The sequence below is a fragment of the Xanthobacter aminoxidans genome, from assembly GCF_023571765.1.
Lineage (GTDB): Bacteria > Pseudomonadota > Alphaproteobacteria > Rhizobiales > Xanthobacteraceae > Xanthobacter > Xanthobacter aminoxidans.
The window spans coordinates 56,878-112,631 of record NZ_JAMJXC010000016.1; the positions used below are offsets into that span (position 1 = coordinate 56,878).

The 55,754-nt window shown below is 68.0% G+C and carries 54 protein-coding genes (2 of these 54 only partly in view); 41 read left to right on the forward strand and 13 right to left on the reverse strand.

Annotated elements, in window-relative coordinates; all coding sequences use genetic code 11:
- Nucleotides 1–255: the beginning of a sigma-54-dependent Fis family transcriptional regulator gene (locus tag EJ105_RS20755; RefSeq protein WP_250167829.1), read on the reverse strand. Its footprint begins 1,707 nt before the window's first position; only the first 255 of its 1,962 coding nucleotides appear in the window; its start codon is at nt 253–255; its stop codon lies beyond the left edge, outside the window.
- A gap of 405 nt (nt 256–660) precedes the next feature.
- Between EJ105_RS20755 and EJ105_RS20760 the strand changes: the two genes are divergently transcribed.
- The 6 genes from EJ105_RS20760 (at nt 661) to EJ105_RS20785 (ending at nt 6,202) form a co-directional block, all read left to right on the forward strand.
- Nucleotides 661–1,683 carry a thiamine pyrophosphate-dependent dehydrogenase E1 component subunit alpha gene (locus tag EJ105_RS20760; protein WP_280938447.1) on the forward strand — a complete coding sequence of 341 codons (1,023 nt, stop codon included), beginning with the start codon at nt 661–663 and terminating at the stop codon, nt 1,681–1,683.
- 47 nt (nt 1,684–1,730) lie between these two features.
- Nucleotides 1,731–2,753, forward strand: a complete 1,023-nt coding sequence (locus tag EJ105_RS20765) for an alpha-ketoacid dehydrogenase subunit beta (RefSeq protein WP_250167830.1) — start codon at nt 1,731–1,733, stop codon at nt 2,751–2,753.
- 19 nt (nt 2,754–2,772) lie between these two features.
- Nucleotides 2,773–3,891, forward strand: a complete 1,119-nt coding sequence (locus EJ105_RS20770) for an acetoin dehydrogenase dihydrolipoyllysine-residue acetyltransferase subunit (RefSeq protein WP_250167831.1) — start codon at nt 2,773–2,775, stop codon at nt 3,889–3,891.
- A gap of 61 nt (nt 3,892–3,952) precedes the next feature.
- Nucleotides 3,953–4,738 (forward strand): glucose 1-dehydrogenase, encoded by a 786-nt coding sequence (locus tag EJ105_RS20775; RefSeq protein ID WP_250167832.1) that lies wholly within the window; start codon nt 3,953–3,955, stop codon nt 4,736–4,738.
- A gap of 9 nt (nt 4,739–4,747) precedes the next feature.
- Complete coding sequence (locus EJ105_RS20780; RefSeq protein ID WP_024279895.1) at nt 4,748–5,098, forward strand: carboxymuconolactone decarboxylase family protein; 351 nt, start codon at nt 4,748–4,750, stop codon at nt 5,096–5,098.
- A gap of 36 nt (nt 5,099–5,134) precedes the next feature.
- Nucleotides 5,135–6,202, forward strand: a complete 1,068-nt coding sequence (locus EJ105_RS20785; protein ID WP_250167833.1) for a 2,3-butanediol dehydrogenase — start codon at nt 5,135–5,137, stop codon at nt 6,200–6,202.
- Nucleotides 6,203–6,265: 63 nt separating this feature from the next.
- Here the strand turns inward: EJ105_RS20785 and EJ105_RS20790 are convergent, their stop codons facing one another.
- Nucleotides 6,266–7,042, reverse strand: a complete 777-nt coding sequence (locus EJ105_RS20790) for an SDR family NAD(P)-dependent oxidoreductase (protein WP_250167834.1) — start codon at nt 7,040–7,042, stop codon at nt 6,266–6,268.
- Between the two features lie 177 nt (nt 7,043–7,219).
- Between EJ105_RS20790 and EJ105_RS20795 the strand changes: the two genes are divergently transcribed.
- On the forward strand, nt 7,220–7,969 hold the full coding sequence (locus tag EJ105_RS20795) for an SDR family NAD(P)-dependent oxidoreductase (protein WP_250167835.1): 750 nt from the start codon (nt 7,220–7,222) through the stop codon (nt 7,967–7,969).
- A 16-nt stretch (nt 7,970–7,985) separates the two neighbouring features.
- Here EJ105_RS20795 and EJ105_RS20800 read toward each other — a convergent pair whose 3' ends face one another.
- The gene (locus EJ105_RS20800) at nt 7,986–8,807 is read right to left on the reverse strand and encodes an IclR family transcriptional regulator (protein ID WP_024279899.1); all 822 of its coding nucleotides are present in this window, start codon (nt 8,805–8,807) and stop codon (nt 7,986–7,988) included.
- A 329-nt stretch (nt 8,808–9,136) separates the two neighbouring features.
- Between EJ105_RS20800 and EJ105_RS20805 the strand changes: the two genes are divergently transcribed.
- From EJ105_RS20805 to EJ105_RS20825, 5 genes are all read left to right on the forward strand, one after another.
- On the forward strand, nt 9,137–9,880 hold the full coding sequence (locus EJ105_RS20805; RefSeq protein ID WP_250167836.1) for an SDR family NAD(P)-dependent oxidoreductase: 744 nt from the start codon (nt 9,137–9,139) through the stop codon (nt 9,878–9,880).
- Between the two features lie 168 nt (nt 9,881–10,048).
- A complete protein-coding gene (locus tag EJ105_RS20810; protein WP_029557699.1) occupies nt 10,049–11,281 on the forward strand; it encodes an ABC transporter substrate-binding protein in 1,233 nt (410 codons plus the stop codon).
- A gap of 100 nt (nt 11,282–11,381) precedes the next feature.
- Nucleotides 11,382–11,783 (forward strand): cupin domain-containing protein, encoded by a 402-nt coding sequence (locus tag EJ105_RS20815; RefSeq protein WP_024279902.1) that lies wholly within the window; start codon nt 11,382–11,384, stop codon nt 11,781–11,783.
- A gap of 61 nt (nt 11,784–11,844) precedes the next feature.
- Complete coding sequence (locus EJ105_RS20820; protein WP_250167837.1) at nt 11,845–12,711, forward strand: fumarylacetoacetate hydrolase family protein; 867 nt, start codon at nt 11,845–11,847, stop codon at nt 12,709–12,711.
- Nucleotides 12,708–13,049 carry an NIPSNAP family protein gene (locus EJ105_RS20825; protein WP_250167838.1) on the forward strand — a complete coding sequence of 114 codons (342 nt, stop codon included), beginning with the start codon at nt 12,708–12,710 and terminating at the stop codon, nt 13,047–13,049. Before EJ105_RS20820 ends, EJ105_RS20825 begins: the two co-directional genes overlap by 4 nt.
- Before the next feature lie 183 nt (nt 13,050–13,232).
- Here the strand turns inward: EJ105_RS20825 and EJ105_RS20830 are convergent, their stop codons facing one another.
- Nucleotides 13,233–13,520, reverse strand: a complete 288-nt coding sequence (locus tag EJ105_RS20830) for a PepSY domain-containing protein (RefSeq protein ID WP_394042605.1) — start codon at nt 13,518–13,520, stop codon at nt 13,233–13,235.
- A gap of 133 nt (nt 13,521–13,653) precedes the next feature.
- Between EJ105_RS20830 and EJ105_RS20835 the strand changes: the two genes are divergently transcribed.
- The 6 genes from EJ105_RS20835 (at nt 13,654) to EJ105_RS20860 (ending at nt 19,799) form a co-directional block, all read left to right on the forward strand.
- Nucleotides 13,654–14,325, forward strand: coding sequence for a response regulator transcription factor (locus EJ105_RS20835; RefSeq protein WP_250167839.1), 672 nt, complete (start codon nt 13,654–13,656; stop codon nt 14,323–14,325).
- The gene (locus EJ105_RS20840; protein WP_250167840.1) at nt 14,322–15,659 is read left to right on the forward strand and encodes an ATP-binding protein; all 1,338 of its coding nucleotides are present in this window, start codon (nt 14,322–14,324) and stop codon (nt 15,657–15,659) included. The genes EJ105_RS20835 and EJ105_RS20840 overlap by 4 nt, the downstream gene beginning before the upstream one ends.
- Nucleotides 15,660–15,749: 90 nt before the next feature.
- The gene (locus EJ105_RS20845) at nt 15,750–16,103 is read left to right on the forward strand and encodes a hypothetical protein (RefSeq protein WP_250167841.1); all 354 of its coding nucleotides are present in this window, start codon (nt 15,750–15,752) and stop codon (nt 16,101–16,103) included.
- Nucleotides 16,104–16,142: 39 nt separating this feature from the next.
- Nucleotides 16,143–16,613, forward strand: a complete 471-nt coding sequence (locus EJ105_RS20850; RefSeq protein WP_250167842.1) for a DUF2271 domain-containing protein — start codon at nt 16,143–16,145, stop codon at nt 16,611–16,613.
- Between the two features lie 23 nt (nt 16,614–16,636).
- A complete protein-coding gene (locus EJ105_RS20855) occupies nt 16,637–18,844 on the forward strand; it encodes a PepSY domain-containing protein (protein WP_250167843.1) in 2,208 nt (735 codons plus the stop codon).
- A complete protein-coding gene (locus EJ105_RS20860) occupies nt 18,825–19,799 on the forward strand; it encodes an FAD:protein FMN transferase (protein ID WP_250167844.1) in 975 nt (324 codons plus the stop codon). The genes EJ105_RS20855 and EJ105_RS20860 overlap by 20 nt, the downstream gene beginning before the upstream one ends.
- A 32-nt stretch (nt 19,800–19,831) precedes the next feature.
- Here EJ105_RS20860 and EJ105_RS20865 read toward each other — a convergent pair whose 3' ends face one another.
- On the reverse strand, nt 19,832–20,587 hold the full coding sequence (locus EJ105_RS20865) for an SDR family NAD(P)-dependent oxidoreductase (protein ID WP_250167845.1): 756 nt from the start codon (nt 20,585–20,587) through the stop codon (nt 19,832–19,834).
- A gap of 200 nt (nt 20,588–20,787) precedes the next feature.
- On the opposite strand from EJ105_RS20865, the gene EJ105_RS20870 reads away from it, so the two are divergent.
- The 3 genes from EJ105_RS20870 to cydB all read left to right on the forward strand — a co-directional run bounded on the left by EJ105_RS20870 (nt 20,788) and on the right by cydB (nt 24,853).
- Entirely contained in the window at nt 20,788–22,254 is a 1,467-nt protein-coding gene (locus tag EJ105_RS20870) for an MFS transporter (protein ID WP_250167846.1), read from the forward strand.
- 172 nt (nt 22,255–22,426) lie between these two features.
- Entirely contained in the window at nt 22,427–23,821 is a 1,395-nt protein-coding gene (locus EJ105_RS20875) for a cytochrome ubiquinol oxidase subunit I (RefSeq protein ID WP_250167847.1), read from the forward strand.
- A 27-nt stretch (nt 23,822–23,848) separates the two neighbouring features.
- Complete coding sequence (gene cydB / locus EJ105_RS20880) at nt 23,849–24,853, forward strand: cytochrome d ubiquinol oxidase subunit II (RefSeq protein WP_029557686.1); 1,005 nt, start codon at nt 23,849–23,851, stop codon at nt 24,851–24,853.
- Between the two features lie 61 nt (nt 24,854–24,914).
- Here cydB and EJ105_RS20885 read toward each other — a convergent pair whose 3' ends face one another.
- Both EJ105_RS20885 and rnhB read right to left on the reverse strand, forming a co-directional pair.
- The gene (locus EJ105_RS20885) at nt 24,915–25,406 is read right to left on the reverse strand and encodes a ferritin (protein WP_029557685.1); all 492 of its coding nucleotides are present in this window, start codon (nt 25,404–25,406) and stop codon (nt 24,915–24,917) included.
- A gap of 252 nt (nt 25,407–25,658) precedes the next feature.
- Nucleotides 25,659–26,414, reverse strand: coding sequence for a ribonuclease HII (rnhB, locus tag EJ105_RS20890; RefSeq protein ID WP_250167848.1), 756 nt, complete (start codon nt 26,412–26,414; stop codon nt 25,659–25,661).
- A 174-nt stretch (nt 26,415–26,588) separates the two neighbouring features.
- Between rnhB and ypfJ the strand changes: the two genes are divergently transcribed.
- The 16 genes from ypfJ to EJ105_RS20970 all read left to right on the forward strand — a co-directional run bounded on the left by ypfJ (nt 26,589) and on the right by EJ105_RS20970 (nt 41,336).
- A complete protein-coding gene (gene ypfJ, locus EJ105_RS20895) occupies nt 26,589–27,488 on the forward strand; it encodes a KPN_02809 family neutral zinc metallopeptidase (protein WP_250167849.1) in 900 nt (299 codons plus the stop codon).
- 424 nt (nt 27,489–27,912) lie between these two features.
- Nucleotides 27,913–28,194, forward strand: a complete 282-nt coding sequence (locus EJ105_RS20900; protein WP_012113283.1) for an acyl carrier protein — start codon at nt 27,913–27,915, stop codon at nt 28,192–28,194.
- A 9-nt stretch (nt 28,195–28,203) separates the two neighbouring features.
- Complete coding sequence (locus EJ105_RS20905; RefSeq protein ID WP_024279919.1) at nt 28,204–28,677, forward strand: 3-hydroxyacyl-ACP dehydratase FabZ family protein; 474 nt, start codon at nt 28,204–28,206, stop codon at nt 28,675–28,677.
- Nucleotides 28,670–29,863, forward strand: a complete 1,194-nt coding sequence (locus EJ105_RS20910) for a beta-ketoacyl-ACP synthase (RefSeq protein ID WP_250167850.1) — start codon at nt 28,670–28,672, stop codon at nt 29,861–29,863. The genes EJ105_RS20905 and EJ105_RS20910 overlap by 8 nt, the downstream gene beginning before the upstream one ends.
- A gap of 163 nt (nt 29,864–30,026) precedes the next feature.
- Entirely contained in the window at nt 30,027–31,310 is a 1,284-nt protein-coding gene (locus EJ105_RS20915) for a beta-ketoacyl-ACP synthase (protein ID WP_250167851.1), read from the forward strand.
- Nucleotides 31,311–31,341: 31 nt separating this feature from the next.
- Nucleotides 31,342–32,094 carry an SDR family NAD(P)-dependent oxidoreductase gene (locus EJ105_RS20920; RefSeq protein WP_024279922.1) on the forward strand — a complete coding sequence of 251 codons (753 nt, stop codon included), beginning with the start codon at nt 31,342–31,344 and terminating at the stop codon, nt 32,092–32,094.
- Between the two features lie 21 nt (nt 32,095–32,115).
- Complete coding sequence (locus EJ105_RS20925; protein ID WP_168458869.1) at nt 32,116–33,138, forward strand: zinc-binding dehydrogenase; 1,023 nt, start codon at nt 32,116–32,118, stop codon at nt 33,136–33,138.
- Between the two features lie 22 nt (nt 33,139–33,160).
- Nucleotides 33,161–34,096: a lipid A biosynthesis lauroyl acyltransferase gene (locus EJ105_RS20930; RefSeq protein WP_250167852.1), complete on the forward strand. Its 936-nt coding sequence runs from the start codon at nt 33,161–33,163 to the stop codon at nt 34,094–34,096.
- A 79-nt stretch (nt 34,097–34,175) separates the two neighbouring features.
- Nucleotides 34,176–34,658 carry a 5-(carboxyamino)imidazole ribonucleotide mutase gene (purE, locus tag EJ105_RS20935; RefSeq protein ID WP_250167853.1) on the forward strand — a complete coding sequence of 161 codons (483 nt, stop codon included), beginning with the start codon at nt 34,176–34,178 and terminating at the stop codon, nt 34,656–34,658.
- 2 nt (nt 34,659–34,660) lie between these two features.
- Entirely contained in the window at nt 34,661–35,773 is a 1,113-nt protein-coding gene (locus EJ105_RS20940; protein ID WP_250167854.1) for a 5-(carboxyamino)imidazole ribonucleotide synthase, read from the forward strand.
- Nucleotides 35,774–35,908: 135 nt separating this feature from the next.
- The gene (locus tag EJ105_RS20945; RefSeq protein ID WP_024279927.1) at nt 35,909–36,181 is read left to right on the forward strand and encodes a hypothetical protein; all 273 of its coding nucleotides are present in this window, start codon (nt 35,909–35,911) and stop codon (nt 36,179–36,181) included.
- A gap of 235 nt (nt 36,182–36,416) precedes the next feature.
- Nucleotides 36,417–36,650 (forward strand): 30S ribosomal protein S21, encoded by a 234-nt coding sequence (gene rpsU, locus EJ105_RS20950; protein WP_029557675.1) that lies wholly within the window; start codon nt 36,417–36,419, stop codon nt 36,648–36,650.
- Nucleotides 36,651–36,997: 347 nt separating this feature from the next.
- Nucleotides 36,998–38,473: a glucose-6-phosphate dehydrogenase gene (gene zwf / locus EJ105_RS20955; protein ID WP_250167855.1), complete on the forward strand. Its 1,476-nt coding sequence runs from the start codon at nt 36,998–37,000 to the stop codon at nt 38,471–38,473.
- Nucleotides 38,474–38,481: 8 nt separating this feature from the next.
- Nucleotides 38,482–39,192, forward strand: coding sequence for a 6-phosphogluconolactonase (pgl, locus tag EJ105_RS20960; protein ID WP_250167856.1), 711 nt, complete (start codon nt 38,482–38,484; stop codon nt 39,190–39,192).
- 16 nt (nt 39,193–39,208) lie between these two features.
- A complete protein-coding gene (gene pgi / locus EJ105_RS20965) occupies nt 39,209–40,855 on the forward strand; it encodes a glucose-6-phosphate isomerase (protein WP_250167857.1) in 1,647 nt (548 codons plus the stop codon).
- A 229-nt stretch (nt 40,856–41,084) separates the two neighbouring features.
- Nucleotides 41,085–41,336, forward strand: a complete 252-nt coding sequence (locus tag EJ105_RS20970) for a hypothetical protein (protein WP_250167858.1) — start codon at nt 41,085–41,087, stop codon at nt 41,334–41,336.
- Between the two features lie 75 nt (nt 41,337–41,411).
- Here EJ105_RS20970 and oxlT (EJ105_RS20975) read toward each other — a convergent pair whose 3' ends face one another.
- From oxlT (EJ105_RS20975) to EJ105_RS20990, 4 genes are all read right to left on the reverse strand, one after another.
- Nucleotides 41,412–42,719, reverse strand: coding sequence for an oxalate/formate MFS antiporter (gene oxlT, locus EJ105_RS20975; RefSeq protein WP_029557670.1), 1,308 nt, complete (start codon nt 42,717–42,719; stop codon nt 41,412–41,414).
- Between the two features lie 655 nt (nt 42,720–43,374).
- Nucleotides 43,375–44,667, reverse strand: coding sequence for an oxalate/formate MFS antiporter (oxlT, locus tag EJ105_RS20980; RefSeq protein ID WP_029557669.1), 1,293 nt, complete (start codon nt 44,665–44,667; stop codon nt 43,375–43,377).
- A gap of 112 nt (nt 44,668–44,779) precedes the next feature.
- Nucleotides 44,780–46,009: a formyl-CoA transferase gene (frc, locus tag EJ105_RS20985; protein ID WP_250167859.1), complete on the reverse strand. Its 1,230-nt coding sequence runs from the start codon at nt 46,007–46,009 to the stop codon at nt 44,780–44,782.
- 252 nt (nt 46,010–46,261) lie between these two features.
- Entirely contained in the window at nt 46,262–46,732 is a 471-nt protein-coding gene (locus EJ105_RS20990) for a CBS domain-containing protein (protein WP_250167860.1), read from the reverse strand.
- Nucleotides 46,733–47,033: 301 nt separating this feature from the next.
- Here EJ105_RS20990 and EJ105_RS20995 point away from each other — a divergent pair, with 301 nt between their 5' ends.
- A complete protein-coding gene (locus EJ105_RS20995) occupies nt 47,034–47,723 on the forward strand; it encodes a GntR family transcriptional regulator (protein ID WP_024279936.1) in 690 nt (229 codons plus the stop codon).
- A gap of 79 nt (nt 47,724–47,802) precedes the next feature.
- Here EJ105_RS20995 and carA read toward each other — a convergent pair whose 3' ends face one another.
- Complete coding sequence (gene carA / locus EJ105_RS21000; RefSeq protein ID WP_024279937.1) at nt 47,803–49,008, reverse strand: glutamine-hydrolyzing carbamoyl-phosphate synthase small subunit; 1,206 nt, start codon at nt 49,006–49,008, stop codon at nt 47,803–47,805.
- A 137-nt stretch (nt 49,009–49,145) separates the two neighbouring features.
- Between carA and EJ105_RS21005 the strand changes: the two genes are divergently transcribed.
- Nucleotides 49,146–49,604: a GatB/YqeY domain-containing protein gene (locus tag EJ105_RS21005; RefSeq protein WP_024279938.1), complete on the forward strand. Its 459-nt coding sequence runs from the start codon at nt 49,146–49,148 to the stop codon at nt 49,602–49,604.
- Between the two features lie 89 nt (nt 49,605–49,693).
- On the opposite strand, the gene EJ105_RS21010 is transcribed toward EJ105_RS21005, so the two are convergent.
- Nucleotides 49,694–51,109, reverse strand: a complete 1,416-nt coding sequence (locus tag EJ105_RS21010) for an alanine/glycine:cation symporter family protein (RefSeq protein ID WP_250167861.1) — start codon at nt 51,107–51,109, stop codon at nt 49,694–49,696.
- 573 nt (nt 51,110–51,682) lie between these two features.
- On the opposite strand from EJ105_RS21010, the gene dnaG reads away from it, so the two are divergent.
- Complete coding sequence (gene dnaG, locus EJ105_RS21015) at nt 51,683–53,626, forward strand: DNA primase (protein ID WP_250167862.1); 1,944 nt, start codon at nt 51,683–51,685, stop codon at nt 53,624–53,626.
- 260 nt (nt 53,627–53,886) lie between these two features.
- Nucleotides 53,887–55,754, forward strand: the 5' portion of a protein-coding gene (gene rpoD, locus EJ105_RS21020; RefSeq protein ID WP_029557662.1) for an RNA polymerase sigma factor RpoD. Its footprint extends 133 nt past the window's final position; 1,868 of the gene's 2,001 nt are visible here — the first part of the coding sequence; it begins with the start codon at nt 53,887–53,889; its stop codon lies off the right edge, out of view.

Consider the following 55,754-nt stretch of genomic DNA (forward strand, 5'->3'; position numbering starts at 1 on the left):
CACGTCCCGATAGAGCGTCTCCACCCCGAAGCGCGCAGTGTGGGTGAATTCGTCCATGGCGTCCTGATGCTCGCGCAGCTGCGTCGAGGGCAGGATCAACGGCTCGCGCAACACCACCGGATCGAGACGGTGCTCGCTGACACAGCGCTGCCAGGACTTCATGATGACGGGATCGCGCGTGCCGCGTGACGGCACGGGCAAGCCGCTCGCCGCGCGCATGAGCTCGTCGATATGCGCGACCTGCTCCTGTCGCATGACGATCCTCCCAGATCGTTTTTTATTGTGCGCGAGTGTTGCCGCGAAATGGAGCGCCCGCAAGCCTTTCCGCGGGTCAGGGGTGTGTCCGCGAAATCCATGGTGAGGGCCAAGCTGCAACACCTGTGGCACGCGCGGCGCCACACCTGTGGCGTCACCGCCTCAGGTGCCCCCGCGCCACGCTGGCGGCACCGCCTTGTCCCGCAACGGTTTGACGCGACGGGCGCGATTGGCCCGCCCCTTGCTCTTGTCCTTTCCATCAAGCCGGCGCGAAGCCGGCACTGAAGAACACGGCAAGGGAAGGAAACGTGGCCCGCTCCGCCAGAAGCGGGCCGTGAACGGGCACGCCTGCGGCTGCCCTTCCTCCCTGCCGGTCCCGTCGATCCGAAGGAGGAGGAAAAGCCCATGTCCATCACGTCGCCCATGCAGACCGCCGACGGCGCGCTGTCCAACAATCCCATTCCGCTGGAGAAGGACGCTCTGCTTGCGGCCTACCGCACCATGCGGACCATCCGCGATTTCGAGGAGCGGCTGCACGTGGAATTCGCCAAGGGCGACATCCCCGGCTTCGTCCACCTCTATGCCGGCGAGGAGGCCTGCGCCACCGGCATCATGATGCACCTCACCGACAGCGACCGCATCGCCTCCACCCATCGCGGCCACGGGCACTGCATCGCCAAGGGCGTGGACGTGGAGGAGATGATGGCCGAGATCTACGGCAAGTCGTCCGGCTCGTGCCGCGGCAAGGGCGGCTCCATGCACATCGCCGATCTCTCCAAGGGGATGATGGGCGCCAACGGCATCCTCGGCGCCGGTGCGCCGCTCATCTGCGGCGCCGCGCTCGCCGCCAAGTGCCGCGGCGACGGCGGGGTCGGCATCACCTTCTTCGGCGACGGCGCGGCCAACCAGGGCACGGTTCTCGAAAGCATGAACCTCGCCGCCGTCTGGAACCTGCCGGTGATCTTCGTGCTGGAGAACAACGGATACGCAGAGGCGACTTCGGTTACTTACGCAACGGGCGTGGACAACTTTCTCGACCGCGCCCACGGCTTCGGCCTGCCGGGCGTCAGCGTGGACGGCACGGACTTCTTTGCCGTCCACAAGGCGGCCGGCGAACTGATCGCCAAGGCGCGCGCGGGCGGCGGGCCGGCGCTGCTCGAATGCAAGATGGTGCGCTTCTACGGCCATTTCGAGGGCGACAGCCAGACCTACAAGGCCAAGGGCGAGAACGACTTCAACCGCCTCAACCGCGACTGCCTGAAGATCTTCGCCGATCGCGTGACGGCGGCGGGCATCGTCTCCGATGCCGAGATCGCGCTCATGGACCGCGAGGTGGCAAACCTCATCGACGACGCCGTGTCCTCGGCCAAGTCGGCCCCGCAGCCGACGCCGCAGGAGCTCACCAGCGACGTCTACGTCTCCTACTGAGCCACGACAGCGAACCCGCACGGCCCAACGATTTCCTGGAGGAAACCATGTCCCGCACCCTCAGCTTCAAGCTGGCGATCAACGAAGCCCTCGACCTTGAAATGCGCCGCGATCCCTCCGTCATCCTGCTCGGCGAGGATATCGTCGGCGGCTCCGGTTCGCCGGGGGAGATGGACGCCTGGGGCGGCGTGCTCGGCGTCACCAAGGGGCTCTACGGCAAGCACGGCAACCGCCTGATGGACACCCCCCTGTCCGAGAGCGCCTACATCGGCGCGGCCATCGGCGCCGCCGCCTGCGGCATGCGCCCGGTGGCGGAGCTGATGTTCCTCGACTTCATGGGCGTGTGCTTCGACCAGATCCTGAACCAGGCGGCCAAGTTCCGCTACATGTTCGGCGGCAAGGCGAAGACGCCCGTGGTCATCCGCGCCATGGTCGGTGCCGGCTTCCGCGCCGCCGCGCAGCACTCGCAGATGCTCACCCCCATGTTCACCCACGTGCCGGGGCTAAAGGTGGTGTGCCCCTCCAACGCCTATGACGCCAAGGGCCTCCTGATCCAGTCCATCCGCGACGACGATCCGGTGATCTTCTGCGAGCACAAGAACCTCTACGCCAGCGAGGCGGACGTGCCAGCCGAGCCCTACGCGATCCCCTTCGGCGAGGCGAACGTGGTGCGGGACGGGCGGGATGTAACCATCGTCAGCTACGGCCTCACCGTCCACCGGGCGCTGGAGGCGGCACAGACCCTCTCGAAGCGCAGCGGCATCGAGGCGGAGGTGATCGACCTGCGCACCCTCTCGCCCATCGACTGGGACACGGTGATCGAGAGCGTGGAAAACACCGGCCGCCTGGTGGTGGTGGACGAGGCCAACCCGCGCTGCTCCATCGCCACGGACGTGGCGGCCTATGTGGCCCAGCAGGCCTTCGGGGCGCTGAAGGCGGCGCCGCAGATGGTGACCGCGCCACACACGCCTGTGCCGTTCTCGCCCGCGCTGGAGGACCTCTACATCCCCTCCGCCGACGCCATCGCCGCCGCCGTGCTGAAGACCCATCCCCAGGCGCTCGCCGCCTGATCGCCGGAGACATCGGACAATGACGGATACGCGCATCAAGCCCATCGTCATGCCCAAGTGGGGGCTCTCCATGGCGGAGGGCAAGGTCACGGGCTGGCTGAAGCCGGAGGGCACGGCCATCGCCATCGGCGACGAGATCGTCGAGGTGGAAACCGACAAGATCGCCGGGGTGGTAGAGGCGGGCGATGCCGGCGTCCTGCGCCGGACCCTCGGCACGCCGGGCACGGTCTATCCGGTCAAGGCGCTCATCGGCGTGCTGGCCGATGCGGACGTTCCGGACGCCGAGATCGACGCCTTCGTCGCCGCCTTCGCGGTGCCGGAGGAGGCGGGCGCGGGGGAGGAAGCCGCCGGCCCACGCTACGAGTTCGTGGACACGCCCGCCGGCCGCCTGCGTTACGCTCGCCGAGGCGAGGGCGAGAAGACCGTGGTTCTGGTCCACGGCTTCGGCGGCGACCTCGACAACTGGCTGTTCAACATCGACGCCCTCGCCGGGGCTGCCACGGTCTATGCCCTCGACCTGCCGGGGCACGGGCAATCGGACAAGGCGGTGGGCGAGGCGAACCTTGCCTTCCTCTCCGGCGCGCTTATCGCCTTCATGGATGCGCTCGCAATTCCGCGCGCGCATCTCGTGGGCCATTCCATGGGCGGGGCGGTGGCGAGCGCCTCCGCGCTGGAGCATCCGGAGCGGGTGGCCTCCCTCGCGCTCATCGGCTCGGCCGGGCTCGGGCCGGAGATCAATTCCGGCTACACCGACGGCTTCGTCGCCGCCGGCTCACGGCGCGACATGAAGCCGGTGCTGGAGCAGTTGTTCCATGATCCCGGAACAGTGACGCGCCAGTTGATCGAGGATATCCTCAAGTACAAGCGCCTCGACGGCGTGGACAGCGCGCTGACCGCCCTCTCCGCCAATCTCTTCCCCGCCGAGCGGCAGACCCATGTGCTGGCCGACAGGCTGAAGCAGACCGACGCGCCCATCCTCGTGGTGTGGGGCGAGACCGACCGCGTCATTCCCGCCGCCCATGCCGGTGCGCTGGAAGGCCGCGCCACCGTGGAGGTGCTGCCCGGCGCTGGCCACATGGTGCAGATGGAAAAATCCGGCCGGGTGAACGAGCTGCTGCTCGACCACCTCAAGCGCTGACCGCCTGAAACCCCGCAACGACAAGCACCGGCGCGCCAGGGCGACCGGCGAAGGAGGACACATGTCCGATCTCAAGGACAAGAGCATCATCATCACCGGCGCGGCCGGCGGCATCGGCGCCGCCATCGCCAGGGCCCTCGCGGAGGACGGCGCCCGCATTGTCGTCGCCGACCTTTCAGAGGCGGCAGCGACGAAGGTGGCGAACGAGATCACGGCCGCGGGCGGCACCGCCATCGCCGTGCCGGTGGACGTGCGCGAGCGGCCGCAGGTGCGCGCGCTCATCGACAAGGCGGTAGAAGCATTCGGCCGCCTCGACGTACTGTTCAACAATGCCGGCGTCGCCCAGACGCGCCCCTTCCTCGACATCACCGAGGAGGACTGGCGCTTCGTCACCGATGTGAATGCGCTCGGCGTGCTCATCGGCATGCAGGAAGCGGTAAAGACGTTCCGCAAGCAGGGCGGCGGCGGCAAGATCATCAACACCGCCTCCATCGCCGCCAAGCAAGGCTACGAGCCCCTCGCCCACTACTGCGCCAGCAAGTTCGCGGTGGTGGCCATGACCCAGGCCGCCGCCCGCGCCTTCGGCAAGGAGGGCATCACCGCCAACGCCTTCTGCCCCGGCGTGGTGGCCACCGACATGTGGAAGGTGATCGACAAGGGCTTCCGCGACAGCGGCCTGACCCACGGCGAGAACGAGGCGTTCGAGACCTTCGCGGCGGGCGCTGTGCTGGGTCGCGCCTCGCGCCCGGACGATCTCGTCGGCGTCGCCCGCTTCCTCGCCTCGTCCCAATCCGACTTCATGACCGGCCAGTCCCTGCTCGTGGACGGCGGCATGGTCTTCACCTGAGGAAACGCCATGACATCTTCCGTGCCCCAGCAATTGAGAGAGATGAACCAGCGTTTCGGCGCCCTTGCCAAGGCGGCGCCGCAGGTGATGACGGCCTTCCGCGGTCTCATGGGCGAGGCGTCGAAGTCCGGCGCCGTGCCAGCCAAGATGAAGGAACTGGTGGCCCTCGCCATCGCCGTCCACCAGGGCTGCGCGGACTGCATCGTGTTCCACGCCGCCAATGCGCGGAGCCACGGCGCCACCCGCGCGGAAGTGGCCGAGATCCTCGGCGTGTGCATCGAGATGGGCGGCGGGCCGTCCGCCGTCTACGCGGGCAAGGCGCTGGAGGCGTTCGACGCCCTCGCCACCGAGCCGGCCTGACCAACCATCAAGAACAGACACAAGGGAGAAACGCCCATGAAGGCCGCCCGCTTCCACGCCAAGCGCGACGTGCGCGTCGAGGACATCAGCGAACCGCCCGCCCCCGGCCCCCGCCAGGTCGTCATCCGCAACAGCTTCTGCGGCATCTGCGGCACCGACCTGCACGAATACGCCGCCGGACCCATCTTCATCCCGACCGACCCGCATCCCTACACCGGCGCGAAGCTGCCGCAGGTGCTGGGCCATGAATTTGGCGGCACCGTCGTCGCCATCGGCAGGGAGGTGACGAACGTGAAGGTGGGCGACCGGGTTTCGGTGCAGCCCATGGTGTCGCCGCGCGACGACTATTTCGGCACGCGCGGCCTCTACCAGCTCTCCGAGAGCCTCGCCATCATCGGCCTCGGCTGGCAATGGGGCGGCATGGCGGAATACGCGTTGGTGAACGACTACAACGTCTTCGCCATGCCGGATTTCGTCAGCGACGAGCAGGCGGCGCTGGTGGAGCCCACGGCGGTCACCGTCTATGCCGCCGAGCGTGGCGGGGTGAAGCCGGGATCGAGCGTGCTGGTCACCGGTGCCGGACCCATCGGGCAGTTGCAGGTGCTGGCGGCGCGGGCGGCGGGGGCGACGCAGATCTTCCTCTCCGACACCAACGACAACCGCCTCGCCATGGCGCGGGCCATCCTGCCTGATGTCATCACCCTCAACCCCAAGCGGGACGCGGTGGCCGATGCCATCCGCGACCAGACCGAGGGCCATGTGGGCGTGGACGTGGCGCTCGAATGCGTGGGCGCCGAGGCGGCGCTCGCCACCTGCATCGACGCGGTGCGCCGGCAGGGCGTGGTGGTGCAGGTGGGGCTGCATGTGGGCAAGCCGGCGGTGGACGGCTTCACCGTCACCTTCAAGGACATCGATGTACGCGGCTCGTGGTGCTACACGACCCTCATGTGGCCGAAGGTGGCGGCGCTGATCGGCAAGGGTCTGCTGCCGGCGGAAAAGGTGGTTACCCGCCGCATCCGCCTCGACGAGGTGGTGGCAAACGGCTTTGAAGCCCTGCTCGACCCCGCCGGGCAGGAGCTGAAGATCCTCATCGACCTGCGCTGAGGACCGGAAGATCCGCTCCGTGACGAGGGCATCGCGCAGCTGCCTGCGCGATGCCCCGGCCGCTCAATAGATGCCGGTTTCCACGGCCACGCGCCGATAGCTCGCGCCAGCCGTGAAGCCGCCGTCGATCACGAAGTCCTCGCCCGTGATGAAAGCGGAGCGATCCGAGGCGAGGAACAGCACCAGCTCGGCGATCTCCTGCGGCGTGCCGCTGCGGCCCATGGGCGTCATGCCGATCATGGGCTGAAGGTGCGGGCTCGCGGCGTTGAGGGCCGTCACCACGAGGCCGGGGCACACCGCATTCACGCGGATGCCGCGCGCGGCATATTCCATGGCGGCGCTGCGGGTAAGACCCCTCAGGCCCCATTTGCTCGCGGTGTAGGCCGGGTCGTAATGCCCGGAAAAGGCGCTGTTCGACGAGATGTTGACGATGGCACCGCCGCCGGTCTCCTCCATCAGCGGCACCGCCGCCCGGATGCCGAGGAAGGCGCCGGTGAGGTTGACCTTGAGCACCCGCTCCCAAGCCTCCGGCTCGGTGGCGGAGACGGTGCTGCGGTTGATGATGCCGGCATTGTTGACGAGGATGTCGAGCCGCCCCTTCCAGCCGCGCACCTCTTCCACCGCCTGATCCCAGGCCTCGGGATCTGTCACGTCGAGAGGGCGGAAGCGGGCGTCGATGCCCTCGGCCGAAAGCTCCGCCACGAACGCCTCACCCTCGGGCACCAGCACGTCGCAGACCAGCACTGCCGCGCCTTCGCGCCCCAGACGCCGGGACTCGGCCGCGCCCTGCCCCCGCGCGCCCCCGGTGACGATGGCGACGCGCCCCTCCAGCTCCGTCATGTTTTTCTCCCGGCTTTATCGTTCGCGGCCGGCTGGCCTCCGGTCGCGCCTCCGCCCCCGAATACCCCTTGCCACGAATTCTAGAATAAACTAAAAATCGCATAATACGAGATTAATAGTCGTTCAAGCGATCATCGGACGCGCGCGGCGCAGAATCCGGGACGGGGGAGGAACGGAATGCTCGACGGGAAGGTCGCCCTCATTACGGGGGCGGGCATCGGAATCGGCCGGTGCGCAGCGGAGCTGTTCGCGCGGAACGGCGCGCGTATCGTCGTCGCCGAGATCAATGCAGAAGCGGGAGAAGAGACTGCGGCGCGCATCCATGCAGCCGGCGGCGACGCCCTGTTCGTGCGCACCGACGTGACCGACGCGGCAAGCGTGGAAGCGGCAGTTGCAACGGCGGTCGCGCACTATGGCCGGCTCGACGTGATCTACAACAATGCCGGCGGCTCCACGACCCGCGACAGCGACCTCACCCGCGCGCCAGACGACGAATTCTGGCGGGCCATGACGCTCGATCTGCACGGCACCTGGCTCGTCAGCCGTTTCGGCATTCCCGAGCTCATCAAGGCCGGCGGCGGCGCCGTGGTCAATGCAGCGTCCGTGGTGGCCCTGATGGGCTGGCCGGGCAAGGATGCCTACACCGCCGCCAAGGGCGCGGTGGCTGCACTCACCCGCTCCATGGCCGTGGAATATGCACCCTACAATATCCGCGTGAATGCGGTGGCGCCTGGCGTCACCCGCACGCCGCGGGTGGTGGCGCAACTGGAGCAGCTGGAGACGACCCAGCGGCTCACCGCCGCCCACCTCTTGGGCATGGTGGAGCCGGAGCATGTGGCGCAGGCGGCGCTGTTCCTCGCGTCCGATGCCTCGGGCCGGACCACCGGGCATGTGCTGCCCGTGGACAGCGGCCTCTCCATCTCCTGACCTCTGGCGTGGCGGCTCACTCCACGGATGAGGCGTCCTCGGGAACGGGGCTGCGGATCTTGCGCGGGCGTGCCGCCCGCTGGGCCGGCCGCACCCCGGCCTCCCCGGCGATGGCGCTGGTGATGCGGGCAGCGAGAGTCTTGATCTCGGCCACCAGTTCTTCCTTGCCCGCGCTCTGGAAGCGCGCCTCCGGCAGCGCGAACACCACGCTGCCGAGGACGCGCCGCTCGGCATCGAACACCGGGGCGCCGATGCCCACGAGATCGGGGATCACCTCGCCGCGCGTTATGCAGTAACCGTCGCGGCGCAGGCGCGACATGTTGGAGCGGAACTGCTCCCAGTTCTCGCCGAGGCCCGCCTCGCGCACCAGTTCCCCGTGCCAGAGCATGATGTTGCGCAGCTGGTAGGGGGTGAGGTGGGCGAGGATGGTCTTGGCCATGGCGCCGCGGAACATGGGCATGGGGCGGCCGCGCTCGTAATATTCCGGCACCGAACGCTCGGGCCACACGATGTCGGCGCACATGACCTTGTCGCCGTAATAGCTGCACAGCATCATATTGATGCCGAGCCGCGCGCTCACGTCCCGCATGGGCCCGCCGGCGCGGGTCAGCAGCGGGTCGGCGCGGCGCACGAGGCGGTCGAGCTCGATGATGCGCGGGCCGAGCACATAGCTGCCGCCCGTGGTGGGGGCGAGCAGGCCCGAATCGCACAGGGACTGGATGTAGCGATAAGCGGTGGCGCGGGAGGCGCCGGCCGCCTGCACGTCATCGAGCTGGATGCTCATGCGGTCCTCACCGAAAAGGTCCAGCACCTTCAGCATCTTGTCGAGACTGCTCATGCAGCGTCCCTTCGGCTCGCGGCGTCATGCGCCCGAGGCGCAGCACCTGTCGCGGCATTATAGGGCCGCACGCTCGCGGATTGAAATTTGCGAGCAGTTTCAAATCCGCGCAGCCCACCGTCGTTTAGGCGCCACCGCGCGGGACTGCCACCCGTCGGAGCCCTCCGGAAACCTGACCGTTGCAGGCCTGGAGCGATTGACAGACATCAAGATACAGAAATAGTCTCATATTACGAGAATAATCTACAACACGGAAACGCCATGCCCCATCCAGAAAAGGCCCCCAGCCGGGCCCGCGTCACGTTTGCATGTCCTCTGGAGGGCGGCCGATGACATCCCGCGCGCCTTACGATCTTTCCGGCATGCGCATCCTGCTCACGGGCGCGGCCGGCGGCATCGGGCGGGCGACGGCGCATCTGTGCGCGCGCCTTGGCGCCGAGATGGTACTGACCGATGCGGGCGATGCGCCCGGCCTTGCGGATGAACTCGTTCGCGATCACGGCCAGACCCACACTTACGCCGCCTGCGATGTGCGCGATCGCGCGGCGGTCGAGGCCCTGTGCCGGGACGCCGGGCCGCTGGACGCCGCAGTGCTGAATGCCGGCATCTTTCCGCAGGAGCAGTGGCTGGCCGACGATTGGGACGACCTTTTCCACGAGGTGATGGCGGTGAACGTGGCGGGGCCTGCGCACTTCGCCCGCGCCCTCGTTCCCGCCATGAAAGCGCGGGGCAACGGCCGCATCGTGCTGCTCGGCTCGGTCGCCGCCCACACCGGCGGCACCTATGCCCATTCGCCAGTGAGCTATGCCGCCTCCAAGGGCGCGATCCACACCTTCGTGCGCTGGCTCGCACGTCGCGCCGCGCCGGAAGTGCTGGTGAATGCGGTGGCGCCCGGCTCCACCCTCACGCGCATGGTGGCGACCGCCGATCCGAAGGCGCTGGAGGCGATGCCGGTCCCGCGCTTCGGCCGACCGGAAGAGATCGCCTGGCCCATCGCCTTCCTCTGCTCCCCCGGCGCCAGCTTCGTCTGCGGTGCCATCCTGGATGTGAACGGCGGCGCCTACATGGGCTGAGGGCGCGGGGCGCAGATCGTCTCGCCCCCGCCAATGCCCGCGCCGCAAACACATTGACACTAGTCTCATAAAATGAGATTTTTAGTTATTCGCTCTTTAAGCAGAAAACGACCTGCAGAGGCAGGCGCATTGGGCGCCCCGGCGCCCGATCATGGGGAGGAAACACAGATGAAGCGCATGCTGACCCGCACCGCCCTTGCCCTGGCGGTGGGCGGCCTTTCCCTCGCGGCGACATCCGCCGCACGGGCCCAGTTCACCGATGGCGTCGTCCGCATCGGCGTGCTCAACGACCAGAACGGCATCTATGCCGACATGGCCGGCCCCGGCTCGGTCGCGGCCGCGAAGATCGCGGTGGAGGAGATCGGCGGCAAGATCGGCAATACGCCCATCGAGATCATCGTCGGAGACCACCAGAACAAGCCGGACATCGGCCTCAACATCGCGCGCAAATGGCTGGACGTGGACGGCGTCGACATGATCGCCGACATTCCCAATTCCTCCATCTCGCTGGCGCTGGTCCAGCTGGTGAAGGAAAAGAACAAGGTGGCCGTCATCGCCACCTCCAACAGCAATCGACTGACCGGCGATTCCTGCACGCCCAACCATGTCCACTGGACGCTCGACAATTACTCCCTCGCCAAGAGCACGGCGACGGAAGTGCTGAAGTCCGGCGGCAACAGCTGGTACTTCGTGACAGTGGACTATGCCTTCGGCCACGACATGGAGCGCGAGGCAGGCCAGATCGTGAAGAATGCCGGCGGCACCGTGGTCGGCTCCGTCCGCCATCCGCTCGGCTCGTCGGACCTCTCCTCCTTCCTGCTGCAGGCCCAGGCCTCCGGCGCCAAGGTCATCGGCTTCGCCAATTCCGGCGCCGACTTCACCAATTCCATGAAGCAGTCGGCCGAATTCGGCATCACCCAGGGCAAGCAGAAGCTGGCGGCGCTCGCCGTGTATCTCACGGACATCAAGTCCCTCGGCCTCACCAGCGGCCAGGGTCTCTATCTCAGCGAGCCGTTCTACTGGGACCTCAATGACCAGACGCGTGCCTTCGCCAAGAAATTCTCGGAGAAGATGAACGGCGCCATGCCCACCTCCTTCCAGGCGGGCGTCTATTCCGGCGTGCTCCACTATCTCAAGGCGGTCCAGGCCCTCAACAGCGATGCGGACGGTCGCGCCATCGTCGCCAAGATGAAGGAATTGCCCACCGATGACCTCGCCTTCGGCAAGGGCTACGTACGGGCCGACGGCCGCAAGATCCATCCCATGTACCTGTTCAAGGTGAAGAGCCCGGCCGAGTCCAAGGGGCCGTGGGATCTCTACACCAAGATCGGCGAGACGCCTGCCGATCAGGCCTTCAAGCCGCTTGAGGCCGGCGGCTGCGCCCTCGTGAAGCAGAACTGAGCTCGCCGGGCTGTTCCCTTCAGCGAAGCCGGGAGGCTGCGGGCTCCCGGCCGAATGCCCCGCTCAACCCGAGTCCCGCATCGATTTTCAGGAGCTGAACATGGTCGCAATCACCCCCGGCCTCGCCGGCGAGGACAGGCTCGGTCCGAAGGAGTCCCGCTACGTGGACGTGGCGAGCCTGCCGTGGAAGCCCACCCCCACCAAGGGCATCGACATGAAGATCCTCCTCCTCGACGAGGAGACCGGGCTCATGACCGCCCTCTTCCGCTGGCAGCCCGGCACCGAGCTGCCCCGCCACGAGCATGTGGAGATCGAGCAGACCTACGTGCTCGAGGGCAGCATCGTGGATGCGGAAGGCGAGGCGCTCTCCGGCAATTACGTCTGGCGCCCGGCGGGCAACCAGCATGTGGCCCGCTCGCCCAATGGCGCACTCGTCATCTCCATGTTCCTGCGCCCCAACAAGTTCCTCGACGGCGATCTCGCCGGCCACGAACTCAAGTAATCCCATCGGCACGCCGGGGCGGCCGGGCTTGTCCGGCCCCGCGGCTGTGCGAAAGGCCATCATGCGCATCGTCCGTTTCGAACATCAGGGCCGCATCCAGTTCGGCACGCGCCGGCAGGACGACGTCGTTCCCTTCGCGGGGCTGGCGGGAGGATCCTTCACCGCCCTTCTCGCCGCCCTGCAGGGCGCAACGCCCCTGCCCGAGGCCAATGCCATTGCGCTGGCGCAGGTGAGCCTGCTGCCGCCGGTGCCGCTCACGGGCAAGATCATCTGCATCGGCCTCAATTATGCGGACCATGCGCGCGAGGGCGGACACCCCATCCCCACCTATCCGGCTGTCTTCCTGCGCACCGCCACCTCGCTGGTCGGGCACGGGCAGCCGCTGGTGCGCCCGGCCCTGTCCGAACGCTTCGACTATGAAGCCGAGCTGGCCGTGGTGATCGGGCGGACCGCGCATCATGTCCGCGCCGCCGATGCCCTTCAGCATGTGGCGGGCTATTCCTGCTTCAACGACGGCTCCATCCGCGATTTCCAGCGCAAGTCCACCCAGTGGACCATGGGCAAGAATTTCGACCGCTCCGGCTCCATCGGCCCAGAGCTGGTGACGCCGCAGGCGCTGCCCTCCGGCGTCGACAACCTGCGCATCGCCGCGCGGCTCAACGGCGAGACGCTGCAGGACGGTTCCACCCGCGAGATGATCTTCCCCGTGGCGAACCTCATCGAGACACTCTCCGCCGTCATGACGCTGGAGCCCGGCGACGTGATCGCCACCGGCACGCCCGCCGGCGTCGGCTTCGCCCGCACGCCGCCGCGCTTCATGCAGGCCGGCGACCTCATCGAGATCGAGATCGAGGGCATCGGCATCCTCGCCAACACAATCGTCGATGAGGCGCCCGACGCCGCAGAGCAGGAAAGCCATCGCCCATGATCGTCGAAGAGCGGATATACGTGCTCCACACCGAGGTGAACATTGCCGACTACATGGCGATCTACACCAGCGAAGGCCTACCACTGCAGCGAGAAATCCTCGGCGGCTTCCTCGGCTATTTCACCACCGAGATCGGCACCCAGAACCAGCTCGTCCACTTCTGGGCCTATGCGGACCTTGAGGAGCGTCGGAAGCGGCGCGAGAAGCTGGCGGCGCAGCCCGGCTGGCAGGCGTGCCTCGTGAAGATACGGCCCATGATCATGACCATGGAGAACCGCATCCTCGTTCCCACCGCCTTCTCCCCCTGGCCCGGCGGCAGCCCCGCCGCTGTGGGTTGAAAACCGCACGGGACGCGGGTGCGCGACGGGATGTCTAGAGGCAAGGGCCCGTCACCGCCTCGCGCGGGAGCGCCTGACGAACCGGGCCGGGGTGCAGAAGTCCCCGCATTCTGCTCTTGAAAGACGTGTCGGCGGCTCGGCCTAAGCGTCCCCTTCATGGCGCCCCGGCCTGGGCGAGGTCGATCAATCGTCGTCCCGGTCGGGGACCCGTTCAAGGCGCGCGGGGTCGAATTTCGCCTTCATCCGCGCCCCTTGCGGGTTGGTGGCGCGCACCTTGTAGCAGCCGTCGTCCGAGCGGATGGAAAGCACCGTCCAGCCTTCGGCCTCCAGCTTCTTCTGCAAAGCCTCACGCGGCTGCCAGTCGGCCAGAGGCACATTGCAATCGTGCTCCGCGGCCGCCGGCGTGGCGGCGAGGCCGGCAACAATCAGGCCCGCCAAGATATTCCGCACTGCCAACCCCGAGCGTTTCACCGCACGAACTCCTTCCGACCAAGCCTGATGAAAAGCACGCCAAGCTGACACTCACCTGAACGCAGGGGCAGATTCTCTCGCCCGTTCCACGTTCGGCCGCGCTAGATTGCCATGCGCCCCGCCGAGGTGACAGATGCGTATCCTGCTGATCGAAGACGATCCCGTCCTGGGCATGGCCGTGCGCGACCAGATCGTCGCGGACGGGCACGGCGCCGACTGGGTGACGCGCCTTGCCGACGCCGAGCACGCCGTCCATGCCGCGGCCTTCGACCTGATCCTTCTCGACCTCATGCTGCCCGACGGGCGCGGCTCCGACTTCCTGAGGAAGCTGCGCAGCACGGGCGACGCGACGCCGGTGATGGTGCTGACCGCCCGCGACCAGATCTCCGACCGCATCGCCGCCCTCGACGCCGGCGCCGACGACTATCTGGTGAAGCCGTTCGACCTGTTCGAGCTGTCGGCGCGCATCCGCGCCGTGGGGCGGCGCTACGCGGGTAATCCCAACCCGCTGGTCACGCTCGGAGACATCGAGGTGGACCTTTCCGCCCGCTCGGTGCGCCGCGCCGGGCAGACCGTGGCCCTGACAGCGCGGGAATGGGCCCTGTTCGAGGCTTTCGTGCAGCGGCCACACCAGCTCATGTCGAAGCCGCAGCTGGAGGAACGGCTCTATTCCTTCGATGCGGAAGTGGAGAGCAACACCATCGAGGTCTATGTGGCCCGTCTGCGCAAGAAGCTGGGTGCCGACGTGATCGAGACCGTGCGCGGCATGGGCTATCGCCTCGGCACGCCGGGAGGCGGCGCATGAGCGGACGCTGGAGCCTGCGCCGGCGCCTCGGCCTGTGGCTCGCGTTGTCGGTCGCCGCGCTGTGGCTCGCCGCGGCGACGGTCGCCGGTCTGGTGCTGCGGCACGAGATCGACGAGGTCTTCGACAGCGCGTTGCAGGAGGTGGCCCAGCGGGTGCTGCCCCTCGCCTATTCCGAGCTGCTCGCGCGCGAGGATGGGGCCGGCACGCACCACATGCCGCCCGTGGGTCCACACCGCGAATTCATCACCTATGTGGTGCGCGACGCCCAAGGCCGTGTGCTGCTCCAGTCCAGCGACGCCGAGCAGATGGCCATTCCCGCCGGGCTCGCCCCCGGTTTTCACACCACGCCCAGGCTGCGCACCTACACGGAAGCGGCGGTGCGGGGCACCGTCATCGTCACCACTGCAGAGGAGCTGGACCATCGCGCCGCCGCGGTCGGGCGCGCGGTCATGGCGCTGATCTGGCCGCTGGTCGCCCTCGTTCCCATCGCGCTTGCCGGCGTCTGGATCACGCTTCGCCTCACCTTGAAGCCTGTGCTCGCCTTCCGCCATGCCATCGCCGCGCGGGGGCGGGGCAACCTGGCGCCGGTGCCGGAGCAGGGTTTGCCCGAGGAGATGGCACCCGTCGCAGGCGCCGTGAATGCACTCATGGAGCGCCTGCGCGGCGCGCTGGAGGCGGAGCGGGGCTTTGCCGCCAACAGCGCCCATGAGTTGCGCACCCCCATCGCCGCCGCCCTGGCGCAGACCCAGCGGCTCGTGGCCGAGCTGCCGGAAGGACCGGCGCAGGAGCGCGCGCGCGCTATCTCAGGCGCGCTGCGCCGCCTCTCGCGCCTGTCGGAGAAGCTGCTCCAGCTCGCCAAGGCGGAAGGCGCCGGCCTGCTCGCGGAGGCACCGGCGCCGCTCGCACCGGTGCTGCGCCATGTGATCGCCGACCTCGACCGCCGGACCGACCGGGCGGGAGACATCGACCTCAGCATCACGGCGGAGGGCAGCCCCGTCAGCGATCTCGACCCCGACGCCTTCGCGGTTCTGGCACGCAATCTCATTGAAAATGCTTTGAAACACGGCGCGCCGGACACGCCGGTCCAGGTCCGCCTCACCGCCGACCGGCTGGAAATCACCAACCATGGCGCCGTCGTTCCGGCGGAACGGATGGCCCAGTTGCTGCGGCCGTTCGAGCGGGGACCGACGGGGGCGGAGGGCTCTGGCCTCGGCCTCGCCATTGCCGCCGCCATCTGCCGCGGGGCGGGGCTGGTGCTGGAAATCGCCTCGCCCATCCCAGGGGCGGCGGAGGGCTTCAGCGCCGTCGTGCGCTTTCCCGAAGCGCGATCCTGACAGCAAGCTGAACGCGATTCAGCAGGGGGTTCAGGCGGCTGTCAGGTTGGTTCGAGAGGGTGTCAGCGTCATCAAACGCCGGAGCCCTCCATGAAGACGCGCACCCTGATCGGGACCGCCCTCCTCCTCTCCACCGCCGGCCTCGGCGTGGCGCTGGCGGCGACCCAGATCGACCATCTCGATCTCCCCTTCCACAGCCGTGACGACGCCCCCCGCGCCGACGTCCGCCCCCTCCGTCTCGCCGACAACGACCACCGGCGCGAGGGCAAGGAGCGCCATCACGGCCGCCATCACGACGATGATGATGACGACGACGACGATGACGGCCGCCCGGGTGCCCGGCCCGGTGCCGTTCCGCAGAACGGCCCGGCCGATCCCGCCGCGCCGGTGCCGGACAACGGCCTGTTCCAGGGCAAGGCCCGGCCCAAGGTCGAGGTGCAGTGACACTCGGCCGACTCCGCACCCCTTCAAAGGACTAATCAGATGAAATTCGTTCTTCCCGCCGTGGCGGCCACCGCCACCCTGCTGTCGCCGGTGCTGGCCGAGGCACGGCAGGTCACCTTCGAGACCACCCTGAAGCCTTACGGCGGCAACGGCGCCTATGTGGTGCTCTATGTCACCGATGCGGCCGGCGCCTACAAGGGCACGCTCTGGATGGCCGGGGGCAAGGCGAAATACTACCGCCACCTCTCCGACTGGCAGCGCGCCTCCGGCGGGCGCCCCGCCGAGATCGACGGTATCACCGGCGCCAGCGTCGGCTCCGGCAAGACGCTGAAGATCACCCTCGATCTCGCCGATGCCATGATCGATGCCGGCTACCAGGTCCATGTGGACACGGCGGTGGAGGACGGGATGGACAATCCCTCCGAGGTGGTCGCCCCCCTCGCCGCAAGCGCGTCCGGCAAGCCCGTCGCCGGCAAGGGCTATGTGAAATCCTTCACCGTCACCTTCTGATCCCCCTTCGGACACCCCCCAAAATGCTTCGCCGCCTCCATGGCCTGCCCGGCATCGCGCTGGCGCTGGCCCTTGCCGTCACCGCCCTCTCCGGCACGGTCCTCTCCGTGCAACCGGCGCTGAACCACGTTGCCGCCCCGGCCATACCGGCATCCGCCAGCGTCGCGGACGTCGCGGGTGCGGTCGCCGCGCGCCATCCCGGCGTCAGCGCCATCCGGCTGCGGGCGGACGGCAGCCTCACGGCGGCCTTCGACGATGATGGCACGCGTGGCGTGGAGCGAATCGATCCCGCCACCGGCGCGGGGCTTGGGCCTTACGCGGTGTCGGACACCACCCGCTTCGTCACCAACCTGCACCGCGCCTTCCTCATGGGCGATGCGGGGCGCGTGGCGGCGGCCATCGGCGCGCTGGCGATGCTGGGGCTCTCCGTCTCCGGCCTCCTGCTGCTGGCCCGCCGGCTCGGCGGCATGGGGGCGCTGCTGCGGCCCATCCGCGGCACCCCGGCGCAGCGCTGGCATGGCGAACTCGGCCGGCTCGCGGCCGTGGGCCTGATCCTGTCGTCGCTGACCGGCCTGTGGATGTCGGCCGGCACTTTCGGGCTTCTGCCCGAAACGGGAGCGACCACCCCCGCCGTCACCGCCAGCGGTGGCGCGCCGGCGCCCATCGGGACGCTCACCGGCCTGAACAGCGTGAAGCTCCGGGATCTGCGCGAACTCACCTTCCCCGACCCCGCCGACCCTACCGACGTCTTCACCCTCGTCACCGCCGATGGCGAGCGGCTGGTGGATGCCGCCACCGGCGCCACCCTCGCCATGACGCCGGCGACGGCGCTGGAGCGGATGAACGACCTCGTGCGCACGCTCCACACCGGGCGTGGCGCCTGGGTGCTCGGCCTTTTGCTGGGTCTCGCCTCGGCCATGGTCCCCGTGCTCGGCGGAACGGGCCTCGTCCTGTGGCTGCGGCGGCGGGCGGCACGGCCGCGCATCGCCGCCAACGTCCCGGCGCGGGCGGCGGATACGGTGATCCTCGTGGGCAGCGAGGGCAATTCCACCTGGGGTTTCGCGGGCACCCTGCACGCGGCCCTCGCCGCCGCCGGCCACAAGGTCCACACCGCCGCCATGAATGATGTAAGCGCGGCGCATATGGCCGCCCCGCGGCTGCTGGTGCTCGCCGCCACTTATGGCGAGGGCGCGGCGCCGCAATCGGCCAGACACTTCCTGTCCCGCCTCGCAAAGCTGCCGGGTCAACCGGCTGTGGCGGTGCTGGGCTTCGGCGATCGCAGCTTCCCCCATTTCTGCCGGTTCGCGCGCGACGTCGCCGATGCGCTGGATGCGCGCGGCTGCCAGCAGCTCCTGCCCATGAAACGGGTGGATCGCCGCTCGCCTCAGGAATTCGCCCAATGGGGTCACGATCTGGGGGATGTGCTGGGGCACGATCTCGTGCTCACCCACGTGGCGGAGCCGCCGAAGACCACCCGGCTGGTGCTCGCGGGGCGCGAGCTTTACGGCGAGGCGGTGGGCGCACCCGTGGCGATCCTGCGCTTCACGGCGCCCGTTGACCCGCGCACCGGCGCGCCACGCCCCCTGCCTGCCTTCGAGGCCGGCGACCTCGTGGGCATCGTGCCGCCTGTGAATGAGAAGCTTGGCGAGGCCATGCCGCGCTTCTATTCGCTGGCCTCCTCCACCCGCGACGGCGTGCTGGAAATCTGCGTGCGGCTGCGCGAGGGCGGCCTGTGCTCCCCCTTCCTGCACGGGCTCCGGCCCGGCAAGGGCATCGATGCCTTCATCCGGGAAAATCCGACCTTCCGTCCGGCCAAGGGACGCGGCCCGCTCATCCTCATCGGCGCGGGGGCCGGCATCGGGCCGCTGGCCGGGTTCGTGCGGGCCAATGCGGCGGGCCGGCCGGTGCATCTCTATTGGGGCGGGCGGAGCGCGGCGTCCGACTTCCTCTATGAGCATGAACTCGCCCAGCACCTCGCCGAGCGGCGGCTGACGACGCTGCGCACCGCCTTCTCGCGGGATGCGGACGAGAACGCCTATGTGCAGGACCGCATTGCCGCCGACGCCCCGCGCCTGCGGGAACTGGTGAAGCAGGGCGCGCAGATCCTCGTCTGCGGCGGCCGGGATATGGCCGAGGCCGTGACCCGCGCGCTGGAGCCGGTGGTGCGCCCGCTGGGCCTCGACCTTCCCACACTCAAATCGAGCGGACGCTATGTCGAAGATGTCTATTGATGCGGGTCGGGATGCGACGGCGCTCCGCCGCCGCGCCCTGAGCGGCCCGGCCATGGGTGCGCGCTGGTCCGCCACCTTCTTCGCCGCCGACGATGTGGACGAAGCGGCGCTCACCCGCCGCCTCCAGGGCGCGGTGGAGCGGGTGGAACAGCAGATGTCCACCTTCCGGCCCGACTCCGATCTGGAACGGCTGAACGCCGCCCCCATCGGGGCGTGGAGGCCCATCCCCCGCGAGCTGATGCACGTCCTCTCCACCGCGCTGGAGATCGGCCGCCTCTCCGGCGGGGCGTTCGACATCGGGGTGGGCGATCTGGTCCGGGCTTGGGGCTTCGGCGGAGCGCCGGGACCTGATGGCGGACGCATCGCGGGGCTTGCCGGCCGCCCCTCCTTCGAGCCGCCCAAGACCTTGCAGCTCGATCCGGCCGGCTTTCGCGCCCGCCGTCTGGCGCCGCTCCGGCTCGATCTGGCCGGCATCGCCAAGGGCTTCGGCGTAGATGAGCTGGCCCGCGAGATGCGCGCGTCCGGCCTCTCCTCCTTTCTGGTGGGCATCGACGGCGAGATGCGCGCCGAAGGCCTGAAGCCGGACGGCCGGCCGTGGACGGTGGCCCATGAGCGGCCCTCCGTGGGGGAGCGGGATATCCTCGGCGTGCTGGAACTCTCCGGCGCCGCCGTCGCCACCTCGGGCACTTATCGCCATCGGGTGGAGGTGGGCGGGCGCGTGCTCTCCCACACCATGGACCCGGCGCGGGGGGCGCCGCTGGAGAACGACCTCTCAGCCGTCACCGTGCTCGGCGCCACATGCATGGCGGCGGACGCCTGGGCGACCGCTTTGCTGGTGCGCGGGGCAAGCGAGGGGCCAGCCCTCGCCCGCCGCCTCGGCCTCGCGGCGCTGTTCGTCCGCGCGGACGGCACAATGGAGGGGACGGGCCCGCTGGCTCAGCCCGCCGGGGCGTAGAGACGGCGCCGGTCCTCATGGCGCCGGGCGTCTCACTGGGCCAGGAAGCCGCCGTCCACCGCCAGCACGTGGCCCGTCACCATGGCCGCCATGGGGCTCGCGAGGAACAGGATGGCGTCCGCCACCTCCTCCGGCTCGGCGATGCGGCCGAGCGGCATCAGCTTCTCAATGGCGGCGAGCTTGTCCGGGTCGCGCATCAGCGGATCGATGAAGGGCGTGCGCACCCAGGTGGGCGCAACCGCATTGACGCGGATCTTCACCGGCGCCAGCTCGATGGCCAGCGCGCGAGTGAAATTCACCACCGCCCCCTTGCTCGCCTGATAGGCGGGGTTGGGATAGGGCCCGCCGCCGCTCAGCCCCATGATGGACGAGACGTTCACGATGGCGCCGCCGCCCCGCGCCGTCATGGACGGCACCGCCGCCCGCGCGCAGAGGAAGCCGCCGGTGACGTTCACCGCGAACACCTTCTCCCAGTCGGCGAGCTGGAGTTCCGTCAGCCCCTTGCGGATGGAAAGGCCGGCATTGTTCACGAGGATGTCGAGGCCGCCATGACCGGCCGCCACCTGCCCGAACGCGGCAGAGACCGCCGCCTCGTCGGTCACATCGAACGCCAGCGCCTCGGCGCCGGGGATGCCGGCGGCGGCGCGCGCGGCGGCCTCCCCGTCCCGGTCGGCGAGGATGACGCGGGCGCCGGCCTCCGCCATGGCGGTTGCGGCGGCAAGGCCGATGCCGCTCGCCCCGCCCGTCACCACCGCCACCCGTCCTGTCAGATCGAGCCTTCGCGCCATATGCCGTCCCCGGTTCCGCCGTGCCGCCGTCGCGGCCGAGAGGAGAGGTGATAGAAGATCGCCCGGCCGATCTCCAGCCTTGCGCCGCAGGCCGGACCCGCATGACAAGACCTGCCGCCTTCGACTAGAACACAGCCTTACACAGCGACGATGGATCGATGGAGCAGGGACTTCCAGACAGCGCCGCACCGGATGGGTCCGTGCGCCGTCCACTGAGGGCGCGCCTCGCCCGCCTCACGCACGAACCGGCGCCCCTCGCAGCGCTTGAAGCATTGCCGTGGCATTCCTGGATCGTCGTCGGCCTCGTCTCCATCGGTGCCTTTGTCGGCCAGCTCGACGCCACCATCGTCCAGCTCGCCCTGCCCACGCTGGCGACCACGTTCGACGCCGGGCTCCATGCGGTGAGCTGGGTGTCACTGGGCTATCTCGTCGCCTTCGCGTCCTTCCTGCCGATCTTCGGGCGCCTGTGCCAGATGTATGGCCGCAAGACGCTGTATCTCCTCGGCTATCTCGTCTTCGTGGCGGCGAGCGCCCTGTGCGCGCTGGCGCCGGACCTGCCGGCGCTGGTGGCGGCGCGGGTGGTTCAGGGGATCGGCGGGGCGCTGCTCGGCGCCAACAGCATCGCCATCCTCGTCGCCGCCGTGCCGGAGGACAAGCGCGGCCGGGCACTGGGCGTGTTCGCCGCGGCGCAAGCCATCGGCATGAGCGCGGGGCCGGCGGTGGGCGGCATCGTGCTCGGTGCGCTGGGCTGGCCGTGGATCTTCTGGCTGACGGTGCCGTTCGGCCTCCTCGCCGCGATGGCCGGCTGGATCGCCCTGCCCCGCACGCGCGGTGCGCGCCCCGAGGCCCGTTTCGACTGGCTGGGCGCCCTGCTGCTCGCGCCGGCCCTGGTCATTCTTGTCCGCGCGCTGAACCACGCCGCCGGCTGGGGGCTGGCCTCCCCCGAGACGATCGGCAGCGTGGTCCTCTCCGCCGGGCTCATCTGGCTGCTGGTGCGGCAGGAGCGGCGCGCGGCGTTTCCACTGGTGGACCTGAAGCTGTTCGCCAATCCCCGATTCGCGCTGGGCGCGGGCGCCGTGGTGCTCGGCTATGCCATGCTCTACGCCATGTTCTTTCTCATGTCGTTCCTGCTGGAGCACGGGTACGGGGAACGCGCCTGGGAGGCCGGCCTGCGCCTTGCCATCATTCCGGTGATTCTCGGGCTGGTCGCGCCGTTCAGCGGCGGCCTCGCCGATCGCCTCGGCATCCGCGTACTCGGCGCCAGCGGCATGGGCGTGTGCCTGCTGGGTCTGCTGGTGCTGGGCCTCGGCGTCGGCGATTCGGCCGCAAGCCCGCTGGTGAGCTTCGGCGCCTTCATGCTGTTCGGCGCCGGCCTCGGCCTGTTCATCGCCCCCAACAACCACGCCACCCTCAAGGCCGCGCCGCCGGAGCTGGCGACGCAGGCCGGCTCCCTGCTGAACCTCATGCGCGTGCTGGGCACCAGCCTCGGCGTCGCGGGGGCGACGTCCACGCTGTCGCTGGGCCTGAAGCAGGCCGGGGGAATGACGGACCGGATGAGGGATGTGTCGGGGCCGGCGCTGGTGAATGCCGTGGAATGGGGCCTCGTCCTCGTCGCCATCATGGCGCTCGCTGCCGCACTCCTCTGCGTCCTGCGGCGCCGTACGTAACGGCATGCGGAAGGTGCGGCATCCGGGCATCGGCCGGAGGAGCGATTCACGCACCGGAGTATCGACGCCGCCGGTTACCCCGTCTATGGTCCGATGGCATCCAGCAGGTTGCATGCACCCATCCGCGGCGGGATGGCGCGCAGCCCTGCCGGGATTGCCAGGAGCGGACGCCATGGATTTCGATCCCGTCACCCTCGCGCGCATGCAGTTTGCCTTCACGGTCTCCTTCCACATCATATTTCCCGCCTTCACCATCGGCCTGTCCGCCTTCATCGCGACGCTGGAGCTGATCTGGCTGTGGACCGGGAAGGACGTGTTCCATCGCCTCGCGCGGTTCTGGACCAAGATCTTCGCCGTCTCCTTCGCCATGGGCGTGGTGTCCGGCATCGTGCTGTCCTATCAGTTCGGCACCAACTGGAGCCGCTATGCCGAATTCGTCGGCTCGGTGGTCGCGCCGCTCATCGGCTTCGAGGTGCTCACCGCCTTCTTCCTGGAGGCGACCTTCCTCGGCATCATGCTGTTCGGCTGGAACCGGGTTCCACCGTGGCTGCACGTTCTGTCCTGCTGCGTGGTGGCGTTCGGCACCTTCATGTCGGCCTTCTGGATCCTCGCCGCCAATAGCTGGATGCAGACGCCGGCCGGCTTCGATATCCGCAGTGGCGCGGCATACCCGCTCGACTGGCTTGAGATCATCTTCAACCCGAGCTTCCATTGGCGCCTGCCGCACATGCTGCTCGCCGCCTACCTCACCACCTCGCTGGTGGTGCTCTCGGTGGGCGCGCGCTACCTGCTCGCCGGCAAGTTCAAGGAAGAATCGAAGATGATGATGGTGATGGGCATCGGCATGCTCGCCATCGTCGGCCCCATCCAGGCCTTCGTCGGCGACAGCCACGGCCTCAATACCGCGCACTACCAGCCGGCCAAGATCGCGGCGGTGGAGGCGCACTGGGACAGCTCCAAGCCCGCGCCCCTGGTGCTGTTCGCCTGGCCGGACGAGAAGGCCGAGAAGAACCTGTTCGAGATCTCGATCCCGCACGGCGCCTCGCTGATGATCACCCACAGCCTCGACGGCCTTTTCCCCGGCCTCAAGGACTTCCCGCCGCAGGATCGGCCGCCGGTGTTCGGACCTTTCTTCGGCTTCCGTGCCATGGTGGGCGTGGGCGTCGTCATGATCCTTCTGGGCTGGATCGGCGCCTGGCTGATCTTCAAGGGCCGTGAGACCACGACCCGCTGGTACCTGATCGTCACCTCCTGGGCATGGCCGCTGGGCTTCATCGCCATCCTCTCCGGCTGGATCGTCACCGAGCAGGGCCGCCAGCCCTGGGTGGTGGAGGGGCTGCTGCGAACCGAGGATGCCATGTCGCCCCTCGCCGGCTGGACCGTGGGGCTGTCGCTGACGCTGTTTGTGGTCGTCTACGCCGTGATCTTCGCCACCGGCATCCACTTCATGAACCGGCTCATCGTCCGCGGTCCCGACCAGACCCTGATCCAGCCGCCGGCTCGCGAACGCCCCACCCGCCCCATCGCCGCCGCCCATGGCGAAGGCCAGATGACCCCCGGAACCTGACCCGCCGACGCGCAGGAGGACATGACCATGGAATGGTATCTCCCCGTCATCTGGGGTCTCATCATCGGCGTCGCGGTCATCATGTATGTGGTGCTCGACGGCTTCGACCTCGGCATCGGCATCCTCTTCCCCTTCGCCAAGGAGGAGAAGGAACGCGATGTGATGATGAACACCGTCGCCCCCTTCTGGGACGGCAACGAGACCTGGCTCATCCTTGGCGGCGGTGGCCTGTGGGTGGCCTTCCCCAAGGCCTATGCCGTGGTGATGCCGGCGCTCTATCTGCCGGTCATCATCATGCTGCTGGCCCTGGTGTTCCGCGGCGTCGCCTTCGAGTTCCGATGGGTCGCGGCCTCCAGCCGGCGGCTGTGGAACTTCGCGTTCGCGGCCGGTTCGCTGGTGGCGGCCTTCTTCCAGGGCATCATCCTCGGCGGGCTGGTGCAGGGCATCACGGTGAAGGACGGCGCCTTCGCCGGCGGCCCGCTCGACTGGGCGACCCCGTTCGCCTTGCTGTGCGGCGTCGGCGTGGTCGTGGGCTATGCCCTGCTCGGCTCGACCTGGCTGCTGGTGAAGACCGAAGGCGCCGTCGCCGACCGGGCGCGGAGCCACGCCATCCCGCTGCTCCTCGCCGTCGTCGTGCTGATGGGGCTGGTGAGCCTGTGGACGCCGCTGGCGTTCGATCGCATCGCCACCCGCTGGTTCTCCCGGCCCAACATCTTCTTCCTGGCGCCGGTGCCCATCATCACCGCCGGGCTCACCTATCTGGTCTGGCACTGGCTGAAGACCGGGCGGGAGATGTTGCCCTTCTTCGGCACCATCGGGCTGTTCGTGCTCGGCTTCCTCGGCCTCGCCATCTCGACTTTCCCCTACCTTGTGCCGCCGAGCCTCACCGTGTGGCAGACGGCGGCCGCCCCGCCCAGCCAGATCCTGATGCTGTTCGGCGTCATCTTCCTGCTGCCGGTGGTGTTGGGCTACATCGTCTTCGTCTACTGGATCTTCCGCGGGAAGGTGCGGGAAGGCGAAGGCTACCACTGAAGCCGGAGCCGCGGCCGGACGACCCCGGCCCCGGCCCCCGTCTCATGCCCTTGGCCTTGGCTCACGCGGCGAGGCTGCCCAGCTCCTTGTCGATGAAATAGGCGGTGTGGGGTCCCTCGCCGATGAGGTCGATCCGGTCGAGGATCTTCCGGCAGAGCTTTTCTTCCTCGTGCTGCTCGCGGGAGAACCACTCGAGGAAGGAATCGGTCTCGAAGCTGTTCTCGGCGCGCGCGAGCGTGATGGCCTCGACGATGTGGGCCGTCACCTTGCGCTCCTCTTCCTGAATGCGCAGGAACAGCTCGCGGACGTTGCCCGCGGAGATCACCGGCCGCTGGTGGCCATGCAGCGCGATTTGCGCGCCGAGGTCATCGAGGAACTCGAAGAACTTCAGCATGTGCCCCATCTCCTCCTTGGCATGGCCGAGAAGGAACTTGGTCACGCCCTCGAACTTGTGGGCGGACGCCCAGGCGGCGGCCTGGGTATAGACGTGATGGGCCTCCATCTCGCCGTTCAACAGCTCGTTCAGCTTCGCTTCCAGCTTTTCACTGACCATCGCCTTCTCCACCAAGAGAGACCGCCGCGCATGACGCCGGCGGAACGGGGAAGGGCGGCACCGGCACTGTCCATGGCCGGCCACGACCGCGCTTCCCGCACGGGTGTGCAGGAGCCGGCGGCGGCGGATCAATCGGCACGCATCAATCTTGCGCCAGATTTGGATTGGGCCAATTCAAGCGCGCCGCTCAAACGCGTGGCGCGGTGCCGGCTTGCGCCAGCTTCTCGACTGCTTCCAATCTCTCGTTGAGAGCTATTCCGCAGCGTCCGGGACCGGCCCGCCGCCGAACAGGCCAAGCTGCTGCTCGCGCACCGGCGCGAAGGAGCGGCGGTGGTGCAGGCAGGGGCTGTGGGTGACGAGCGCGGTGCTGTGTTCCGCCGTCGCGTAGCCCATGTGCCGCTCGAAGCCATAGGCGGGAAAGGCCGCGCCGAGGGAGGCCATCAGCCGGTCGCGCACCACCTTGGCGACGATGGAGGCTGCGGCGATGGAGGCGATCAGCCGGTCGCCGCCGATCACCGCCTCGACCGCGCAGGGCACCTTCGGCGGATCGTTGCCATCCACCAGCAGGAAGGCCGGGCGGCGCGGCAACCCGCGCACCGCCTGCGCCAGCGCCCAAAGGGTCGCCTGCCGGATATTGTCGCGGTCGATGCGCTCGGGCGGCGCCATGGCCACCGCCACCTCGGCCGTCGCGCAGATTTCGAGATACAGCGCCTCGCGCTTCGCCCGCGTCAGACGCTTGGAATCATCAAGGCCCTGCGGCACCCGTTCCGGATCGAGCACGACCGCGGCCGCAACCACCGGCCCGGCCAGCGGCCCGCGCCCCACCTCGTCGGCACCGGCGATGGGCGCATGCCCCTGGGCGTAAAGGCCGCGCTCCCGCGTGAAATCGAGACCGATCCAGGCATCCGCGACAGGCACCTTGACCTTCGGCGGACGGCCGCGCGGGCGCGCAGCGGGCTGCGGCTCGATCGAGGTACGGCTGGGGTTCGGCTCTCGGCGTGGCGGCATGGGTCTCGGCGCGCCCGACGAGGCCCCGGCGACAGGCGGGCCGAGCGATTCGGCCACGCCGTCGTTGATAGCATGGAACCGGGGCGGGGGCCGGGGATTGCTCCTTGTGCCGTGTCAGCCCATGTTCAAGCTCAGGGTTCAAGCTGCCGGCGTTGGCGTCCGCGGGAGAAGAGCATGCGGTGGGAGGATTTCCGCTCCAGCGATAATGTTGAGGACCGGCGCGGCGATGGCGGCGGCGGCGGCGGGTTCCAGATGCCCGGCGGCCGCGGCGGCCTCGGCATCGGTACCATCATCATCGTCGGCCTCATCGGCTGGGCGCTTGGAATCAATCCGGCGCTGCTGATCGGCGGGCTGGAGGCCATCAACGGCGGCGGCTCCACCCAGCAGGCCGCCCCGGCCCCGCAGCGCGGCCGGCCGACTGCCCCGCCCACCGACCAGCTTGGGCGCTTCGCCGCGGCGGTCCTCGCCCAGACCGAGGACGTGTGGACCGAGCTGTTCCGCGCCGACGGCAAGACCTACCAGGATCCGAAGCTGGTGCTGTTCTCCGGCTCCACGCGCTCGGCCTGCGGCGGTGCCCAGTCGGCCATGGGGCCGTTCTATTGCCCGCTGGACCAGAAGGTGTATCTCGACCTCACCTTCTTCCAGGAGATGAAGAACCGCTTCAAGGCGGGGGGCGACTTCGCGCAGGCCTATGTGATCGCCCACGAGGTCGGCCACCATGTGGAAAACCTCATCGGCATTCTGCCCAAGGTGCAGCAGGCCCAGGCCCGCGCCTCGTCCCGCGCCGAGGCCAACAACCTGTCCGTCCGCGTCGAACTGATGGCCGATTGCCTCGCCGGCGTATGGGCCTACCACGCCAACGACCGCTTCCGCATTCTGGAGCCCGGCGACGTGGAGCAGGCGCTCAACGCGGCGAGCGCCATCGGCGACGACACGCTGCAGAAGCGCTCCCAGGGCTTTGCGGTGCCGGACAGCTTCACCCACGGCACGTCGCAGCAACGGGTGAACTGGTTCACGCGCGGCCTGAAGACCGGCTCCATGCAGCAGTGCAATACCTTCTCGGGCGCGATCTGAGGGACGCCCGCGCCGACCCGGCCGAATCGACGCGTCATTCCCTTCCGGAATGACGCGTCTGATGGCCGCTGCTGCCGCCCCCTCGGTCCCGGCGAACGCCAGCCGCCGGCGTGCCAAACGCCTGTCCAGGACCTGCTCTCCCTTGTCTGCTTGAGCGCGGCGGGAGGCATGCCCCCTTGCCTCCGGGCGGCTGGCGTGCGAAGCAGCATCAACGCACGGCGCCGCCGCGGGAGAAGCCTCTCGCGCGGACCGTTCGGCGTCGGCCATTGAAACCTCTTGCAGCCTTCGCTATAGGGGCCGACAACTCATTCCGAAGGGGCCATGCGGCCATCCCTCGGCCCCGGTCGGTGCCTTGCACCAAAGCCTGCGCGCCACGCGGGCGGGCCGCGACCGCAAGGGCCGAGCATACGAGAGGCGTCAGTCCATGTCTTCGACGTTCGACACGGTGGCCAACATCATCGCGGAAACCTGCGACATTCCGCGCGACACCATCACGCCGGACAGCCACGCCATCGACGATCTGGGCATCGACAGCCTCGACTTCCTCGACATCGCGTTCGCCATCGACAAGGCCTTCGGCATCAAGCTGCCGCTGGAGCAGTGGACGCAGGAAGTGAACGACGGCAAGGCCACGACCGAGCAGTATTTCGTGCTCAAGAACCTCTGCGCCCGCATCGACGAGTTGGTCGCTGCGAAGGCCGCCTGAGGCCGATAGATGCGTCCTGAAGTCTTCAAGATGATCGACCGGGTCGTCGCCATCGACCCGTCGCTGGAGAAGATCCACTGCCAGGGCATGGTGCCCGAGGAAAGCTCCATCTTCGAGGGGCACTTCCCCGGCTACCCCATCATGCCCGGCGTGCTGCTCATAGAAGCCATGGCGCAGACCACCGGCTGGCTGGTGCTTGCGCGCAACCGCTTCGAAAAGATGCCCTTCCTCGCCACCGTGAAGGAAGCGAAGCTGCGCACCTTCGTGCTGCCGGGGCAGAACCTCGACCTCTACTCGCAGATCCTGCACGAGGGCTCCGGTTTCGTCGTCGCCAAGACGAACGCCACCCTCGAGGGCAAGCCCATCTGCAGCGCCGAGCTTACCTTCCGCGTGCTGCCCTGGCCCGAGGGCAAGATGAAAGCGGTGGTGATGAAGGTTGCCGAGTACGTCTCCTTCCCCCTTTCGGAATTTGCCGATGCCTGACGTGACTGAAGGCCGGGGCCGGATCCAGCGCGACGTCTGGATCACGGGCATCGGCCTCGTCTCCTCCCTCGGGGAGGGCCTCGATGCCCATTGGCAGGCCTTCGCCGCCGGCTCGGCCCCGGTGACGGACAACACCACCTTCGCGCCCTATGTGGTCCATCCGCTGGTGAAGGTGAGCTTCGACAACCAGATCCCCAAGAAGGGCGACCAGCGGCAGATGGAGCCCTGGCAGCGGATCGGCACCTATGCGGCCGGCCTTGCGCTGGACAGCGCGGGTATCTCCAAGAACGCCGAAATCCTGTCGAACACCGACATGGTGGTCGCGGCCGGCGGCGGCGAACGCGATTTCCAGGTGGATGCGGCGATCCTGAATGATCTTTCCGCCTCCAACGACGCCGGGCGGCTGCTGAACGAGCGCCTGCTGTCGGACCTGCGGCCGACCCTCTCGCTGGCCCAGCTCTCGAATCTGCTGGCCGGCAACATCTCCATCGTCCACGGCGTCACCGGCTCTTCGCGCACCTTCATGGGCGAGGAAAGCTCGGGCGTGGACGCCGCGCGCATCGCCTATGCCCGCATCGCGGCGGGCCAGAGCGAGATCGGCCTCGTGGGCGGCGCCTACAATGCCGAGCGCGAGGACACGCTGCTCCTCAACGATCTCGACGCCTTCTGCATGAAGGGCGAATTCAGCCCGGCCTTCACCGCCCCCGGCATCGCCTCCGGCTCCATGGGCGCCTTCCTGGTGCTGGAATCGCCGGAGCATGCCAAGGCCCGCGGCGCCACGCCCATCGCCAAGCTGTCCGGCGTCTGGTCGGAGCGGGCCAAGCGCGCCGTCGCCGGGGCCGTCACCGCCAAGGTGAAGTCGCTCCTCGACAAGGCCGGCACCGCACCGGGCACCGCCGTCATTTCCGGCGTCACCGGCGCCCGTGAGGCGACCGAGGCCGAGGCCGAGGCGCTGACCGCGAGCGGCCTGCCCGTGCGGGCCGTCGCCAATCGCATCGGGCACGGCTTCGAGGCCCAGTTCATCGCCGCCCTCGCCCTTGCGGCGCTGACGGTGTCCAAGGGCACCCTGTTCCCGCCACTCGCCGGCGACCCGCTTGAAAAGGCGGCGGACGGCGTATCCCGCGTGATCGTGACCCAGGTGGGCCACTGGCGGGGCGAAGGCGCCGGACTGGTGGAGAAGGCCTGAGGGCTTTTCTCCCTCTCCCGCGAGGGGAGGACGGACGATTGTCCTTTGCGCCGGCTTCGGCGTATTTTCCGGCGCGAGTGCCGGGCCCTCCCACAGCGCGGGTCCCGGCGCGCCCTTCGAGCGGCGCCGGGGCGGGCGCGCTTCAACGACAGGAGCCGCGATCATGACGCAGGCGCATCTCGACAAATTCGGCCGCCCCATTGTGGTGGTGACGGGTATCGGCATCGTCACCTCCCTCGGCCAGGGCAAGGAAGACAACTGGCGCCGCCTCACCGCGGGTGAATCCGGCATTCACACCATCACGCGCTTCCCCATCGAGGGCATGCGCACGACCATCGCCGGCACGGTGGACTTCCTGTTCGACGGCCGCGTGGCCGCCCCCAACCTCTCCGAGAAGCTGGCGACCCTCGCCGCCGAGGAAGCCATCGCCGAATCCGGCATCGGCACGTCCGGCGAGTTCCCCGGCCCGCTGTTCGCCGCCGTTCCTCCGGTGGAGCTGGAATGGCCCGAGCGCCAGCAGCTCGCCGATGCGGTGGGCCATTACCCCATCGTCTATCGCGACCTCCTCGGCGCCGCCGCCTCCGGCCAGTTCCGGCCGTGGCATGAGCGCTTCCTGTTCGGCTCGGTGGCGGATCGCCTGGCCGACAAGTTCGGCACGCAGGGCCAGCCCATTTCCCTGTCGACCGCCTGTGCCTCGGGTGGCACGGCCATCCAGCTCGGCGTCGAGGCCATCCGCCGCGGCGAGACCGAAGTGGCGCTGTCCCTCGGCACGGACGGCTCGGTGCATCCCGAGGCGCTGATCCGTTTCTCCCTGCTGTCGGCGCTCACCACCGCCAACGACAAGCCCGAGGAAGCCGCGCGGCCCTTCGCCAAGAATCGGGAGGGCTTCGTGATGGCCGAGGGCGCCGCCGCCTTCGTGCTGGAGAGCTATGCCCATGCGGTGGCGCGCGGCGCGAAGATCCTCGGCGTGCTGGAAGGCTGCGGCGAGATGGCCGACAATTTCCACCGCACCCGGTCGAGCCCGGACGGCCGCCCGATCATCGGCTGCATGAAGAATGCGCTTGCCGACGCCGGCGTGACCCCTGATGACGTGGACTACATCAACGCCCACGGCACCTCCACGCCCGAGAACGACCGCATGGAATATGTGGGCCTCAAGGGCGTGTTCAGCGAGGAGAAGCTGGCGGCAACGCCGATCTCCTCCAACAAGTCCATGATCGGCCACACGCTGACGGCGGCGGGCGCCATCGAGGCGGCGGTGTCGCTGCTGACCATCCAGAACGGCCGTATCCCGCCGACCATCAACTACAACATCCCCGATCCGGCCATCCCGCTGGACGTGGTGCCGAACGTCGCCCGCGACGCTCAGGTGCGGCGGGTGATCTCCAACTCGTTCGGTTTTGGCGGCCAGAACGTCTGCCTCGTGCTCGCGGCGGAACCGGCGTGAGCGGATCGCGCACCGGGACTGGCCTCAACCGATGACCGCTCCCATCCTCGTCACCGGCGGCGGCCGCGGGCTTGGCTCGGCCATCGTGCGGCGGCTCGCCGAGGCCGGCTATCCCGTCGTCTTCACCTACCGCTCGGCGGTCGCCGAGGCGGAGGCGCTGATCGCCTACGTCCGTGCGGCGACGCCCGGAGCCGTCATCTCGGCTCGCCCGCTCGACCTTGCCGACCGCGCGGCGGTGGAGGCCTTCGCCGAGGAACTGGAGGCCGGGGAGACCTATTTCGGCTTCTGCCACAACGCCGGCGCCTCCTACGACACGCTCGCCGCCATGATCGACCAGGACAAGGCCGAGGCGGTGATGCAGGTGAACCACTTCGCCTTCGTGCGCCTCACCCGTGCTCTGGTGCGTCCCATGACCCGCGCCAGGACCGGCCGCATCGTCGCCATCGGCTCGGTGGCGGCGCTTCAGGCGAACCAGGGCAATGCGGCCTACGCCGCCTCCAAGGCCGCCCTGCTCGCCCATGTGCGAGGCCTCGCCATCGAGACCGCGCGGCGCGGCGTGACGGTGAACTACGTCGCCCCCGGCTTCATCGATACCGCCATGCTGGAGAAGTTCGCGGACTATCGGGCGAAGATGGAGGCGCAGATCCCCGCCGGCCGCTTCGCCACGCCCGACGATGTGGCACAGGTGGTGGCCTTTCTCTTCTCCCCCGGCGCGGGCTATATGACCGGCGCCATTCTGCCGGTGGATGGCGGGCTCTCCGCCTCGCTCGCCGCCCACCGCTGACTTCAAATTCAGAGAACAACAATGCGTGGCCTTCAGCTCGTCTCCGACCGCAAGCTCGAACTCGTCGAACTCCCCGAGGCGGAAGCCCCGGGCGCCGGAGAGGTGCAGATCCGGGTGAAGGCGCTGGCGCTCAACCATATCGACGTGTGGGGCTGGCGCGGCATGGCCTTCGCCAAGCGCAAGATGCCCCTCGTGGTGGGCGCCGAGGCCGCCGGCGAGATCGTGGCGCTGGGCGCCGACGTGCGCGGCCTCAAGGTCGGCCAGACGGTCGCGATGTATGGCGCCATGACCTGCGGCCACTGCGCCAACTGCCTGAAGGGCCGCGACAACCTCTGCCAGAACGTGGGCGGGGTGCTCGGCTTCCACATCGACGGCTTCGCCCGCGACGTGCTGAACATGCCCGAGCGGCTGGTGATCCCCGCCCCTGAGGGCGTCTCCTTCGAGGAAGCGGCCTGCGCCGGCATCACCTTCTCCACCGTCGAGCACATGCTGTTCGACAATGCGAAGCTGGAGAAGGGCGAGACCGTGCTCGTCCATGCCGGCGGCTCGGGCATCGGCTCCGCCGCCATCCGGCTCGCCAAGGACGTGGGCGCCACCGTCATCACCACCGTGGGCGATGACGAGAAGATGGAAAAGGCCAAGGCGCTGGGCGCCGACCACGTCATCAACTACCGCAAGGACCGTTTCGAGCACGAGGTCCGCAAGATCACCAAGAAGGTGGGCGTGGACGTGGTGTTCGAGCATGTGGGCGCCGACACCTGGAACGCCTCGCTGCTCTCCATGAAGCCCGGCGCGCGCCTCGTCACCTGCGGCTCCACCTCGGGCGTCTCGGTGCAGATGAACCTGATGCAGCTGTTCCAGCGCCAGTACAAGATCTTCGGTTCGTTCGGCGCCACCATCCGCAACGTGGCCGACGGGCTGGAGAAGATGGGCCGGGGCGTCATGCCCGTCATTGACACCGTGGTGCCCCTCGAGAACTTCAACGAGGGCCTGGAGCGGCTGGAAAGCCGCAAGGTGTTCGGCAAGATCGTGGTGAAGTTCTGAGGCGGGGGCGGCGCACGCAACCGTGGCCCGGCTCCCCCTCCCCGTCCGCAAGGCCATCCATCGGCTGAAGCTGGCGCTCGCGCCCGCCGTCGAGGTGCTGGTCGCGGGCTATGTGCGCTTCTCCGTGTGGTGGCTACGCCTGTGGCCGCTGTGGCTCTCGGCCGGCGGCATGGCCTTCTGGGCCAAGCTGCTCGGCCCGTTCTTCGCGGTCAGCAAGGTGGCGCGGCGCAATCTCGCCGCCGCCTACCCGGATAGGAGCCCGGCGGAAATCAACACCCTCGTCCGCGGCATCTGGGCCAACATGGGCCGCCTCGCCGCCGAGTTCGCCCAGCAGGATCGCCTGTGGGACTATGATCCCGCGCATCCCAACACAGGCCGGATCGAGGTGAAGGGCGCGGAGATCTTCCAGCGCCTGCGTGACGACGGTCGTCCCGCGCTGTTCTTCACCGCCCATACCGGCAATTGGGAATTGTGCGCCATCGCCGGCGCCGCGTTCGGCGTGCCGGGCGGCGTGCTCTATCGCGCACCCAACAACAAGCGCGCCGCCGAGCTGATCGAGGAGATGCGCTCCGGCACCATGCCCGGCCTCGTGCGCGCCGGCCGCGATGCGGGCCGCCAGATGGCGCGCATGCTGGCCGAGGGGCAGCATCTGGGCATGCTGATCGACCAGTATTGGACCGGCGGCCCGCCGGTGATGTTCTTCGGCCGCCCCTGCGCCACCAACCCGACCCTCGCCCGCCTCGCCCGCCAGTTCGATTGCCCGGTGCACGGCATGCGCGTCATCCGCCTGCCCGGCGCCCGCTTCCGGGTGGAAATCACCGAGGAAATCGCCCTCCCCCGCGACGGCGAGGGCAAGATCGAGGTGGTGGGCGCCATGCAGGCCGTCACGTCAGTCATCGAGGGCTGGGTGCGCGAATATCCCGAACAATGGCTCTGGCTCCACCGCCGCTGGCGGTGAGGTTCCCGCCCCTCCCCCTTGCCGCGCCCCGGCCAATCCTATAAAGCCCGCGCTTTCCGTTTTCGCGAAGGTATGAGGGATGAGCACGGCTGACGTTGCCGTCATCATGGGCAGCCAGTCCGACTGGGAGACCATGCGCCATGCGGCCGAGACGCTGGATGCGCTCGGGATCACGCACGACTGCCGCATCGTCTCCGCCCACCGCACGCCGGATCGCATGTATGCCTTCGCCAGAAGCGCGAAGGCAGACGGCTTCAAGGTCATCATCGCCGGTGCCGGCGGCGCGGCGCACCTGCCGGGCATGGTGGCGGCGCTGACGCCCCTTCCTGTGTTCGGCGTACCGGTGCAGTCCAAGGCACTGTCCGGCCTCGACAGCCTCTACTCCATCGTCCAGATGCCGGCCGGCATCCCGGTGGGAACGCTGGCCATCGGCGTCGCGGGCGCAACCAACGCAGGCCTGCTTGCGGCGGCCGTGCTGGCGCTCTCCGACCCCGCCCTCGCCGAACGGCTCGACGCCTGGCGCGCCGCGCGCACGGAAGCGGTGGCGGAACGGCCGGTCTGACCATGCTCAAGCCCGGTAGCGTTATCGGTATCCTCGGCGGCGGGCAGCTCGGCCGCATGATCGCGCTCGCGGCAGCGGAGCTTGGCCTCAAGGCGCACGTGCTGTGCCCGGACAAGGACAGCCCCGCCTTCCACGTCAGCGCCGCCCATATCTGCGCCGCCTATAACGATTTCGACGCGCTGGCGCGCTTCGCCGCAGGCGTCGACGTCGTGACCTACGAGTTCGAGAACGTGCCGCTGGCCACCGCCGAGTTCCTCGCCGCGCGGGTGCCGCTGCGGCCCGGCGCCAAGGCGCTCGCCATCACGCAGGACCGGCTCGCGGAGAAGAGCTTCGTACGCGACCTCGGCATCGAGACCGCGCCCTTCGCCGCCGTGGACAGCCTCGCCGATCTTGAAGCTGCGGTTGCGCAGCTGGGCCTGCCTGCCGTGCTGAAGACGCGCCGCTTCGGCTATGACGGCAAGGGGCAGGTGATGATCCGCCCCGGCGAGGACCTCACGGCCGCGTGGCATGCCCTCGGGCGGCAGAGCGCGATCCTCGAAGGCTTCATCAGCTTCGTCCGCGAGGTGTCCGTGGTCGCGGCCCGTCGCGGCGACGGCGCCTTCTGCGCTTATGACGTGACCGAGAACGTGCACCGCGAGCACATCCTGCACACCTCCACCGTTCCCGCGACGCTCACCGCCGATGCGGCGCGCAAGGCCCGAGCCATCGCGCGGGACATCGGCGACGCGCTCGACTACGAGGGCGTGTTCGCGGTCGAGCTGTTCGTGGTCTGCCAGGGGTCGAGCGAGCGGGTGATCGTCAACGAGATCGCCCCGCGCGTGCACAACAGCGGCCACTGGACCCAGGACGGCGCCGTCACCTCCCAGTTCGAGCAGCATGTGCGGGCCATCGCCGGCTGGCCCCTCGGCGAGGTCTCGCGCCTCGGCCGGGCGCAGATGACCAATCTCATCGGCGCGGACGTGCATGACTGGCACGCTCTCCTCGCAGAGCCGGGCACCCACCTGCACCTCTATGGCAAGGAAGAAGCCCGCGCCGGCCGCAAGATGGGCCATGTGGTGCGGGTCGCGCGCGATCCCGAAGCCTGCGCGAACGTGCCGGATGGCGAAGGCTGCTGAATCGTGAGCCGGCTCTTCCCCTAGGGACTGAGACGAATCGCCATGATGACGCATCGCAGCGTTTGACGCATGAATCGGGCGTCCACGGCGGTTTTTTTGTACCGTCGAAGCCATGATCCGAAACTGTGGTGGCAGATGTCTTTGTCCGACGATCGCATCAAGGACCGCTTCTCCGAATGGCTGCGCGACCTTGCACGGCATATGGCCCGGTCCGGGCGCTATTGCAGCTGGCGGGTCATCCAGATCGAACTGCGCTTCATGCAGGGCATCCGCGAGGCGGCCACCTGCTTCTCCGATGCCGCCATCCGCAGCGAGCTCGACGCCCTCTGCCGCGAGGCGCAGAAGAGCGGCACCCCGATCTTCATGCTGCCCGCCCGGAGCGAATCCGGCCTGACGACGGCCGGCTGAAGCGTTCGGCGAAGTACCCCGCGAGTCGATGCCGGCGCGCGGGAAAGTGAGCCGGCGCAAGGCGCCGCCTCCCGTTTTCGCCGTTGCGAGGCGTGTGGACAAGCTGCACCTCTTCTGGTAAGAGAGCGCTTCCTTCGGACAGGTCGAGGACAGGCGCACGCGCCATCTTCTGCGGTCCGATGTTTCAGATCAGGTAAGGCTCCGGCTCGGCGCAACAGCTCGAAGAGGTAAACACGTGCAAGTTCTCGTCCGCGATAACAACGTCGATCAGGCCCTCAAGGCGCTCAAGAAGAAGATGCAGCGCGAGGGGATCTTCCGCGAGATGAAGCTGCGTGGCCACTACGAGAAGCCGTCCGAGAAGCGCGCCCGCGAGGAGGCTGAGGCCATCCGCCGTGCACGCAAGCTGGCCCGCAAGCGCGCCCAGCGCGAAGGCCTGATTCCGTCCAAGCCGCGCCCCACCACCCGCTGAAACGCCCAGGTCGCTGAGGTCCGCAACGCCGGGCATTCGAGCTGACCGTCGAAAGCGTTCCCTCAGTCGGTTTACGAGCTTTTGCATCCGCGCGATCCCGGTCGCGCGGATTTGCTTTTGTGGCGGCCGGGCTTTTTTCGTGCGCCGCCTGGCGCCACGCTCCCGCCTGTCGCGCGCCTGTCTCCGAAGCCGTGGGATGAGAAAGTGGTGTTCGCTCAGATTGCGGTGCAATCCGATCGACGCCTGCTCTAGACTGCCGTTGCGCCGGCATGCCGGGCCTTGATCCGGCTGCGGGTCGGCCGGTCGGCGCAGGGGGCGCAAGGCCTCCGATGAGGGAGAAAGGCCGAATGGTCGCGCGCGTGGTCACTGTCGAGCCCTTCGATATCGTCGTCTTCGGTGCCACCGGCGATCTCGCCCGTCGCAAACTCCTTCCAGCGCTGTTCGAGCGCGACCTCGCCGGCCAGATGCCGGACGACGCGCGCATCATCGGCACCTCCCGCCGCCCCCTGCCCGATGACGACTTCCGCGCCTTCGCCCGCGATGCGCTCGGCGTTGCGGATGGGGTCGAGGATGTGGACCAGGCGGTGCTGGCCCGCTTCCTCAACCGGCTGACCTATGTGGCGGTCGATGCCCTCTCCGACGAGGGCTGGCCCGATCTCGCCGCGACACTGAAGGCGGGAGAGGATCGCGTCCGCGTGTTTTATCTGGCCGTGGGGCCGGACCTGTTCGATCCCATCTGCGCGCGCATCGGCGCGTTCGGTCTCGTCACCGATCTCTCCCGCGTGGTGGTGGAAAAGCCGGTGGGCAAGGACCTCGCCTCCGCCCAGAAGGTGAACGCCGCCGTCGGGCGCGTCTTCCGCGAGGAGGCGGTGTTCCGCATCGACCATTACCTCGGCAAGGAGACGGTGCAGAACCTGATGGCGCTGAGGTTCGCCAACGCCTTGTTCGAGCCGGTGTGGAACAACGCGCATATCGACCATGTGCAGATCACGGTGGCCGAAAGCATCGGCACCGCCGGCCGCGCCGGCTATTACGACACCGCCGGCGCGCTGCGCGACATGGTGCAGAACCATATCCTCCAGCTCCTCTGCCTCGTGGCCATGGAGCCGCCCGTATCGCTCGACGCCAACGCGGTGCGCGACGAGAAGTTGAAGGTGCTCAAGGCGCTGGAGCCCATCAACGAGAGCAATTTCGCGCAGATGACGGTGCGCGGCCAGTATCGCGCTGGCGCCTCGGCCGGCGGGGCGGTGCCCGGCTATCTGGAGGAGCTCGGCTCCGGCGAGAGCGGCACCGAGACCTTCGTCGCCATCAAGGCGGAGATCGGCAACTGGCGCTGGTCCGGCGTTCCGTTCTACCTGCGCACGGGCAAGCGCCTCGCCTCGCGCGTGTCCGAGATCGTGGTGGCCTTCCGGCCCATTCCCCATTCGGTGTTCGACGACCACGCCGGCCCCATCATGCCGAACCGTCTCGTCATCCGCCTGCAGCCGGACGAGGGCGTGAAGCTGTGGCTGATGATCAAGGATCCCGGCCCCGGCGGCATGCGCCTGCAGCATGTGCCGCTCGACATGAGCTTCGCCTCCGTCTTCGGCGTGCGGAACCCGGACGCCTACGAGCGGCTTATCATGGACGTGGTGCGCGGCAACCAGACCCTGTTCATGCGTCGCGACGAGGTGGAAGCCGCCTGGCGCTGGGTGGACCCCATCCTCGACGCATGGCGGGCCTCGCGCGACCAGCCCAAGCCCTACACGGCCGGGACATGGGGGCCTTCGGCCGCCATCGCCCTGATCGAACGGGATGGGCGCACCTGGACCGATGACGCCTGAGGCTTCCCGTGACCCCGCCGACCACACCCATCGCCCTCAATGCCTATGAGGATTCGGCCGGCCTCGCCCGGGCGCTGGCCGCCCATGTGGCCGAGGCCCTGCGCCGCCGCATCGCCCGCGATGGCACGGCGAGCCTCGCCGTCTCGGGCGGGCGCACCCCGCTCGCCTTCTTCGAAACCCTCTCGGGCGCGCCGATCGATTGGTCCCGTGTGGCGGTGACGCTCGTGGACGAGCGCTGGGTGCCGGAGACGTCGGACCGCTCCAACGCCGCTCTGGTGCGCCACCACCTGCTGAAGGGGCCGGCGGCCGCAGCCCGCTTCGTGCCGCTCTATACCGGAGCGGCGACGCCGGAGGACGGGCTTGCGGAGGCCGCCGGGCGGGTCGCCGCCCTCCCCTCCCCCTTCGCGGCCGTAGTGCTCGGCATGGGAGACGACGGGCATACCGCCTCCTTCTTCCCCGGCGCCGAGACGCTTGCCGCAGCCATCGATTCCGCGACGCCCGAAATCCTTGCCGCCGTGCGCGCGGATGCGGCGGGCGAGCCGCGCATCACCTTCACCCTGCCCCGGCTGATTTCAGCCGACACGCTGGTGCTGCACATCGAGGGCATGACCAAGCGCGCGGTGCTGGAGCGCGCCTGCGCCGGCGGCCCCGTTGAAGAGTTGCCCATCCGCTCCGTCCTCAGGGCGCGTGCGCCCCTCGACGTGATGTGGTGCCCCTGAACAAGAGGTCCGAGCCATGACTGAAGCCCAGCCGAGCGCGACCGACGCCGCCTTCGCCGCCCTCGACGCCGCCTGGAAAGGCCGGACCGGGCGCATCGCCGACCTGTTCGCCGCCCCCGAGCGCTTCGAGCGCTTTTCAACCAGCTACGGCGACCTGCTGCTCGATTTCTCCAAGACCGCCATCACCGACGAGACTCTGGCGCAGCTGCTGGATCTCGCCCGCGCCGCGGGCGTGGAACAGCTGCGAGACGCCATGTTCGCCGGCGACCACATCAACCTCACCGAGGACCGGGCGGTGCTGCACACGGCGCTCCGCAACCGCTCTGACGAGAGCATTCCCGTCGACGGCATCGACGTGAAGACCGGCGTGGACGAGACACTGCGCAACCTCACCAGCTTCGCCTACGCGGTGCGCGAGGGACGTATCGCCGGTGCGCGCGGCAACGCCTTCACCGACGTGGTGAACATCGGCATCGGCGGCTCGGATCTCGGCCCGGCCATGGTGACGGGGGCTCTTGCGCCCTATCACGACGGCCCCCGCTGCCACTTCGTCTCCAACGTGGATGGCGCCCACATCACCGATACCCTCACGGGGCTCAATCCGGCGACGACGCTGTTCATCGTCGCCTCCAAGACCTTCACCACCGTCGAGACCATGTGCAATGCCGGCACGGCCCGCGCCTTCATCGCGGACGCGCTCGGCGAGGCGGCCGTGGGCGACCATTTCGCCGCCGTCTCCACGTCCCTTGACCGGGTGGAGGCTTTCGGCATCTCGCGCGAGCGAACCTTCGGTTTCTGGGACTGGGTGGGCGGCCGCTATTCGGTGTGGTCGGCCATCGGCCTGCCGGTGATGATCGCCATCGGGCCAGATCGCTTCGGCGAGTTCCTCGCCGGCGCCGCCGCCATGGACGAGCATTTCCGCTCCGCGCCGCTGGACCAGAACATGCCGGTGCTGCTGGGCCTCGTCGGGATCTGGCACCGAAATGTCTGCGGCTATCCCAGCCGCGCCATCATTCCCTACGACCAGCGCCTCGCGCGCCTGCCGGCCTATCTCCAGCAGCTCGACATGGAGAGCAACGGCAAGGGCGTCACGCGCGATGGCCGGCCTGCCGTGCGTGGCACGGGCCCCATCGTCTGGGGGGAGCCGGGCACCAATGCCCAGCACGCGTTCTTCCAGCTGCTTCACCAGGGCACCGATACCGTGCCGGTGGAATTCCTCATCGCCGCGCAGGGCCACGAGCCGAACCTGAAGAATCACCAGAACCTTCTGGTGGCCAACTGCCTCGCCCAGGCGGAAGCGCTGATGCGCGGCCGCACCCTGGAGGAGGCCGCAGCCCAGCTCGTCCAGAAGGGATTTTCGGCCGAACAGGTCGCCGCGATCGCCCCCCATCGGGTGTTCCCCGGCGACCGGCCCTCCATCACCATCGCCTATGCGGAGCTCGATCCCTTCTCCCTCGGCCGCATCATCGCGCTCTATGAGCATCGGGTGTTCGTCGAGGCTGCAGTGTGGGGCATCAACGCCTTCGACCAGTGGGGCGTGGAGCTTGGGAAGGAACTGGCGACGCAGTTTCTCCCCGCCGTCGAGGGCGGAGCCCTCCCCCCCGGCGCATCGGGGTCGACAGCCGGCCTCCTGGCCTACCTTGGCGGTCTGGCCCAATCCTGAAGTGACTGCTTTCGGATGACGGGTGCCTGCGCGCTTGTGCGCGCTTGCCGGCAGCCAAGGGCAATGCTGCTATGCAGCATTGCGGGTCCGCCTCTGCGTATTTTGTATACCACGAGATTGGACAAGCGCGGTACAAGGTGACTGTACCGGGACGCGGAGGCGTCGGGCGAATTGGATCGAGCCCGGCGAAACGCGCCGCATCCCTTCGGCATCATGCCGGGAGAGAGTTATGAACGCGCTTGAGCTTACGGCTTTCGGCCTTTTCGGGATTGTCCTCACCTTCGCCGCCAACGGCTTGACGGCACAGAAGCCGTACATGACGGTGGCCGGCGGCCCTGGCATTCCGATCGAGGATGTCCTGCTGCAGACGCCCGAGCCGCGCTTTGTCCGCGTTGCCCCCTCGACCGACACGAAGGGCGCGGTCTCAAACCTCGTCATGGTTCATGCCGGCCCCTTCACCGCGGTCCCGCGCGGCAACTGACCAAAAAGAAGGGAGCGGCAAGCCGCTCCCTCAGTTGGGCCCGGGGTAGGTGGGCCGAACGTTTGAGGCAGAGCCTCAGCCAGTGACCTTCGCGCTTGCCGGCTGGGCCGCAGCCTGGGCAGCGGCGCCGGCAACGAAGCGGGTGCGCATCGGCTTCAGCACGAAGATGGCCATGAGAGCGGCGATCGCGTTGACCGCAGCAGTGATCATGAACACCAGGTCCCAGTTGCCGAGGCTGGCCACAGCCACCGAGGCCATCGGCACCACCAGCGAGGCCGTGCCCTTGGCGGTGTAGAGAAGGCCGGCATTGGTGGTGGCGAACTTGCCGCCGAAGGTGTCGCCGCAGGTGGCGGGGAAGAGCGAGTAGATCTCGCCCCAGGCGAAGAACACGAGGCCGGTCAGCAGCACGAACAGCACCGGGTTGGAGCCGAAGTGGGCCAGGGCCAGCACGCCCACCGCTTCGAGGCCGAAGGCGATGAACATGGTGTTCTCACGGCCGATGTTGTCCGACACCCAGCCGAAGAAGGGACGGGTGAGGCCGTTCAGCACGCGGTCGATGGACAGGGCGAAAGTCAGCGCCGGCATGGTCAGGCCGATGATGGAGACCGGCACGTCGGCGATCTTGAAGTCCTTGGCGATGGAGCCGAGCTGCGCGGTCGCCATGAGGCCACCAGCCGCCACCAGCACGAACATGAGGTACATGACCCAGAACACCGGGGCCTTCACCATCTCGCCGGGGCCGTAATTGCGACGGCTCTGGGTGGCCGAAGCCTTGACCGCGGGCAGTTGCCCTTCCTTCGGCGCCTGCAGCAGCAGGGAGAGCACCATCACGACCGCGCCCTGCATCAGGCCGAAGAACAGGAAGGTGTGCTCGTAGCCCTGCGACTTGATCATGGCCGCGATGGGTACGATCGTGAGCGCGGAGCCGGCGCCGAAACCGGCAGCCGTGATGCCCGCGGCGAGACCGCGACGATCCGGGAACCACTTCAGTGCGGAGCCGACGCAGGTACCATAGACCGCGCCCGCGCCGGTGCCGCCCAGGGCTGCCGAGACATAGAGCATGGCGAGGCTGTCGGCCCGCGAATTCAGGAACCACGACAGGGCGCACAGGATACCGCCGATAAACACGACGATCCGCGGGCCGAACTTGTCCACGAACCAGCCCTCGACCGGAACCAGCCAGGTCTCGAACAGCACGAAGATGGTGAAGGCGACCTGGATGGAGGCGCGGCCCCACTGGTGCTTCTCGTTCATGGGCTCGACGAACAGCGTCCACCCATACTGAAGATTGGCGATCATCGACATGCAGATCACGCCGATGAGCAGTTGCAGCCAACGCCCTCCAATCGGGCCGCCGACAGGCGCTGCGGAGTTCTGAGCCATTTCCTTCCCTTTCTCACTGGGGATCATCGAATGCGATGAACGGCCCGTGACGGTCGCCATTCTTGTTCGGGCCGTTCATCGACCCGTTCGCGAACCGAGGTGAAAGGTGCACACAGAATCTGGTATACAGAATGCCGTTACGGCTATGTAACTGTTACTTTTCGCTGTAATTCGGGCGTTAGAGGGCCGTTTCGGCAATTCAGAACCAGAACCCGCTTGTAAAGAGAGAAGGGAACCCAAGTCCCGTTCCTGGGCTTCAGGATTCGCACATAGAACACGGCAGTCGAATAAATCTATTCTCTACTTGAGACACATAAACAAACACCGAATCATTCTGCATTTCTACAGCGTCGCCACAATCCGGCCAAGCCCCGTCATTTCAGGGCGGTGATGCTCGGCCGGGAGCGGATTCGGCATCACCAGCACCATCTCGGCCCTGCCCTCCCTGTACCTCAAACGAAAAAAGCCCCGGCCGAAGCCGGGGCTTGAGGGACCGCCAGATGGCGGTGGAGGGACCCGTTGGCGCGCGATCGGGCCGCGCGGATTGAAATCCGGTGTGCGCGGGGGAGGTCTCGCCCCTTTCCCACACGCCGGCGCCGTCATGGCAGCGCCTGACTTACATGTCCGGGCGGCATTCACCGCCCGGAACAGAGCCTCAGGCTGTCACCTGACGCGCGGCCGTTGCCGCTGCCGCCTCGGCATTGAGCCGGTGATGGCGGGCGAGCATGGGCCGCAGGACGAACAGGGCGCCGAAAGCGGCGGTCAGGTCCATGGCGGCGACGGTGTAGAGCACCGTGCTCCAGCTGCCGGTCGCTTCCATCAGCAGGTTGGCCATCGGCACCAGCAGGGCGGCAAAGCCCTTCGCGGTGTAGAGCATGCCGTAGATCTTGCCGATGTGCTTGGAACCGAAGGTATCCGCGGCCGTCGCCGAGAACAGGGAGTAGACTTCACCCCAGGCGAGGAAGACGACGCCCGACAGGATCACGAAGGCCCAGGGATTGGTGCCGAACGTGCCCAGTGCGACAATGCCGATACCTTCCATGGCGAAGGCGAAGAACATGGTCTTCTCACGGCCGATATGATCGGAGATCCAGCCGAAGAATGGACGCGAGAAGCCGTTCAGGATGCGGTCCAGCATCAGCGCGAAGGGCAGCGCGGCCATGGTGAAGAAGTACAGGTTCACGTCGATGTGCTTGACGCCGAGATCCTCGGCGATCACGCCCAGCTGCGCCACCGCCATCAGGCCGCCGGAGACGGTGAGGACGAACATGGTCAGCATCACGTAGAACACCGGCGTACGCAGGGCCTCGCCGAGCGTGTAGTCCCGGCGGGACTGGGCGACCGTCGAGGAGAACGTCACCTCGCTCTTGCCTGGCGCGCGCAGGAAGCCGGCGGCGAGCATGATCACCGCGCCCTGCACGAGGCCGAAGGTGAAGAAGGTGTCCTGATAGCCGCTCGACTTGATCATCGCGGCGATGGGCAGGATGGTCAGCACCGTGCCGGAGCCGTAGCCGGCTGCGGTGAGGCCGACCGCGAGGCCGCGGCGGTCCGGGAACCACTTCAGCGCGGCGTTCACGCAGGTGGCGTAGACGCAGCCGACGCCGATGCCGCCGACGGCAGCCGCCACATAAAGCGCGGTGAGCGAACCCGCATAGGAGTTCATCACCCAGCTGAGGCCGGTGAAGAAGCCGCCGACCAGCACCATCACGCGCGGGCCGTACTTGTCGATGAAGTAACCCTCGATGGGGGTGAGCCAGGTCTGCACCACCACGAACACGGTGAAGGCCACCTGGACGGACGCGCGGGTCCAGCCGTGCGCCGAAACGATCTCAGGAACGAACAAAGTCCACGAATACTGAATGTTTGCTGCCGCCACCATGCAGACGACGCCAGCGACCAACTGGAGCCAGCGATTTGTCGCTGGCGCCTTCACTGCCATTTCGCTCATTTTTCCTACCCCTTAGACCATTTTTATATTTTTGATCTGATTGACCGCCCCACCCTCTTTTTGTCCCTCGTGGCGCGGCGTTTCGTTTTTCGGACGGTTCGTTCCCTCCCCGTCAGACGGCACCGGCGGCACGCATGCCGGCGATCTCTTCGGCCGAGAAGCCCACGCTCGCGAGGACCTCGTCGGTGTGCTCGCCGAGGAGCGGCGCGCGCTCCACCGGCACGTTGTTTGCGGACAGGCTGATGGGGGAGCCGACCGTCACATAGGTTCCGCGCTCGGGGTGCGGCACCTCCACGAGGAAGCCGCGGTCGTAGAGCGCGCGGTCGTCCATGATGTCCTTGGTGGAAAGCACCGGCCCGCAGGGCACGTCGATGGCGTTGAGTGCTTCCATCACCTCGAACTTGGTGCGGCGGGCGGTCCAGCGCTCGATGATCTCGAAGCACTGCTCCAGCCGCTGGGCGCGGGCCTCGTGGGAGGCGAATTTGGGATCGTCGATCAGGTCCTTGCGGCCCACGAGCCGCATCAGCGGCGCCCAGCCCTGGGGCTGGATGATGACGTAGCAATAATCATTCTCGCCGCCGGGCGCGCAGCGCAGCGCCGCGCCGGGCTGGCCGCCGCCAGAGCAGTTGCCGGCCCGCGGCACGCATTCGCCCGAGGGCGCGCCGGGATATTCGGCGAGCGCGCCCGCATCGAGCCGCTGCTGGTCACGCAGCTTCACCCGGAGGAGGTTCACCACGCAGTCCTGCATGGCCACGTCCACCTTCTGCCCCTCGCCCGTCACCGTGCGCTGGAACAGGGCGGCGAGGATGCCGGCGACACAATGGATGCCGGTGCCGGTGTCGCCGATCTGCGCGCTGGAAGCGGTCGGCGGGCCGGAGCGCCAGCCCGTGGTGCTCATGGCGCCGCCCATGGCCTGGGCGATGGTCTCGTAAGCCTTGGCGTCGACACCCGAGGCTTCGGCGAAACCGCGAATGGAGGCATAGATCAGGCGCGGATTGCGGGCGCGGACCTGCTCATAGCCGAAGCCCTGGCGATCGAGCACGCCGGGGCCGAAATTCTCGACCATCACGTCGCAGGTTTCCAAGAGGCGGTTCAATGCCTCCTGACCTGCGGGGGTCTTGATGTTGAGGGTAACGCTCTTCTTGTTCGCGTTAAGCATGGTGAAGTAGAGACTGTCCACGTTGGACTTGTCCCTGAGCTGCGAACGGGTGATGTCCCCGCGCCGCGGCATTTCCACCTTGATGACATCCGCACCCAGCCACGCAAGAAGCTGCGTCGCCGAGGGGCCGGACTGAACGTGCGTCATGTCCAGGACGCGCACGCCGTCAAGCGCCTTGCCCATGCACCCACTCCCGGAATTCCCTGCCCTGTTCCTTCGGTGCCGGTCTGCGCCGGCTTGGATGCGCCCCTCGGAGATACGATCGAAGGGACCCACCCTCTGGCATTTCAAGTTTTGAATTACGTATGCCAGATACAGAACTGTAACACTGCGTTCGTCCGTTCGCAAACGGGTTTTGAGTCATTCTTAGACGAAAGTAGGAAAAAACCTCGGGGCCGCAGCGGGATACAGGCGGCCCCGAGAAGCTCCCGCGCCTCAGCGCAGGGCTGCGAGACCCGCCTCGATGCCGCCCGAGACGACCTGAAGCGCAGGTTGGGTCTCGGATTCCCTAAGGTAATGGCGCATCAGGTCAGTGGCGCTGATGACACCGACTAGCGCGTAGCTCTCCATGACCGGGAGATGACGCACCTGGTGCTCCACCATCAGCCGCAGCACGGTCTCGATGGTGTCTTCGAGGGTGCAGGAGATGACCTCCCGCTTCAGCAGCGAGGCCAGCACCACCTTCGGCGTGTTGGCCCCATGCTCCAGCACCGCGCGGGTCACGTCGCGCTCGGAGAAGACGCCCACCACCGTGTTTCCCTCGGTGCGGCAGACGTCCTTGATGATGACGGAGGAAATGTTCTCCCGCTTCATCACGAGCACGGCGTCAGCCACCGTCTCGTGCATGCGCAGGGTGATGATGCGGGTGTCACGTTTTTCCCGCAGGATATCGTCCACGGTAATCATTGGCGTGTCCTCCCCTGGCGAATGCTCGCCCATTGCCACGGCGAAAGCTTCGCCGGGCAGGGTGGGGCCTTGTTGCGCCCATCTTCCCTCGGATCATCGTGGTATTCAAAATACATCCTGTCAACGCAAGAAGCGTCCCGCACCTGCGCAGAAGATGCTGCATTGCCACAAGATTTCGGGACACCTGCGGCATTGCTTGCCGGCGCACTCTTCCTCGCATGTGATATGATGTATTTGGTGCGCAAGACGGGAATCACTTCAGGCCCGACTGACTGCCGAAAGCCTAAGGCGAAGGGGTGCGATGACGTACCAGGATATCAACGTGAAGCCGATCGAGACGGAATCGAGCTTCCGGATGAAGGCCTACAAGGCGCTGAAGGCGGCCATCATGGAGATGGACATCTACAGCCACCCCGAGGAGATCCGCCTCGAGGAGCGCCAGCTGTCAGAGAAGCTCGGGGTGTCGCGCACGCCCATCCGCGAGGCGATGACGCTGCTTGAGCAGGAGGGCTTCGTGCGCTCCGTGCCGCGCCGGGGCATCTTCGTGGTGCGCAAGACCAAGCAGGAAATCATCGAGATGATTACCGTCTGGGCGGCGCTGGAGAGCATGGCGGCGCGCCTCGCCTGCGAGCGCGCCACCGAGACCGAGATCCGCCAGCTGCGCGAGAACGTCCGCGCCTTCGCCAACCGGAACCCGGAAGAGTTCGTCTCCGAATATTCCGAGGCGAATCTCGCCTTCCACAAGCTCATCATCCGCATGTCCGGCTGCGCCCTGATCGCGGAGACGACGGAGAACCTGTTCCCCCACATGCGGGGCGTCCGCAAGGTGACCATCGGCCAGGCGCACCGGGCCCAGCGCTCCATTGTCGATCACACGCATATCGTCGAGGCCATCGAGAAGCGCGATCCGGATCTCGCCGAACGCCTCGTCCGCGAGCATACCCTCGGCCTCGCCCGGCATGTGGCGGAGCATGGCGAGTTCCTGAACTAGCCTGCACGCTGCACGAACCGACAACAGAAAAGGGCCGGCACTTGCGCGCCGGCCCTTTTTCTTTCCGGGCGAAGACGGCTCAGGCCGCCTTGTGCTTCTCGATCATCGTGACGAAGCGATCGAACAGATAGTGGCTGTCCTGCGGGCCGGGGCTCGCCTCGGGGTGGTACTGCACCGAGAACACCGGCTTGTCGGCCAGCGCGATGCCGGCGTTGGAGCCGTCGAACAGGGAGACGTGGGTCTCCACAGCGTTCTTCGGCAGGCTGTCACGGTCCACAGCGAAGCCGTGGTTCATGGAGGTGATCTCCACCTTGCCGGTGGTGAGGTCCTTCACCGGGTGGTTCGCGCCGTGATGGCCCTGGTGCATCTTCACGGTGCGGCCGCCGACCGCGAGGCCGATCATCTGGTGGCCGAGGCAGATGCCGAAGGTGGGCACCCCCTTCTCGATCACCGTCCGGATGACCGGCACCGCATATTCCCCCGTCGCCGCCGGATCGCCGGGGCCGTTGGAGAGGAACACGCCGTCCGGCTGGAGCGCGAGGATGTCCTCGGCCGAGGTGGTGGCAGGCACCACGGTGACTTTGCAGCCGGCGCGGGCGAGCAGGCGCAGGATGTTGCGCTTCACGCCGTAGTCGATGGCGACCACGTGATGGCGCGGCGCCTCCTGCCGGCCATAGCCGGTTTCCTGATTCCAGGTGGTCTCGTCCCAGTCGAAGCGCTGGATGGAGGTGACGCCGGGCACGAGGTCCATGCCGACGAGGCCGGGCCAGGAGCGGGCTTCCTTCTTCAGCGCCTCGATGTCGAACACGCCATCCGGGGCATGGGCGATGACCGCATTGGGCATGCCCGCCTCACGGATGAGGGCGGTCAAGGCGCGGGTGTCGATGCCGGTGATGCCGGGGATGCCGCGGGCCTTCAGCCAGTCATCGAAATGGCGGGTGGCGCGGTAGTTGGACGGGTCCGTCACCGCGGTGCGTAGCACCACCCCGCGCACGCCGGAGGCCGAGGCCATGGACACCGTCTCGATGTCCTCCTCGTTGGTGCCCACGTTGCCGATGTGCGGGAAGGTGAAGGTGATGATCTGCCCGGCATAGGAGGGATCCGTGAGGATCTCCTCATAGCCGGTGATGGCAGTGTTGAAGCACACTTCGCCGGCGAGATGGCCGGTGGCGCCGATGCCGAAGCCTTCGAGCACGGTGCCGTCGGCGAGCACGAGCAGGGCGGTGGGCCGGGGCTCGGCCCAACCCTCGGTGGCGTTGGGGGCGTGGTCTTGTTCGCTGGTCATGGATCGCCTAGATAGAGACTCGCGCGCCGCGTTTCCAGCGCCTCTCGCAGGAATTTGTGCGCCCTCAGCGCCGCCGGCCGGATGGCCGCGAGATCCTGCTGCCGGAAATGGCGCCACTCAACACAGGACGGACGATCGTGCTTCGCGACGACATCAACGCGGCTCTCAAAGAGGCGCTAAAGGCCCAGGATAAAAAGAGAACCGGGACGCTCCGCCTCATCAATGCGGCGCTCAAGGACCGGGATATCGAGCAGCGGGGACATGGCAAGGACCCGCTCACCGACGACGAACTGCGCGCCCTGCTCGCCAAGATGGTGAAGCAGCGGGAGGAGAGCGCCCGCATCTATGACGAAGCGGGCCGCCCCGAGCTTGCCGCGCAGGAGCGCGAGGAAATTACCTACATCCAGGCCTTTATGCCCAAACAGCTTTCCGAGGCCGACACGCGCGCCGCCATCGCCGCGGTGATCGCCGAGATCGACGCCAAGGGCATCAAGGACATGGGCCGCACCATGGCCGTGCTGAAGGAGCGCCATGCCGGCGCGCTGGATTTCGGCAAGGCCTCCGGCTGGGTCAAGGACGCACTGACGGCGGCCTGACCGGGCCGGTTCACACCACCTTTCCGGGTGCTGTTCGGGGGCGGAATCGGTGACGTTCGGCAGATGCCGGTCCCGATTCCGCCCCTTTTCTATTTCCGGCTCCAGATCTTCCGGTCGACGCCGGGCGGCAGGTCGGCCATCTCGTCGGCGACGAACACCGGCTCCTTCCCCGCCTTCCGCTGCGTAATATAGTCCTGCGTCAGCCGCACCACCGTGCCCGAGAGCAGGACGATGGCGACAAGGTTGATGGAGGCCATCAGGCCCATGGAGGCGTCCGCCGTGTTGAACACGGTGGCGACGCTCTGCAGCGATCCCCACACCACCATGGCCAGCAGCGCGACGCGCAGGATGATGACGCCCGAGACATGGCCGTGGCCGAGGAAGACCAGCGCGTTTTCGGCATAGGAATAGTTGCCGATGATGGAGGTGAAGGCGAAGAAGAAGATGGCGATGGCCACGAAATAGCGCCCGAGCCACCCCACATGCACTTCCAGCGCGGCCTGGGTGAGCTGGGTGCCGGTGAGTTCCGCCGAGGGCACCACCTCCGACAGGAGAATGAGCAGCGCGGTGGCGGTGCAGATGACGATGGTGTCGATGAACACCCCCAGCGACTGCACGAAGCCCTGGCTCACCGGATGATGCGGATCAGGCGTCGCCACGGCGGCGATGTTGGGGGCGCTGCCCATGCCGGCCTCGTTGGAGAACAGGCCGCGCTTCACCCCGTTCATCATGGCCGCCGCCACCGAGCCGGCGACGCCACCCGTCGCCGCGCCGACGCCGAAGGCGCTGCCGACGATGTGGGCGAGGATGCCGGGCACCAGGGTGATGTGGGTCACGAGCGCGTAGAAGGCGAGGCCCACATAGGCGAGGGCCATGAAGGGCACCACGAATTCGGCGGTGCGGGCGATGGTGGCGATGCCGCCGAAGATGATGACGCCGGACATGAGCGCCACCACCAGCCCGGTGCCGAGCTTGGGCACGCCGAAGGCGCCCTCCACCGCATCTGCGATGGAATTGGCCTGCACCGCGTTGAACACGAGGCCGAACGAGATGATGAGGCAGACCGAGAACAGCCCGCCCGCCCACGAGGCCTTCAGGCCGTGGGCGATGTAGAAGGCCGGGCCGCCGCGATAGCGCCCCTCCTCGTCCTTCACTTTGTAGAGCTGGGCCAGCGTGCTCTCGGCGAAGGCGGTGGCCATGCCCAGCGCCGCCACCACCCACATCCAGAAGATGGCCCCCGGCCCGCCCAAGGTGAGCGCCACCGCGACGCCGGCGATGTTGCCGGTGCCGACGCGGGAGGCGAGCGAGGTGCACAGGGCCTGGAACGGGGTGATGCCGGACTTGTCGGTCTCGTTGGAGCGCAGCACCGACCGCAGCATCTCGGGGAAATGGACGATCTGCACGAAGCCGAGCCGCAGGGTGAAATACACGCCCACCGCCAGCAGTCCGTAGATCAGGATGTAGCCCCAGAAGATGGTGTTGAGGAAATCGATCACCGCATCCATGTCAGCTAACCCCCCGCTGAAACCGTGAAGCTTACCAGCGGGGCTGTGGCGGTCCATCCCTGCCCGCACCGCGTGCGCCACTTTGTGGACACAATTCGGAGACGGCGGCAGGGGTGTGGATAAGGGGGATTGCGGGGGCTCCTTCACCCGCGTCATGACTGGGCGTGTCCTGGGCAAGACGCGGACCGGCCGGGATACCCGTCAGGCATCCGCCGGATGGCCGGGACAAGCCCGGCCATGACGGGTGGTGCGAGGCCGAAGGTCACCGTCATCCCCCGGCTCGTCCGGGGGATCCACCCATCAGCCTGCGCACTGTCCGCAAGCCCATCCCGGCCGAACCGTGGATCGCCCGGACGAGCCGGGCGATGACGCGGAGAGGCCGGAGCAGTGTCCCGGTGCGGCACCCGTTCGAGCGATGGCTCTGCCGGGTGAACCGCAAGGGGAGAGGGGTGCCGACCGCCCCCGTTTCCCCCTCCCCCCATTCCCGGCTACACTGAAGGGCTGATCTTCCGGCGCCTGACTTTGGGTGACCGACGTCCCGCGCCCCTCACAGACTGCTGGCTCCGCCTGCCCATGCGCTTTTCACCTGCCTTTCTCGACGAGATCCGCGCCCGGCTTCCGGTGTCGGAGGTGGTCGGCCGTCGGGTGAAGCTGAAGAAGCAGGGGCGCGAGTTCGCCGGGCTCTCGCCGTTCAACGCGGAGAAGTCTCCGTCCTTTTTCGTCAATGATCAGAAGGGCTTCTACCACTGTTTCTCCTCCGGCAAGCACGGCGACGTGTTCGATTTCCTGATGGAGACGGAGGGCGCCTCCTTTAGCGAGGCGGTGGAGCGGCTGGCCGCCATGGCGGGCCTGTCCCTGCCGCAGGAGACGCCGGAGGCCGCCGCCAAGGAGCAGCGGCGGCGCACGCTCTATGAGGTGATGGCGCTGGCGGCCAAGCATTTCGAGGCCAATCTGCAATCACGGCTCGGCGCCAAGGCGCGCGGCTATCTCGCCGACCGGGAGATCGGCCCCGCCACGCAGAAGCGATTCGGCCTCGGCTATGCGGCGGGCGAGCGCTTCAACCTGAAGGAAGCGCTGGGCAAGGAGGGCGTTTCCGTCGCGGACATGGTGGAGGCGGGCCTGCTCATCGCTGGCGAGGACATTCCCGTCCCCTACGACCGCTTCCGCGACCGGGTGATGTTCCCCATCACCGACCTCAAGGGCCGCGTGGTGGCCTTCGGCGGCCGGGCGCTGGAGAAGGATGTTCCGGCGAAATACCTCAATTCCCCGGAGACCCCGCTCTTTCACAAGGGGTCCCTGCTCTACAACGGCTTTTCCGCCCGCACCGCCGCCCAGTCCGGCGCCCGCGTCATCGCGGTGGAAGGCTATGTGGACGTGATCGCCATGGTGGAGGCAGGCTTTGCCGGTGCCGTGGCACCGCTCGGCACCGCCTTGACCGAGGAGCAATTGCAATTGCTGTGGCGCATGTCGGAAGAGCCGCTGCTGCTGTTCGACGGGGACAAGGCCGGCCGCCGCGCCGCCCATCGCGCCATCGACCTCGCGCTGCCGCACCTGAAGGCCGGGCGCAGCCTGTCGTTTGCCGCCCTTCCCGAGGGTCAGGACCCGGACGACCTGATTCGCCGCTCCGGCCGCGAGGCCATGGAGCAGGTTCTGGCGCAGGCGCGCCCTCTCGCTGCGGAACTCTGGGCGCGGGAAAGCGAAAATGCCTCGCTGGAGACCCCGGAGCGTCGGGCGGGGCTGGAAGGCCGGCTGAACGAGGTCGTGAACGCCATCGGCGACGAGACGGTGCGCAAGCATTACCGGGCGGATCTGATGGGCCGGTTCAACGCCCTCGTTGCCCCCGCGGATCGCGCGCGCGGCCCCGGTCGCGGGGGTGGCAGCCGGGAGAGCTGGTCGCCCGGTTTCACCCCCGGACGGGGGCGCGGCGGCAAGTTTCCCGGTAAGCCTTCCGCCCCGCCTTTGGCCCCGCGCGGCCAAGAGATTGCAAGGAGCGCGCTGGTGCGCGGCCCCATGGCCGCCCTGCCCCGCAACGAGGCGTTGCTGCTGTTCTGCCTCATCAACCACCCCTTCCTTTTGGACGAGGCGGGCGAGGAGGTGTCGAGCCTGCCCCTCGCCAATCCGGAGGCCGACCGGCTGCGCCGCGCGCTCATCGAGGCGCACCTGGAGGGGCTGGACGCGGAGGCCCTCGCCGAGCAGCTCGGCCGCTCCGATCTCGACGCCCTGACGCGCCGAGTGAAGGCCCTCGCCAACCCCCGGCACGACTGGCCAGCCTATTCCGATACCGCAGAAGCCGATGTTCGGCTCTGGTGGCATCAGCGCACGGCCTTGCATCGCAAGGCTCACGCGCTATCTAGAGAGCTGAAGGAAGCCGAGCGCACGCTGGGGGAGGATCCCAGCGAGGTCAATTTCGCCTGGTTGAGGGACGTCCGCGAGCGCCTGTCGGCGATCGAGGGGACCGAGGCGCTGGTGGAAGGGTTCGGTGCATCTTCGGGTCGTTCGGCCGTGCGGTCCCTTTAAGGGCGCGTAAGCCGGAGCGGCACAATTTGGCCAAGAGCGTCTGGCATGGCCCGCAGGGCGGGTGCATGCCGAAGCTTCGGCCCACGGGACGGAAGGCAGCCTGCCGCCGACGACCATAGGGGTTGGAAGCGCGTTCAGGCTGGTTTAACGGGATGGCGTCAAAAAGGCCGCTCCCGGGTTCAAGGGCAAAAGGTGGCGAGGCAGAGGAGCCGCGCCGCCGTTCTGCTGTTGGAAATCGGCGGGATCAGCAGGAGAAGTCGATGGCGAAGCAATCTTCCGAAGCCACAGAGGCCCCGGAGAAGGAGACCGACGCCCCCGACGGGCCGTTGCTCGACCTGTCCGACGCCGCTGTGCGGAAGATGATCAAGAACGCCAAGCGGCGCGGCTACGTGACCTACGAGCAGCTCAACGAGGTGATGCCTTCCGAGGAAGTCACCTCCGAGCAGATCGAGGACACGCTGGCGATGCTCAATGACATGGGCATCAATGTCATCGAGGCCGAGGAAGCCGAGGCCGAAGAGGGCAGCGAGGAGACCGAGACTCCCGACGAGCCGGAAGAGGCCGAAGGCGGCGAGCTCGCCGAGCCCGCCCCGCGCGCCGTCGCCCGCGCCGAGACCAAGTCCGAGCCGGCCGAGCGCACCGACGACCCGGTGCGCATGTACCTGCGCGAGATGGGCTCGGTGGAGCTGCTCTCCCGCGAGGGCGAAATCGCCATCGCCAAGCGCATCGAGGCCGGCCGCGAGGCCATGATCGCCGGCCTGTGCGAGAGCCCCCTCACCTTCCAGGCCATCATCATCTGGCGCGACGAGCTGACCGAAGGCCGCGTGCTGCTGCGCGACATCATCGATCTCGAAGCCACCTATGCCGGCCCCGAGGGCAAGAACCCGCCCGCGGCCCTCGGCGAGGAAGCCGCCCTTGCCCCCGAGGCGGGCGAGGACGGCCTGCTCGGCGACGGCGCCGGCCCCGATGGCGAGGAAGACGACATGGAAAATTCCATGTCGCTCGCCGCCATGGAGGCGGAGATCAAGCCGAAGGTGGTGGAGACCTTCGACCGCATCCATTCCAGCTACACCAAGCTGCGCCGGCTGCAGGACCAGAACGTCGAGTCCAAGCTCAAGAACGAGACCCTCTCGCCCGCGCAGGAGCGCAAGGCGAAGAAGCTCAAGGAAGAGCTGGTCGGCGACGTGAAGAGCCTGTCGCTCAACCAGGCGCGCATCGACGCGCTGGTGGAGCAGCTCTACGAGATCAACAAGCGCCTCGTGGGCTACGAGGGCCGCCTGCTGCGTCTCGCCGACAGCTACGGCGTCTCCCGCGACGACTTCCTGAAGAACTACATGGGCGCGGAGCTGGACCCCAAGTGGGTGCTGCGCATCTCCAAGCTCGGCACGCGGGGCTGGAAGGGCTTCGTCGCGCACGAGAAGGACACCATCCACGAGATTCGCGGCGACATCCACGCGCTGGCCACCGAGACCGGGCTGGAGATCGCCGAGTTCCGCAAGATCGTGCAGATGGTGCAGAAGGGCGAGAAGGAAGCCCGCCAGGCGAAGAAGGAAATGGTGGAGGCCAACCTGCGCCTCGTCATCTCCATCGCCAAGAAATACACCAACCGCGGCCTGCAGTTCCTGGACCTCATCCAGGAGGGCAACATCGGCCTGATGAAGGCGGTGGACAAGTTCGAGTACCGCCGCGGCTACAAGTTCTCCACCTACGCCACGTGGTGGATCCGGCAGGCCATCACCCGCTCGATCGCCGACCAGGCGCGGACCATCCGCATCCCGGTCCACATGATCGAGACGATCAACAAGATCGTCCGCACCTCGCGGCAGATGCTGCACGAGATCGGCCGCGAGCCCACCCCCGAGGAGCTGGCCGAGAAGCTCGGCATGCCCCTCGAGAAGGTGCGCAAGGTGCTGAAGATCGCCAAGGAGCCCATCTCCCTCGAAACGCCCATCGGCGACGAGGAGGATTCGCACCTCGGCGACTTCATCGAGGACAAGAACGCCATCCTGCCCATCGACGCCGCGATCCAGAGCAATCTGCGCGAGACGACGACCCGGGTGCTGGCCTCCCTCACCCCCCGCGAGGAGCGCGTGCTGCGCATGCGCTTCGGCATCGGCATGAACACGGA

Coding starts and splice junctions, on each gene's coding strand:
- EJ105_RS20905 (WP_024279919.1), top strand. CDS start 28,204: ATGCGTCCTGAAGTCTTCAAGATGATCGACCGGGTCGTCGCCATCGAC.
- EJ105_RS20815 (WP_024279902.1), top strand. CDS start 11,382: ATGGTCGCAATCACCCCCGGCCTCGCCGGCGAGGACAGGCTCGGTCCG.
- ypfJ (WP_250167849.1), top strand. CDS start 26,589: ATGCGGTGGGAGGATTTCCGCTCCAGCGATAATGTTGAGGACCGGCGC.
- rnhB (WP_250167848.1), bottom strand. CDS start 26,414: ATGCCGCCACGCCGAGAGCCGAACCCCAGCCGTACCTCGATCGAGCCG.
- EJ105_RS20825 (WP_250167838.1), top strand. CDS start 12,708: ATGATCGTCGAAGAGCGGATATACGTGCTCCACACCGAGGTGAACATT.
- EJ105_RS20855 (WP_250167843.1), top strand. CDS start 16,637: ATGCTTCGCCGCCTCCATGGCCTGCCCGGCATCGCGCTGGCGCTGGCC.
- EJ105_RS20775 (WP_250167832.1), top strand. CDS start 3,953: ATGTCCGATCTCAAGGACAAGAGCATCATCATCACCGGCGCGGCCGGC.
- EJ105_RS20840 (WP_250167840.1), top strand. CDS start 14,322: ATGAGCGGACGCTGGAGCCTGCGCCGGCGCCTCGGCCTGTGGCTCGCG.
- EJ105_RS20885 (WP_029557685.1), bottom strand. CDS start 25,406: ATGGTCAGTGAAAAGCTGGAAGCGAAGCTGAACGAGCTGTTGAACGGC.
- EJ105_RS20900 (WP_012113283.1), top strand. CDS start 27,913: ATGTCTTCGACGTTCGACACGGTGGCCAACATCATCGCGGAAACCTGC.
- EJ105_RS20800 (WP_024279899.1), bottom strand. CDS start 8,807: ATGAGCAGTCTCGACAAGATGCTGAAGGTGCTGGACCTTTTCGGTGAG.
- EJ105_RS20990 (WP_250167860.1), bottom strand. CDS start 46,732: ATGATTACCGTGGACGATATCCTGCGGGAAAAACGTGACACCCGCATC.
- EJ105_RS20765 (WP_250167830.1), top strand. CDS start 1,731: ATGTCCCGCACCCTCAGCTTCAAGCTGGCGATCAACGAAGCCCTCGAC.
- purE (WP_250167853.1), top strand. CDS start 34,176: ATGAGCACGGCTGACGTTGCCGTCATCATGGGCAGCCAGTCCGACTGG.
- EJ105_RS20845 (WP_250167841.1), top strand. CDS start 15,750: ATGAAGACGCGCACCCTGATCGGGACCGCCCTCCTCCTCTCCACCGCC.
- EJ105_RS20875 (WP_250167847.1), top strand. CDS start 22,427: ATGGATTTCGATCCCGTCACCCTCGCGCGCATGCAGTTTGCCTTCACG.
- EJ105_RS20835 (WP_250167839.1), top strand. CDS start 13,654: ATGCGTATCCTGCTGATCGAAGACGATCCCGTCCTGGGCATGGCCGTG.
- EJ105_RS20915 (WP_250167851.1), top strand. CDS start 30,027: ATGACGCAGGCGCATCTCGACAAATTCGGCCGCCCCATTGTGGTGGTG.
- EJ105_RS20865 (WP_250167845.1), bottom strand. CDS start 20,587: ATGGCGCGAAGGCTCGATCTGACAGGACGGGTGGCGGTGGTGACGGGC.
- cydB (WP_029557686.1), top strand. CDS start 23,849: ATGGAATGGTATCTCCCCGTCATCTGGGGTCTCATCATCGGCGTCGCG.
- EJ105_RS20785 (WP_250167833.1), top strand. CDS start 5,135: ATGAAGGCCGCCCGCTTCCACGCCAAGCGCGACGTGCGCGTCGAGGAC.
- dnaG (WP_250167862.1), top strand. CDS start 51,683: ATGCGCTTTTCACCTGCCTTTCTCGACGAGATCCGCGCCCGGCTTCCG.
- EJ105_RS20805 (WP_250167836.1), top strand. CDS start 9,137: ATGACATCCCGCGCGCCTTACGATCTTTCCGGCATGCGCATCCTGCTC.
- pgi (WP_250167857.1), top strand. CDS start 39,209: ATGACTGAAGCCCAGCCGAGCGCGACCGACGCCGCCTTCGCCGCCCTC.
- EJ105_RS20945 (WP_024279927.1), top strand. CDS start 35,909: ATGTCTTTGTCCGACGATCGCATCAAGGACCGCTTCTCCGAATGGCTG.
- EJ105_RS20850 (WP_250167842.1), top strand. CDS start 16,143: ATGAAATTCGTTCTTCCCGCCGTGGCGGCCACCGCCACCCTGCTGTCG.
- carA (WP_024279937.1), bottom strand. CDS start 49,008: ATGACCAGCGAACAAGACCACGCCCCCAACGCCACCGAGGGTTGGGCC.
- EJ105_RS20995 (WP_024279936.1), top strand. CDS start 47,034: ATGACGTACCAGGATATCAACGTGAAGCCGATCGAGACGGAATCGAGC.
- EJ105_RS20770 (WP_250167831.1), top strand. CDS start 2,773: ATGACGGATACGCGCATCAAGCCCATCGTCATGCCCAAGTGGGGGCTC.
- EJ105_RS20820 (WP_250167837.1), top strand. CDS start 11,845: ATGCGCATCGTCCGTTTCGAACATCAGGGCCGCATCCAGTTCGGCACG.
- EJ105_RS20925 (WP_168458869.1), top strand. CDS start 32,116: ATGCGTGGCCTTCAGCTCGTCTCCGACCGCAAGCTCGAACTCGTCGAA.
- oxlT (WP_029557669.1), bottom strand. CDS start 44,667: ATGAGCGAAATGGCAGTGAAGGCGCCAGCGACAAATCGCTGGCTCCAG.
- oxlT (WP_029557670.1), bottom strand. CDS start 42,719: ATGGCTCAGAACTCCGCAGCGCCTGTCGGCGGCCCGATTGGAGGGCGT.
- zwf (WP_250167855.1), top strand. CDS start 36,998: ATGGTCGCGCGCGTGGTCACTGTCGAGCCCTTCGATATCGTCGTCTTC.
- EJ105_RS20860 (WP_250167844.1), top strand. CDS start 18,825: ATGTCGAAGATGTCTATTGATGCGGGTCGGGATGCGACGGCGCTCCGC.
- EJ105_RS20920 (WP_024279922.1), top strand. CDS start 31,342: ATGACCGCTCCCATCCTCGTCACCGGCGGCGGCCGCGGGCTTGGCTCG.
- EJ105_RS20810 (WP_029557699.1), top strand. CDS start 10,049: ATGAAGCGCATGCTGACCCGCACCGCCCTTGCCCTGGCGGTGGGCGGC.
- EJ105_RS20780 (WP_024279895.1), top strand. CDS start 4,748: ATGACATCTTCCGTGCCCCAGCAATTGAGAGAGATGAACCAGCGTTTC.
- frc (WP_250167859.1), bottom strand. CDS start 46,009: ATGGGCAAGGCGCTTGACGGCGTGCGCGTCCTGGACATGACGCACGTT.
- EJ105_RS20970 (WP_250167858.1), top strand. CDS start 41,085: ATGAACGCGCTTGAGCTTACGGCTTTCGGCCTTTTCGGGATTGTCCTC.
- EJ105_RS20910 (WP_250167850.1), top strand. CDS start 28,670: ATGCCTGACGTGACTGAAGGCCGGGGCCGGATCCAGCGCGACGTCTGG.
- EJ105_RS21010 (WP_250167861.1), bottom strand. CDS start 51,109: ATGGATGCGGTGATCGATTTCCTCAACACCATCTTCTGGGGCTACATC.
- EJ105_RS20795 (WP_250167835.1), top strand. CDS start 7,220: ATGCTCGACGGGAAGGTCGCCCTCATTACGGGGGCGGGCATCGGAATC.
- EJ105_RS20760 (WP_280938447.1), top strand. CDS start 661: ATGTCCATCACGTCGCCCATGCAGACCGCCGACGGCGCGCTGTCCAAC.
- EJ105_RS20940 (WP_250167854.1), top strand. CDS start 34,661: ATGCTCAAGCCCGGTAGCGTTATCGGTATCCTCGGCGGCGGGCAGCTC.
- EJ105_RS20790 (WP_250167834.1), bottom strand. CDS start 7,042: ATGACGGAGCTGGAGGGGCGCGTCGCCATCGTCACCGGGGGCGCGCGG.